At 50.9% G+C, this 57,382-nt stretch carries 56 protein-coding genes and 1 riboswitch (2 of these 57 only partly in view); of the genes, 44 read left to right on the top strand and 12 right to left on the bottom strand.

All coding sequences use genetic code 11. The annotated features are described in order from the left end of the window. The 3 genes from AC0YNZ_RS01665 to AC0YNZ_RS01655 all read left to right on the top strand — a co-directional run. On the top strand, positions 1–59 hold the end of the coding sequence (locus AC0YNZ_RS01665) for a hypothetical protein (RefSeq protein WP_475824981.1). Its footprint begins 379 nt before the window's first position; 59 of the gene's 438 nt are visible here — the last part of the coding sequence; its start codon lies off the left edge, out of view; the stop codon is at positions 57–59. A gap of 130 nt (positions 60–189) precedes the next feature. After that, positions 190–1,101 carry a selenium metabolism-associated LysR family transcriptional regulator gene (locus tag AC0YNZ_RS01660; RefSeq protein ID WP_475824980.1) on the top strand — a complete coding sequence of 304 codons (912 nt, stop codon included), beginning with the start codon at positions 190–192 and terminating at the stop codon, positions 1,099–1,101. Continuing rightward, positions 1,092–1,970, top strand: coding sequence for a PHP domain-containing protein (locus AC0YNZ_RS01655; RefSeq protein ID WP_475824979.1), 879 nt, complete (start codon positions 1,092–1,094; stop codon positions 1,968–1,970). The genes AC0YNZ_RS01660 and AC0YNZ_RS01655 overlap by 10 nt, the downstream gene beginning before the upstream one ends. 228 nt (positions 1,971–2,198) lie before the next feature. On the opposite strand, the gene AC0YNZ_RS01650 is transcribed toward AC0YNZ_RS01655, so the two are convergent. Next, positions 2,199–3,968, bottom strand: a complete 1,770-nt coding sequence (locus tag AC0YNZ_RS01650; RefSeq protein ID WP_475824978.1) for an Rqc2 family fibronectin-binding protein — start codon at positions 3,966–3,968, stop codon at positions 2,199–2,201. Positions 3,969–4,148: 180 nt separating this feature from the next. Between AC0YNZ_RS01650 and AC0YNZ_RS01645 the strand changes: the two genes are divergently transcribed. From AC0YNZ_RS01645 to spoVM, 21 genes are all read left to right on the top strand, one after another. After that, a complete protein-coding gene (locus AC0YNZ_RS01645; RefSeq protein ID WP_475824977.1) occupies positions 4,149–6,929 on the top strand; it encodes a calcium-translocating P-type ATPase, SERCA-type in 2,781 nt (926 codons plus the stop codon). 121 nt (positions 6,930–7,050) lie between these two features. Next, positions 7,051–7,881, top strand: a complete 831-nt coding sequence (gene dapF, locus AC0YNZ_RS01640; protein WP_475824976.1) for a diaminopimelate epimerase — start codon at positions 7,051–7,053, stop codon at positions 7,879–7,881. 30 nt (positions 7,882–7,911) lie between these two features. Beyond that, positions 7,912–9,780, top strand: a complete 1,869-nt coding sequence (locus tag AC0YNZ_RS01635; RefSeq protein ID WP_475824975.1) for a bifunctional homocysteine S-methyltransferase/methylenetetrahydrofolate reductase — start codon at positions 7,912–7,914, stop codon at positions 9,778–9,780. Between the two features lie 342 nt (positions 9,781–10,122). Next, positions 10,123–10,383, top strand: coding sequence for an extracellular matrix/biofilm regulator RemA (gene remA, locus AC0YNZ_RS01630; RefSeq protein WP_005548256.1), 261 nt, complete (start codon positions 10,123–10,125; stop codon positions 10,381–10,383). A 13-nt stretch (positions 10,384–10,396) separates the two neighbouring features. Then, complete coding sequence (gene gmk, locus AC0YNZ_RS01625; protein WP_110769099.1) at positions 10,397–11,014, top strand: guanylate kinase; 618 nt, start codon at positions 10,397–10,399, stop codon at positions 11,012–11,014. Between the two features lie 16 nt (positions 11,015–11,030). Further along, positions 11,031–11,240, top strand: coding sequence for a DNA-directed RNA polymerase subunit omega (rpoZ, locus tag AC0YNZ_RS01620; RefSeq protein ID WP_110769098.1), 210 nt, complete (start codon positions 11,031–11,033; stop codon positions 11,238–11,240). Between the two features lie 189 nt (positions 11,241–11,429). Continuing rightward, positions 11,430–11,612, top strand: a complete 183-nt coding sequence (locus AC0YNZ_RS01615; protein ID WP_475824974.1) for a hypothetical protein — start codon at positions 11,430–11,432, stop codon at positions 11,610–11,612. Positions 11,613–11,718: 106 nt separating this feature from the next. Continuing rightward, positions 11,719–12,255, top strand: coding sequence for an NUDIX hydrolase (locus AC0YNZ_RS01610; protein WP_475824973.1), 537 nt, complete (start codon positions 11,719–11,721; stop codon positions 12,253–12,255). A 124-nt stretch (positions 12,256–12,379) separates the two neighbouring features. After that, the gene (locus AC0YNZ_RS01605; protein ID WP_475824972.1) at positions 12,380–12,904 is read left to right on the top strand and encodes a YfiT family bacillithiol transferase; all 525 of its coding nucleotides are present in this window, start codon (positions 12,380–12,382) and stop codon (positions 12,902–12,904) included. A gap of 160 nt (positions 12,905–13,064) precedes the next feature. Beyond that, on the top strand, positions 13,065–14,279 hold the full coding sequence (gene coaBC, locus AC0YNZ_RS01600) for a bifunctional phosphopantothenoylcysteine decarboxylase/phosphopantothenate--cysteine ligase CoaBC (RefSeq protein ID WP_475824971.1): 1,215 nt from the start codon (positions 13,065–13,067) through the stop codon (positions 14,277–14,279). Next, entirely contained in the window at positions 14,276–16,768 is a 2,493-nt protein-coding gene (priA, locus tag AC0YNZ_RS01595; protein ID WP_475824970.1) for a primosomal protein N', read from the top strand. Before coaBC ends, priA begins: the two co-directional genes overlap by 4 nt. Positions 16,769–16,810: 42 nt before the next feature. Then, positions 16,811–17,296 (top strand): peptide deformylase, encoded by a 486-nt coding sequence (def, locus tag AC0YNZ_RS01590; RefSeq protein ID WP_220038968.1) that lies wholly within the window; start codon positions 16,811–16,813, stop codon positions 17,294–17,296. A 4-nt stretch (positions 17,297–17,300) separates the two neighbouring features. After that, positions 17,301–18,257 carry a methionyl-tRNA formyltransferase gene (fmt, locus tag AC0YNZ_RS01585; RefSeq protein ID WP_475824969.1) on the top strand — a complete coding sequence of 319 codons (957 nt, stop codon included), beginning with the start codon at positions 17,301–17,303 and terminating at the stop codon, positions 18,255–18,257. A gap of 41 nt (positions 18,258–18,298) precedes the next feature. Continuing rightward, on the top strand, positions 18,299–19,771 hold the full coding sequence (gene rsmB, locus AC0YNZ_RS01580; protein WP_475825480.1) for a 16S rRNA (cytosine(967)-C(5))-methyltransferase RsmB: 1,473 nt from the start codon (positions 18,299–18,301) through the stop codon (positions 19,769–19,771). A 100-nt stretch (positions 19,772–19,871) separates the two neighbouring features. Continuing rightward, positions 19,872–20,918, top strand: coding sequence for a dual-specificity RNA methyltransferase RlmN (gene rlmN, locus AC0YNZ_RS01575; protein ID WP_475824968.1), 1,047 nt, complete (start codon positions 19,872–19,874; stop codon positions 20,916–20,918). A gap of 7 nt (positions 20,919–20,925) precedes the next feature. Further along, complete coding sequence (locus AC0YNZ_RS01570; RefSeq protein WP_475824967.1) at positions 20,926–21,687, top strand: Stp1/IreP family PP2C-type Ser/Thr phosphatase; 762 nt, start codon at positions 20,926–20,928, stop codon at positions 21,685–21,687. A 5-nt stretch (positions 21,688–21,692) separates the two neighbouring features. Beyond that, the gene (gene pknB, locus AC0YNZ_RS01565) at positions 21,693–23,786 is read left to right on the top strand and encodes a Stk1 family PASTA domain-containing Ser/Thr kinase (RefSeq protein WP_475824966.1); all 2,094 of its coding nucleotides are present in this window, start codon (positions 21,693–21,695) and stop codon (positions 23,784–23,786) included. After that, positions 23,749–24,711 carry a ribosome small subunit-dependent GTPase A gene (gene rsgA, locus AC0YNZ_RS01560; RefSeq protein WP_475825479.1) on the top strand — a complete coding sequence of 321 codons (963 nt, stop codon included), beginning with the start codon at positions 23,749–23,751 and terminating at the stop codon, positions 24,709–24,711. Before pknB ends, rsgA begins: the two co-directional genes overlap by 38 nt. 5 nt (positions 24,712–24,716) lie before the next feature. Then, positions 24,717–25,361: a ribulose-phosphate 3-epimerase gene (gene rpe, locus AC0YNZ_RS01555; RefSeq protein WP_475824965.1), complete on the top strand. Its 645-nt coding sequence runs from the start codon at positions 24,717–24,719 to the stop codon at positions 25,359–25,361. Between the two features lie 11 nt (positions 25,362–25,372). Further along, on the top strand, positions 25,373–25,648 hold the full coding sequence (locus AC0YNZ_RS01550) for a hypothetical protein (protein ID WP_475824964.1): 276 nt from the start codon (positions 25,373–25,375) through the stop codon (positions 25,646–25,648). A 121-nt stretch (positions 25,649–25,769) separates the two neighbouring features. Then, positions 25,770–25,850, top strand: a complete 81-nt coding sequence (gene spoVM / locus AC0YNZ_RS01545; protein WP_010345573.1) for a stage V sporulation protein SpoVM — start codon at positions 25,770–25,772, stop codon at positions 25,848–25,850. Positions 25,851–25,949: 99 nt separating this feature from the next. Here the strand turns inward: spoVM and rpmB are convergent, their stop codons facing one another. Further along, a complete protein-coding gene (gene rpmB, locus AC0YNZ_RS01540; RefSeq protein WP_056636926.1) occupies positions 25,950–26,138 on the bottom strand; it encodes a 50S ribosomal protein L28 in 189 nt (62 codons plus the stop codon). Positions 26,139–26,432: 294 nt separating this feature from the next. On the opposite strand from rpmB, the gene AC0YNZ_RS01535 reads away from it, so the two are divergent. The 5 genes from AC0YNZ_RS01535 (at position 26,433) to AC0YNZ_RS01515 (ending at position 31,882) form a co-directional block, all read left to right on the top strand. Beyond that, positions 26,433–26,792 carry an Asp23/Gls24 family envelope stress response protein gene (locus AC0YNZ_RS01535; protein WP_110769086.1) on the top strand — a complete coding sequence of 120 codons (360 nt, stop codon included), beginning with the start codon at positions 26,433–26,435 and terminating at the stop codon, positions 26,790–26,792. 56 nt (positions 26,793–26,848) lie between these two features. After that, on the top strand, positions 26,849–28,576 hold the full coding sequence (locus AC0YNZ_RS01530) for a DAK2 domain-containing protein (protein WP_475825478.1): 1,728 nt from the start codon (positions 26,849–26,851) through the stop codon (positions 28,574–28,576). Between the two features lie 34 nt (positions 28,577–28,610). Next, the gene (locus AC0YNZ_RS01525) at positions 28,611–29,465 is read left to right on the top strand and encodes a DegV family protein (RefSeq protein WP_475824963.1); all 855 of its coding nucleotides are present in this window, start codon (positions 28,611–28,613) and stop codon (positions 29,463–29,465) included. Between the two features lie 7 nt (positions 29,466–29,472). Beyond that, positions 29,473–31,524 carry an ATP-dependent DNA helicase RecG gene (gene recG / locus AC0YNZ_RS01520; protein WP_475825477.1) on the top strand — a complete coding sequence of 684 codons (2,052 nt, stop codon included), beginning with the start codon at positions 29,473–29,475 and terminating at the stop codon, positions 31,522–31,524. A gap of 70 nt (positions 31,525–31,594) precedes the next feature. Next, the gene (locus AC0YNZ_RS01515) at positions 31,595–31,882 is read left to right on the top strand and encodes a stage VI sporulation protein F (protein ID WP_110769083.1); all 288 of its coding nucleotides are present in this window, start codon (positions 31,595–31,597) and stop codon (positions 31,880–31,882) included. 47 nt (positions 31,883–31,929) lie between these two features. On the opposite strand, the gene AC0YNZ_RS01510 is transcribed toward AC0YNZ_RS01515, so the two are convergent. Then, complete coding sequence (locus AC0YNZ_RS01510; RefSeq protein WP_475824962.1) at positions 31,930–32,625, bottom strand: SOS response-associated peptidase; 696 nt, start codon at positions 32,623–32,625, stop codon at positions 31,930–31,932. A 173-nt stretch (positions 32,626–32,798) separates the two neighbouring features. Between AC0YNZ_RS01510 and AC0YNZ_RS01505 the strand changes: the two genes are divergently transcribed. Beyond that, a complete protein-coding gene (locus AC0YNZ_RS01505; protein ID WP_475824961.1) occupies positions 32,799–34,091 on the top strand; it encodes a DUF2515 domain-containing protein in 1,293 nt (430 codons plus the stop codon). 73 nt (positions 34,092–34,164) lie between these two features. After that, on the top strand, positions 34,165–34,416 hold the full coding sequence (locus AC0YNZ_RS01500) for a hypothetical protein (RefSeq protein WP_475824960.1): 252 nt from the start codon (positions 34,165–34,167) through the stop codon (positions 34,414–34,416). Between the two features lie 53 nt (positions 34,417–34,469). Here AC0YNZ_RS01500 and AC0YNZ_RS01495 read toward each other — a convergent pair whose 3' ends face one another. From AC0YNZ_RS01495 to AC0YNZ_RS01485, 3 genes are read right to left on the bottom strand one after another with little or no spacing between them, the layout of a single operon-like run. After that, positions 34,470–34,796, bottom strand: a complete 327-nt coding sequence (locus tag AC0YNZ_RS01495) for a YolD-like family protein (RefSeq protein WP_475824959.1) — start codon at positions 34,794–34,796, stop codon at positions 34,470–34,472. After that, positions 34,793–36,058: a DNA polymerase IV gene (locus AC0YNZ_RS01490; RefSeq protein WP_475824958.1), complete on the bottom strand. Its 1,266-nt coding sequence runs from the start codon at positions 36,056–36,058 to the stop codon at positions 34,793–34,795. The genes AC0YNZ_RS01495 and AC0YNZ_RS01490 overlap by 4 nt, the downstream gene beginning before the upstream one ends. Next, on the bottom strand, positions 36,048–36,257 hold the full coding sequence (locus AC0YNZ_RS01485) for a hypothetical protein (RefSeq protein WP_475824957.1): 210 nt from the start codon (positions 36,255–36,257) through the stop codon (positions 36,048–36,050). Before AC0YNZ_RS01485 ends, AC0YNZ_RS01490 begins: the two co-directional genes overlap by 11 nt. A gap of 686 nt (positions 36,258–36,943) precedes the next feature. On the opposite strand from AC0YNZ_RS01485, the gene AC0YNZ_RS01480 reads away from it, so the two are divergent. From AC0YNZ_RS01480 to AC0YNZ_RS01435, 10 genes are all read left to right on the top strand, one after another. Next, the gene (locus AC0YNZ_RS01480; RefSeq protein ID WP_475824956.1) at positions 36,944–38,491 is read left to right on the top strand and encodes a spore germination protein; all 1,548 of its coding nucleotides are present in this window, start codon (positions 36,944–36,946) and stop codon (positions 38,489–38,491) included. A gap of 18 nt (positions 38,492–38,509) precedes the next feature. Next, positions 38,510–39,718, top strand: coding sequence for a Ger(x)C family spore germination protein (locus AC0YNZ_RS01475; RefSeq protein WP_475824955.1), 1,209 nt, complete (start codon positions 38,510–38,512; stop codon positions 39,716–39,718). Positions 39,719–39,734: 16 nt separating this feature from the next. Continuing rightward, positions 39,735–40,817, top strand: a complete 1,083-nt coding sequence (locus AC0YNZ_RS01470; RefSeq protein WP_475824954.1) for a GerAB/ArcD/ProY family transporter — start codon at positions 39,735–39,737, stop codon at positions 40,815–40,817. Positions 40,818–40,996: 179 nt separating this feature from the next. Then, the gene (locus AC0YNZ_RS01465) at positions 40,997–43,300 is read left to right on the top strand and encodes a methyltransferase domain-containing protein (protein ID WP_475824953.1); all 2,304 of its coding nucleotides are present in this window, start codon (positions 40,997–40,999) and stop codon (positions 43,298–43,300) included. Between the two features lie 71 nt (positions 43,301–43,371). Next, positions 43,372–43,484, top strand: a riboswitch (TPP riboswitch). 188 nt (positions 43,485–43,672) lie between these two features. Next, positions 43,673–44,719 (top strand): ABC transporter substrate-binding protein, encoded by a 1,047-nt coding sequence (locus AC0YNZ_RS01460; protein ID WP_475824952.1) that lies wholly within the window; start codon positions 43,673–43,675, stop codon positions 44,717–44,719. 80 nt (positions 44,720–44,799) lie between these two features. Further along, the gene (locus AC0YNZ_RS01455) at positions 44,800–45,102 is read left to right on the top strand and encodes a thiamine-binding protein (RefSeq protein ID WP_110769472.1); all 303 of its coding nucleotides are present in this window, start codon (positions 44,800–44,802) and stop codon (positions 45,100–45,102) included. Beyond that, entirely contained in the window at positions 45,092–45,865 is a 774-nt protein-coding gene (locus tag AC0YNZ_RS01450; RefSeq protein ID WP_475824951.1) for an ABC transporter permease, read from the top strand. Before AC0YNZ_RS01455 ends, AC0YNZ_RS01450 begins: the two co-directional genes overlap by 11 nt. Positions 45,866–45,868: 3 nt before the next feature. Continuing rightward, on the top strand, positions 45,869–46,666 hold the full coding sequence (locus tag AC0YNZ_RS01445; protein WP_475824950.1) for an ABC transporter ATP-binding protein: 798 nt from the start codon (positions 45,869–45,871) through the stop codon (positions 46,664–46,666). Continuing rightward, complete coding sequence (locus AC0YNZ_RS01440; RefSeq protein WP_475824949.1) at positions 46,667–47,533, top strand: TatD family hydrolase; 867 nt, start codon at positions 46,667–46,669, stop codon at positions 47,531–47,533. A 180-nt stretch (positions 47,534–47,713) separates the two neighbouring features. Then, positions 47,714–48,487: a glucosaminidase domain-containing protein gene (locus AC0YNZ_RS01435; RefSeq protein WP_475824948.1), complete on the top strand. Its 774-nt coding sequence runs from the start codon at positions 47,714–47,716 to the stop codon at positions 48,485–48,487. Between the two features lie 78 nt (positions 48,488–48,565). On the opposite strand, the gene AC0YNZ_RS01430 is transcribed toward AC0YNZ_RS01435, so the two are convergent. Further along, positions 48,566–48,724, bottom strand: coding sequence for a hypothetical protein (locus AC0YNZ_RS01430; RefSeq protein ID WP_181425935.1), 159 nt, complete (start codon positions 48,722–48,724; stop codon positions 48,566–48,568). 425 nt (positions 48,725–49,149) lie between these two features. On the opposite strand from AC0YNZ_RS01430, the gene AC0YNZ_RS01425 reads away from it, so the two are divergent. Next, positions 49,150–50,841 carry a ribonuclease J gene (locus tag AC0YNZ_RS01425; RefSeq protein WP_475824947.1) on the top strand — a complete coding sequence of 564 codons (1,692 nt, stop codon included), beginning with the start codon at positions 49,150–49,152 and terminating at the stop codon, positions 50,839–50,841. A 125-nt stretch (positions 50,842–50,966) separates the two neighbouring features. Here AC0YNZ_RS01425 and AC0YNZ_RS01420 read toward each other — a convergent pair whose 3' ends face one another. Both AC0YNZ_RS01420 and AC0YNZ_RS01415 read right to left on the bottom strand, forming a co-directional pair. After that, complete coding sequence (locus tag AC0YNZ_RS01420) at positions 50,967–51,800, bottom strand: MBL fold metallo-hydrolase (RefSeq protein WP_475824946.1); 834 nt, start codon at positions 51,798–51,800, stop codon at positions 50,967–50,969. A 57-nt stretch (positions 51,801–51,857) separates the two neighbouring features. Further along, on the bottom strand, positions 51,858–52,652 hold the full coding sequence (locus tag AC0YNZ_RS01415) for a DUF2935 domain-containing protein (protein ID WP_475824945.1): 795 nt from the start codon (positions 52,650–52,652) through the stop codon (positions 51,858–51,860). A gap of 150 nt (positions 52,653–52,802) precedes the next feature. Between AC0YNZ_RS01415 and AC0YNZ_RS01410 the strand changes: the two genes are divergently transcribed. After that, positions 52,803–54,335 carry an FAD-dependent oxidoreductase gene (locus tag AC0YNZ_RS01410; protein WP_475824944.1) on the top strand — a complete coding sequence of 511 codons (1,533 nt, stop codon included), beginning with the start codon at positions 52,803–52,805 and terminating at the stop codon, positions 54,333–54,335. 81 nt (positions 54,336–54,416) lie between these two features. Here AC0YNZ_RS01410 and AC0YNZ_RS01405 read toward each other — a convergent pair whose 3' ends face one another. The 3 genes from AC0YNZ_RS01405 to AC0YNZ_RS01395 form a co-directional block, all read right to left on the bottom strand. Further along, positions 54,417–54,737, bottom strand: coding sequence for a hypothetical protein (locus AC0YNZ_RS01405; protein ID WP_475824943.1), 321 nt, complete (start codon positions 54,735–54,737; stop codon positions 54,417–54,419). Positions 54,738–55,209: 472 nt separating this feature from the next. Beyond that, the gene (locus AC0YNZ_RS01400; protein ID WP_475824942.1) at positions 55,210–55,335 is read right to left on the bottom strand and encodes a YjcZ family sporulation protein; all 126 of its coding nucleotides are present in this window, start codon (positions 55,333–55,335) and stop codon (positions 55,210–55,212) included. Positions 55,336–55,528: 193 nt separating this feature from the next. Then, a complete protein-coding gene (locus tag AC0YNZ_RS01395) occupies positions 55,529–55,954 on the bottom strand; it encodes a LysM peptidoglycan-binding domain-containing protein (protein WP_475824941.1) in 426 nt (141 codons plus the stop codon). A gap of 176 nt (positions 55,955–56,130) precedes the next feature. Here AC0YNZ_RS01395 and AC0YNZ_RS01390 point away from each other — a divergent pair, with 176 nt between their 5' ends. Beyond that, on the top strand, positions 56,131–57,382 hold the 5' portion of the coding sequence (locus AC0YNZ_RS01390; protein WP_475824940.1) for a dihydroorotate dehydrogenase. Its footprint extends 716 nt past the window's final position; only the first 1,252 of its 1,968 coding nucleotides appear in the window; it begins with the start codon at positions 56,131–56,133; the stop codon falls past the right edge of the window.

Below are 57,382 nucleotides of genomic sequence, written 5' to 3'. Positions count from 1 at the left end.
CATGGCTTCGTCATTCCCGGCGCATGACTCTTGTAAAGAGCAGCAGAAAACGAAAATAAAGTATGATTACTATACAATAATGAGCCGAGCGTGCAATCTGAAAAAGATTGCACGCTTTTTTGATACGGTTGTAAGATTCTGTACAAGCTTTGTAGTATAATAAGCACCAGAAGAAAGGATGATTGGTTCATGGCGCTTAATTTTCATCAGCTGCACATATTTTGTACGGTTGCGGAACGTGGAAGTTTTTCAGCGGCGGCGCAATCATTGCATATGACTCAGCCGGCCGTAACGATGCAAGTACAGTCACTGGAGGACTATTTCGGCACGAAGCTGCTGCAGCGCTCTACAAAACGAATTGAGCTGACGGAAGCAGGAAGGGCGCTTATGCCTTACGCTCAGCGCAGCATCGATTTAATTCGCGATACGGATCAGGCGATGTCCGCTTTCACGAAGCAGCTGAAGGGAAGACTTCAGCTCGGCTCGAGCTTAACGATAGGCGAATATATTTTGCCGCGCTTGCTCGGCCCGTTCGGTCAGGAGTACCCGCATATCTCAATAAGCATGAAAGTAATGAACACCTCGCAAATCATGGAAGATATTTTAAATCATCAGCTTAATTTTGGTTTGATCGAAGCTCCGGTTAATCATCCGGATATGCATATGGAAGCGGTTATGAGCGACGAGCTTCGATTGATTGTTTCCAAATCGCATCCGTTAGCTGAGCGTTCTTCCGTCACTTTAGAGGAAGTCATGGAATTCCCCTTCGTGCTCCGTGAGCAAGGCTCGGGGACTAGACTTGTTATGGAAGAGCAGCTGAGGAGGAAAAATATCGATCCCGCTTCGATGAAAATCGTAATGGAGCTGGGCAGCACTGGTGCTGTGAAGTCGGCTGTTGAGGCTGGCTTAGGCATCTCCTTTGTCTCTTCCTCATCTGTAAAGCATGAGGTGGCGCTAGATTTAATTCGGATGATTAAAGTGTCTGATTCCAAGTTTCAGCGGCAGTTTTATTCCATTTATTTGAAATCGGCTATATTGCCGATATCAGCCGTAACCTTCCTAACCTTTCTGAGAGAGAGAGATTTACAGCAATGGCTCTAATGGATGGATTCGCTGATTTGCATACGCATACAACAGCCTCAGATGGCATGCAATCTCCGGCAGAGAACGTCCGATTGGCTAAAGCGGCGGGACTCTCGGCGATCGCCATCACGGATCATGATACGGTCGCGGGCGTAGCGGAAGCGATGCTGGAGGGGGAGCGCCTAGGCATGACGGTTGTACCGGGTGTTGAGGTGAGCACAGTTGCAAACGGGACGGATATTCATATTCTTGGTTATTACACGAATAATGATGATGTGGAGTGGCTAACGCGTCTTGCAAGCCTGCGCGGATTAAGAGATCAACGGAATGAGATGATCGTAAATAAGCTGCAGGAGCTCGGCATCGCTCTAACTATGGATGAGGTCATAGCTGCCGCACACCGGGAAAGTACGATGGAACCTGCGAAAGCAGCCGACGCTAGCATCGGTCGCCCGCATATTGCTGCGGCGCTAATACGCAAGGGTGTCGTCTCTAATATAAAGGAGGCGTTTGATCGTTATTTAAAGACGGGTGCAGCGGCTTACGTCAATCTTCCAAGGCTGAATCCGTTTGAGGCCGTTGATTGGATACGGGAGGCCGGCGGCACAAGCGTTATTGCTCATCCCGGCTTATACGGCAATGATTCATTAGTCGAGGAAATCATTCGTTACGGCGTTCAAGGGATCGAAGTGTTCCACTCTGACCATGGGCCTGAAGAAGAGCGGCGTTATGCTGAGCTCGCAGCGAGCTACCATTTGATTGCTACGGGCGGATCGGATTTTCATGGATCGCGAGCGGGAGTCATTTTTCATGGTGCGATAGGCAGTCGTACAGTAAATGCAGATGTGCTGCGTCAGCTCGAGCCTTCATGGAGAAGAAAGCAATAAAATACGTAAATCTAATGAGATTCATATAGCATCGATTCGTGCAGCATTGATTCCTGATTGCGTAACATGGCAAAAGCTGCATAAAAAATCAAAAACACGGTTTCTTATTCTAGGTGAATGAGAGACCGTGTTTTTTTGATGTTTAAGCTTGTATGAGCTGCAAACCATAACATAAGATTGTTGAGCGAATTTTTCGCTTTTGGTTTAAGTTTAAGTTTAACTTGGCCGTTACTTTAATTCGCATGCCAGCGATTTAATGCGCTGCTCGTCCGGTGTTATGAACAGCGTTTTTTGGTTGTCGTAAATGACGAAGCCCGGCTTCGCGCCGTTTGGCTTCCGTACATGCCGAATGAACGTGTAATCAACCGGAATCGAGCTGGAGTCGCGGGCTTGGCTATAATGCGCGGAAAGCATTGCGGCCTCCTCCAGTGTTGCATTGCCGAAATCGCCGCCTCTGATGACGACATGCGAGCCGGGAATATCCTTCGTATGAAGCCATGTATCGGAAGGCGAGGCGAGCCGGTTCGTTAAATATTCGTTTTGTGTATTGTTTTTGCCGACATACATCGTTACGCCTTCGGAGGAGGTGTAGCAAAGCAAGGTTGGCTTAAGTGCTTTTTTCTTTTTCGGTCCGCGTCGGCCGCGTTCCTTCATGTAGCCCTGCTCCACGAGCTCGTCGCGAATTTCGCCTATATCGCCAAGCGAAGCGTTGTCGACCTGCTGCAGCAGCGCTTCAAAATATTGAATTTCGGTACGGGCGATCTCCATTTGCTCGGCAACAATGGATAGGCTGTTCTTATGCTTCGTGTACCGCCGGAAATAACGCTGCGCGTTGTCAGAAGGCGAGAGCTGCGGGTCAAGCTCAATCGTAACGGCGGATTGCTCCTCGTCATAAAAGTTAACAAGCTCAATTGAAGTGTCGCCGCGTTTCATTTGATGCATATAAGCCGTAAGCAGTTCTCCCAATACTCTATACTTCTCTGCATCGTTCGCCTCGATGAGCGTTTCTTCAAGCTTTTTAATTTTTGTAATGTTTTTTGCTTTTTCATTTTGGACGAAACGGATGAGGTCAGCAGCGCGCTGCTTAACGGTATCCCGTTCGGCCTTGTTGCCGTAGAAGCCCTCAAGACAAGCGCTAACGTCAGGGAACACCACGGCTTCTCCGTCAATATGAGTGAGCTCCGTGATCGAGAAAAATGATTTTCCGGTATCCGGATTTGTTATGATCGTAGGCTTGTATTGGTCCTTCTTTATCAGCTGGATAAAGCCTGCGAAGCTGCTCCATAATTCGCTTATGGTTGGCTGTGATGCGCCTTCAGCATCCGGAAGCCTGTCTGCTTCAGTCTGTGCGCGATATACGAGCTCTTTGGCGATCAAGGGGCTGAAGCCGCTAAGCTTATCCACCAGCCTTTTATGCAGAGGTGCAGTCTCATCGGTGCCGCTTAGCGCCTCCGAAAATTGCTGCTCGTCCGCAATTGCTAAAGGATCGAGCTTGCCCTGCTCAGGCGGAGAGGTGTAGATACTGCCCGGCAATACGATACGATGACTGCTAATTGCTGGCGTGACATGATGAATGCCGTCATGAATAATGCCCGTTGAGGGGTCCATCAAAATAATGTTGCTGTGGCGTCCCATAATTTCGATAATAATCGTTTTGTTCGATAAATCGCCAAGCTCGTCGCGATGCTTCACTTCGATATGAATGATACGCTCGCGCCCGATTTGACGAATGGATTCAATGACGCCCCCCTCGCAATGCTTCCGGAGCAGCATGCAAAACATAGGCGCTTCCATAGGGTTGACGTATGTGCCTGTAGTCCAGTGCACACGAGGATATGTCGGATTGGCGGACAGGAGCAGCTTGCCCTGCATGCCCGCACCGCGAATGCTGAATACAAGCTCGTGATCGGTAGGCTGGTGAATTTTATGTATACGCGCGCCGACGCAGCGCTGTAGGTCATGCGTGATCGCATGGGTGACGATGCCGTCTAATGCCATGGTGTATGGTTCCTCGCTTCCTTGGTAAGTCTTTCTCTATCATGCCATAGTTGAGACAAAAACTTAAGTCCTTCATGGGATATTTTGTGGGCTGTCCGAATACATTTACCCTATAAAGGCTGTCCGAAGGGCCGGCGCCGTTGCTGCTTGGCTCGGTATATTACGGGAGGGAGTTATACCATGGAACAAATGAAATGGCATCAAATGGGGATAAATGAGTTGGTTGACGTGTTAGTCAGCTCCCCGGAACAAGGGCTGACGACGTCGGAAGCGGCGCAGCGGCTGGAAAAACACGGACGGAATGAATTGACGGAGGGCAAGCGTGTCTCGCCTATCTTATTGTTCCTCAATCAATTTAAAGATTTTATGGTGCTTGTCTTGATGGGAGCGACATTGATTTCCGGCTTGCTGGGTGAATATTTAGACGCGATTACGATTGTCGCTATTATTGTAATTAACGCGGTACTCGGCTTCGTTCAGGAATTTCGGGCGGAACGCTCGCTGCGGGCGCTCAAGGAATTGTCGGCCCCGACGGCTAAAGTTATTCGCGGTGGAGAACTGCTGACCGTCCCTGCTAAGGAGCTCGTTGCAGGTGATCTTATTTATCTGGAGAGCGGAGACCGGATTCCTGCTGACGTGCGTCTGCTCGAAGCGAACAGCTGCTACGTTGAGGAATCGGCTTTAACGGGAGAATCGGTGCCGGTCGGGAAGCATGCTGCGGCTATCTGCGATGATGATCTGCCTTTAGGCGATCAGCGAAACATTGGATTCATGGGCACGATGCTCACACGGGGAACGGCAAAAGCGGTTGTCATTCGTACGGGCATGGGGACGGAAATGGGTAAAATCGCGGGTCTTATCGAGCAGACAGAATCGATGGAGACGCCGCTGCAGCATCGGCTGGAGCAGCTTGGCAAAATTTTGATCATCGTAGCGGTAGGCTTGACGATTATGGTTGTCGCGGCAGGTATTCTGCACGGTCAGCCGGCATACGGCATGTTTCTGGCCGGTGTTAGCTTGGCGGTTGCCGCCATTCCGGAGGGACTGCCGGCTATCGTAACGATCGCGCTTGCGCTGGGCGTACAGCGGATGATCAAACGGAAGGCGATCGTACGCAAGCTGCCGTCTGTCGAGACGCTCGGCTGCGCATCGGTTATTTGCTCGGATAAAACGGGGACGCTGACTCAAAACAAAATGACGGTTACGCATGTATGGATAAGCGGAAGGCAGCTTGAGGTAAGCGGTGAAGGCTATGATCCGACGGGCGCTATTTATGAACATGGCAACGCACTTGATATCAAGCATGATTTATCCGTTAAACGCCTGCTCCAGGTGAGCGCCTTATGCAATAATGCCCAGCTGGTGAAGGTGGAACCGGCGGATACGGGCAAACGGAAAAGTAAGGAAGCGCAGGAGGAGTGGCTGCTTAAGGGAGATCCGACAGAGGGTGCGCTAGCGGTGTTGTCAGCCAAGCTCGGATCCTCCGCCAAATCGCTAGAGCAGCTTTACAAACGGGAGAAGGAGTTTCCCTTCGATTCGGAGCGGAAGCGGATGTCGGTCGTGGTGTCGCATCAAGGCGGACGTCTCATCTGTACGAAGGGGGCTCCTGATTTGCTGATGGATCATTGCTCCTATGTTCTCTGGGAGGGGAAGGTTGTCCCTTTCACGGCGACCCTTAAACGCAAATGCGCGGAAGCGGGCGAACTTATGGCACAGTCCGCGCTTCGGGTGCTCGGACTTGCCTATCGCGATTTGCGCGCCAGCGATACTTGCGAGACGGAACGCGATGCGGAATGCCAGCTTGTATTCGTAGGGCTGACCGGCATGATCGATCCGCCGCGCCGCGAAGTGAAGGAAGCGATCGCCACTTGCAGACGCGCGGGCATTAAGACGATTATGATAACCGGTGATCATCAACTGACGGCCGAAGCGATTGCCGGTCAGCTTGGCATTATGCCGCGCGGCGGCATCGCAATGAGCGGCAGACAGCTGGAGGCGATGAGCGACGAGCAGCTTGACCGGCTGGTGGATAACATTTACGTCTACGCACGCGTCTCGCCAGAGCATAAATTGCGGATCGTTAAGTCGCTTCAGCGCCAAGGGCATGTCGTTGCAATGACCGGCGATGGCGTTAATGACGCTCCGGCGATTAAAGCGGCTGATATCGGCATCGCGATGGGCATTACCGGAACGGATGTATCGAAGGAAGCCTCAGCGCTCGTGCTGAGTGACGACAACTTCTCGACGATAGTAGCCGCTATTGAGGAAGGGCGGGGCATTTACGAAAATATCCGCAAATTTATCCGTTATTTATTAGCATCCAACGTTGGAGAAATACTCGTTATGTTTCTCGCGATGATGGCAGGGCTGCCGCTGCCGCTGGTGCCGATCCAAATTCTATGGGTCAACCTGGTTACAGACGGCCTGCCGGCGATGGCGCTCGGCATCGATCAGGCGGAGAAGGATTTGATGCAGCAAAAGCCGCGTTCGGCCAAGGAAAGTATTTTCTCCCGCAGGCTCGGCTGGAAAATTATTAGCCGCGGCATCTTGATCGGGGTTTGTACGCTCGGCGCTTTCTGGCTTACACTGCATGACGCGCCCAGCAGCGCCGCTCAGTTGATGAAGGCACAGACGGTAGCTTTCGCAACTCTCGTCATGGCACAGCTTATTCACGTATTCGACTGCAGAAGCTCGCGCTCTATTTTTCACCGTAATCCGTTTCAAAACAAATATTTGGTGCTCGCCGTGCTATCATCGCTGCTGCTTATGATTGGGGTGCTTTATATCGAAGCGCTGCAGCCCATTTTCAAAACCGTTCCGCTTAATTTCCGCGAATGGTGTCTCGTATTTGTAGCCGCAGGAATTCCTACTTTCGTAATGGGAATTGGCAGCGTGCTGGGCACGAAGAAAACGAAGACCAAAACAAAATGGCCGATCGGACCGCAAACCGCGGCAAGATAACAAAAAAATGCAAATGATGATACAAATTATGAATAGCCTTTCTTCTTGCTTTGCGGTATGCTATTAGGAATAAATAATAGCTTTATTATACCTAGAGATGCGGCAAGGAGAGGGCAAACAGATGAATTTTACAAAAATGCACGGTTTAGGAAATGATTTTGTCGTTATTGCAGGCGAGCAGCAGCTTCCTGATCATGTGGCGGATTTGGCAATCCGGCTTTGCAATCGATTTTTTGGAATCGGCGCTGATGGACTTGTCTATATTTTGCCTTCGGAGATCGCGGATTTCCGTATGCGCATTATTAATTCCGATGGTTCAGAGGCAGAGCAATGCGGCAATGCCATCCGCTGCGTAGCTAAATATGTTTACGATAATGGCTTAACCGATAAAGAAGAAATTACGATCGAAACTTTAGGCGCCGGCGCACAGAAGGTGCAGCTCACTGTTTCGGATGGCGAAGTGTCATCTGTACGTGTTGATATGGGAGAGCCGATTTTGAATGGCCTTCAAGTGCCGACAACAATCGATGCCGAACAGGTTATTGAGCATCCGATAGAGGTGGATGGACGTGAATTCCGTTTCACCGCCGTATCGATGGGTAACCCGCACTGCGTCATCTACGTAGACGATGCTGTTCATTTTGATCTGAGCACATGGGGACCGAAACTTGAAACGCATCCGCTATTTCCCCGCAAAATCAATGTTGAGTTTGTGACGGTCAATTCCCGTACGCATACCGACATGCGTGTGTGGGAACGCGGCGCAGGCCCTACACTAGCTTGCGGCACCGGCGCATGCGCAACGGTTGTCGCTTCGGTGTTGACCGGCGCGACAGACCGGACCGCTACCGTATCGCTCAAAGGCGGCGATCTTCTCATTGAGTGGAATGAGTCCGATAATCATGTTTATATGACTGGTCCGGCTGCGGTATCGTTCCGCGGTACGCTGTAAGAGCAACGTAAGATGGGTGGAATGAATATAATGAAACCGGATTTGCGGGAAGCGCTCCAGCAGCGTATCTTGACCGGGGACGGCGCGATGGGAACCTATCTGTATCAGATGGGGTTCCCTGTCGGCGTTTCTTATGAGGAATTTAATACACTGCGTCCCGATGTGATCGAGAACATTCACCGCCGCTATTATGAAGCCGGGGCGCGTGTAATTGAGACGAATACGTTTTCGGCCAATTTTGAGAAGCTCTCAAAATACGGCTTAGAGGGCGAGATGGATGCCATTAACCGTGCCGGCGTACGCGCTGCCCGTGCGGCAATCGGCGATGATGCCTACGTCGTAGGAGCGGTCGGCTCCATTCGCGACGGTAAATTGAAAAATTTGCGGACGGCAAAAGTAATCGAAGCCTACCAGCGTCAAATGCATGCGCTGCTTGATGAAGGCGTGGACGGCATTTTGCTTGAAACGTTCTATGATCTCGATGAGATGCTCCTTGCGCTTCGGATTGCACGGGCTGCTTCCGACGTTCCGGTTATTTGTCAGTTTGCGGTTGAGGATGTCGGCCGCACGCAGGACGGGAACGGGATGAAGGGAGCCTTTGATCAGCTTCAAGAAGCCGGTGCTGACGTGGTCGGTTTTAATTGCCGCAGCGGCCCTACCGGCATCATGAGAGCGATCGATTCGATAGCAGGACCTGTCGGTTTACCGTTATCGGTATATCCGAACGCAGGTATTCCGGATTATATAGACGGCAAATATACGTATTCCGCGGGTCCTGACTATTTTGCAGAGACAGCCCAGCGCTTCGCCGACCGCGGCGCTCGCCTAATCGGCGGCTGCTGCGGAACGACGCCGGAGCATATTAAGGCTATAGCTGCGGCGCTTGATGGTTATATCCCTCAAATCGGACAACCGGCTGCGGCTGCGGTAGAGAAGATTGTCATAAAGCCGGCTGAGAAGCCGGCTGCAGACGACAAAACGCCGCAGAAGCTTGCTGTACAGGAGCCGTCAATCGTTGATCTGGTGCAGAAACGCCATACCGTCATTGTAGAGCTGGATCCGCCTCGAGATCTGGATATCCGCAAGTTTATGGACGGCGCTGCAGCGTTGAAGGAAGCGAGGGCTGATGCGGTTACGATGGCTGACAATTCGCTTGCGGTGACGCGCATGAGCAACATTGCGCTTGCGGCGCTTGTACAGGAGAAAGTAGGCATACGTCCGCTTGTTCATATCGCATGCCGCGACCGCAACTTGATCGGAACGCAGTCCCACATGATGGGATTGGATGCGCTCGATATCGATCACGTACTGGCTGTAACCGGTGATCCTGCACGGTTCGGCGACTTGCCGGATTCAAGCTCGGTATACGATCTTACTTCGTTCGAGATGATCCGGATGATTAAGCAGCTTAATGACGGAACCGCCTTCTCGGGCAAGCCGCTCAAGCAAAAGGCGAAGTTCGTCGTAGGAGCCGCGTTTAATCCGAACGTCAAGCATTTGGATAAGGCTGTACAGCGTCTTGAACGCAAAATAACGTCGGGCGCGGACTATATTATGACGCAGCCCGTTTATGATCCGGTCCTTATTGAAAGGGTCGCGGAAGCGACGAAGCATTTATCCGTGCCTGTATTTATCGGTATTATGCCGCTTGCCAGCGGACGTAACGCTGAATATTTGCATAACGAGGTGCCGGGCATTCAGCTATCCGATGAGGTGCGGCAGCGGATGTCGGGTCTCGAAGGGGAAGCAGGCCGGGCGGAAGGCGTGCAGATCGCGAAGGAGCTGCTGGATGCCGCTTTGCCGTATTTTAAAGGGATTTATTTAATTACGCCGTTTATGTTCTATGAAATGGGTGTTCAGCTCACGGAATATGTGTGGCGGAAGACAGAGCGAATGTAGTTAAATACGATAGAATGAATGCGAAAAACAGCCTTTTTGGCCTGTTTTCGCATTTTCGCTTGTTCGTTTGTGAAAAATCAATTAATATGAAGCATAGATACAGTTGCCACACTTATGCAGCATGGCAAGGACAGGTTGCCCGATAGCGGCTTCGGCATATGCCAAAAGCGTGCTCCGGGACGTATGTCCGGCACTTTTTTCGTCAACAATAGTGCAGTAGTTCTGTCGGTATTTGGCAAGAACGCAAACTTGTCGTATTCACATTTATTAAATATAATAGGGTATTTGAACATTTGCAGGCAGATGCACAGGGGAAGGCCGTAGGCGGAGGAGGAACCATTCTTGGCTATTAAACTAATTAATATCGGATTCGGGAACATTGTATCGGCAAACCGCATTATTTCAATCGTAAGCCCGGAATCGGCTCCGATTAAGAGAATTATTCAAGAGGCGCGCGACCGGCATATGCTCATTGATGCAACATACGGACGCCGCACGCGCGCTGTTATTATTACAGATAGCGATCATGTGATTTTATCGGCTGTTCAGCCGGAGACGGTTGCGCACCGGTTGTCCACCAAGGACGACGATAACGACGAATAGTACGGGGAGTAATATGGATAAGGGATTGTTAATTGTATTGTCCGGCCCTTCAGGGGTTGGCAAGGGGACGGTTTGTTCGGTTCTTCGTAATAAGGTTCCTGAGCTGGTGTACTCTGTGTCGGCAACGACCAGGCTGCCGCGTCAGGGTGAGGTCGACGGCGTCAATTATTTTTTCAAAAGCCGAGAGCAGTTCCAGGATATGATCGCGCGGGACGCGCTGCTGGAGCATGCCGAATACGTTGGTAATTACTACGGAACACCGCGTGAGTTCGTTGAACGCACTTTAGCGAGCGGCAAGGATGTTATTTTGGAGATCGAAGTGCAGGGTGCGCTTAAGGTGAAGCAAAAGTTTCCCGAAGGCATTTTCGTATTTCTATTGCCTCCGTCCTTAGATGAGTTGAAGCAGCGAATTACCGGTCGTGGTACGGAATCATTGGATACGATCAATAATCGTATGTCTGTTGCCGTTGATGAGATGAATTTACTCGGTCACTACGACTATGCGGTATTGAATGATGAGATAGATGCTGCTTGCGATCGTATTCGCAGCATTATGATTGCAGAGCATTGCCGCAGAGACAGATATTTGCCCTACGTTTCGGGAATGGTTGCTGCAATTGAGAAAGCATGAGTGAGGAGAATGTACGATGTTATATCCGTCCATTGACGAAATGGTGAAAAAAGTTGACAGTAAATACACGCTTGTCGTAGCAGCTTCCAGACGTGCCCGCATGCTTCGCAACGGAGAAAAGTCGGAGCTTAGAAATCCGCGCTCCCGCAAGTTTGTAGGTGTTGCTCTTGAAGAAATTTACGGCGATATTCTCCAAGTGGAAAACCTCGCAACAAAAGAGGATTAATCAGATTTCCGATCATAGCAAAGAAACAACGGAGTGCATACTGGCGACAGTATTGCGCTCCGTTTTCTTTTCCTGACCAAGAAGGGAAGGGATACAAAAGGCACTTGCCTTTTGGTAAACTATTTGAGGTAGACTGGAGCGGTTTTCTTACGAAGGTTTTTTTTTTGGCAACTTAGGAGGAGGGGAAATATGGATCCTGTTTTATTAGCAATTATTTTTTTGGTCATTTCCATGCTTTTGCTGTCAGTCGTTATTCGAGGCGCTATTGACTCATCCAAATTGACTAAACATATGGAGACGCTCAATAGTGAAATCCAAATGCTAAGACAAGAGATCAAGGATAATAAACATATAGTAGACAAGCGGGTCTAATGGACGAAAAAGGATTGTGGAGAGAGTAACCTATGGCGAAGCGGGAGTGATCCAGTTCATAGGTCATCAATAAATTAAAATATAAATAAAAAGGAAGTCTGCACGAATGAACAGAGGATTAGAAGCGTATCCTGCTCTATCAAAGGGCATTGTAATGGGATTTGTTGAAAACTGCTTTTCGCTTGATTATGGGGTGGATGAGGAGCTGGTTAGCAATATTAGCATCATTCCTACGGTTGGCGAACAATATGTGGTGATGAAACTCGATAACGGAAGATGGGAGCTTGCCGGCGGGACACTGGAACCGCAGGAGCGCCATATGGATGCCCTCGTGCGTGAGGTGAAGGAGGAGCTTGGCGCGGAGCTCGTTTCGTACACGCTGTTTGGATGCTTTAAATGCCGGTCTTTCGCATCCGAGCCTTATAGACCGCATATTCCTCATCCGAATTTCGTTAGACTGGTCGGATATGGGGAGGTTAGTCTCGTTGGAGCTCCTCTTAACCCGCCTGATGGCGAGCAGGTCATTGCCGTTGAAGCCGTGGATATTGACGAAGCTGTGAGACGGTTTGAGGAGATTGGCCGGTTCGACATTGCCGAGCTTTACAAGCTGGCTCACGAGCTGAGAAACGGGGCCTCGCAATAATTTATATAAATCAAGTATAATTGACCGCTCAAAATGTGAATGGTCTGGTTAGATTTTGAACTGGCATATGGTATGATAGAAGATGTGATTGAAGTTGCAGGACGAATGAACAGGAGGGAACGGAATGGACAAATTACGTTATCCGATTGGCAGGTACTCGTTCGATGGAATGACTGTTAAGCATCGTGAGCAGTGGATTGCAGATATAGAGAAGCTGCCGGCGCAGCTGAGGGCGGCGCTGGCGGATTTGGATGCGGAGCAGTTAGATACGTCTTACCGGAGCGGCGGCTGGACGCTGCGCCAGGTTGTGCATCATCTCGCAGATGCTTCAATGAATTGTTTCTCGCGCTTTAAGCTTGCGCTCACGGAGTCCAATCCGACGATTAAGCCTTTTAACGAAGAGAGCTGGGCGGAGACGGCGGACAGTCTGCAAGCTTCTCCAGACATCAGCTTAGCGATCGTAGAGGGCATTTATGCGCGATGGGTATTGCTGCTTCGTTCGATGCAGCCTTCTGATTTTGATAAAATGTTCTACCATCCGGAGAAGGGCAGTCAGATTGGCTTAGCATATTTTCTAGGATTTGTAGCATGGCATGGCAAGCATCATGTTGCCCAAATTACAGGCTTAAGGGAACGCAAGGATTGGTAGCTTAAGCAGAGGATTTGGCGGGTGGATGGAAGCAGTCTATGTGAAAATATAAGAAATGATAAGCTTGCTGTTCGTGATGCAACTTATTATTTTACCGCGAAACGGGCTTTCGCCGCCACAGGACGGCGACAGCCGTTTACGCTCGACAGGGAGAATCACCATGTTAAAAGGGAAATCGATTATACTCGGCATTACAGGCGGAATCGCAGCCTATAAAGGCGCAGCGCTATGCAGCAAGCTGGTGCAGGCTGGCGCGAATGTACATGTTATTATGACGGAATCGGCGACGAAATTTATTACGCCGTTGACTTTGCAAACGTTATCGCGAAACCCGGTCTATATCGATACGTTTGATGAGCGAGATCCTGCGGTCGTCTCGCATATTCATTTGGCTGATCATGCGGATTTGATCGTCATCGCTCCGGCTACCGCTAATGCCATTGCGAAGCTGGCCGGAGGCCATGCCGATGATATGCTCAGCACGACGCTGCTTGCGGCTACTTGTCCGGTGTTGGTCGCTCCGGCAATGAATGTACATATGTATGAGCATCCTGCTGTTGTGAATAATCTGGAGCTGCTTGCATCGCGCGGGGTGATGTTCGTGGAGCCTGGCACCGGCCAGCTAGCCTGCGGTTATGTCGCTAAGGGCCGGCTCGCAGAGCCCGAAGATATCGTTCTTGCGATCGACTCGTGGTTTGGCAGAGGTGGCAAGCTGAAGGGGAAACGGGTGCTCGTAACCGCAGGGGGTACGATGGAGCGGCTGGATCCGGTAAGATATTTGACGAATGATTCGTCCGGCAAGATGGGCTTTGCGATTGCGGAAGCGGCATTGTTAATGGGTGCTGATGTAACTTTGGTTGCCGGCCGCACCTCGATAGCGCCTCCTGCGGGCGTTAAAGTCATTCGGGTAGAATCCGCTGAGCAAATGCTGGAAGCAGTGACGGGCATCTATGACGACATGGACATTGTCGTGAAGTCGGCCGCCGTTGCAGACTACCGGGCTGTGCAAATTAGCGGCCAGAAGCTTAAAAAAAGCGGCGAGAAGCTTGTGCTGGAGCTCGAGCGTACGACGGATATTTTGGAGACGCTTGGGCAGCGTAAGCAAAATCAATTTCTTGTTGGCTTTGCTGCAGAAACAGAAAATATTGAGCATTACGCGATGGACAAGCTGCGCAGGAAGCATTGCGACCTTATCGTAGCTAACGATGTAAGCAAGGATGGGGCGGGCTTTAACGGAGATACGAACATCGTTCAAATATTTGGTTCGGAAGGGCTCGTGGAAGCTATGCCGCTTTTGTCCAAGCGCGAGGTTGCGGGTCGCTTGCTGGAATTGATTGCAGGAATGCTTGCCTCTTCCGGAGGGAACGGAAAATGATTGCTAAAGTAATTGTAGACGTGCCGAGCCGCCAGACGGATCGGCCGTTTGATTATAAGGTGCCTGCTGCCTTTGAAGAGTGGATCGAGGTGGGAAGCCGCGTCGGCGTTCCTTTTGGCGGCCGCGTGCTGCAGGGCTTCGTGACGCAGCTCGCTGAGACGACGGATATTGACGTCAAACGGCTCAAGCCCATTTCGGAGCTGCTGGATCACGTTCCGCCGCTGCTGCCGGATCTTATCGAGCTGGCAAAGTGGATGAGCGAGAAATATTGCTGCTCGTGGACGATGGCATTGCAAGCCATGATACCGGCAGCCTTGAAGGGGAAGGCCGAGCGGCTTGTTGGCATTCAGGATGAAGAAGCGGCAAGGGAGGATCTTCCTGCGGCAATGACCGAATGGATGGGAACGGGCGGACAGCTGGTTAAGCTGGAGGTGCTGCTGGAGCGATTTCCGGAGCATGCGAAGGCAGTGAAGTCTGCTCTTCGCGAAGGCGTGATGGTCGAGCAAACCTCGATACGCGACCGTCTTGCTGTACGCAAAGTGCTGACCGTGTTCGTTCCGGAAGACGCGGAGGGCGTTCGCGCGCAAATGAACGCCTTGCCGCCAAGAGCGGCGAAGCAGCGCGAGTTGCTGGCTTACATGCTTGAGCATGGCGGACCGCTGCAGCTTGGGCAGCTGCTCGCTCAGGCGGGCGGCTCAGCGGCGAGCGTTCGCTCGTTAGCGGAGAAAGGACTGCTTGAGCTGCGCGAGGTGGAGCAGCAGCGCGATCCTTATGCGGGCCGGGAGTTCGAGAGAACGACTCCATTAGCGCTGACTGAAGGGCAGAGGGAGGTATATGCCCGGATCTCAAAAGCCGTTGATGCAGGCGAGCCGGAGACGATGCTGCTGCACGGCGTAACGGGAAGCGGCAAAACGGAGGTTTACTTGCAATCGATTCAATTTTGCCTGGAACAGGAGAAACAAGCGATCGTGCTCGTTCCGGAAATTTCGCTCACGCCTCAAATGGTTGAACGCTTTAAAGGACGGTTCGGAGATGCGGTTGCGGTGCTGCACAGCAGGCTGTCGAATGGGGAGCGTTACGACGAGTGGCGCAAAATCCGCAGCCGCCAGGTACAGGTAGCCATTGGAGCACGTTCGGCTATTTTTGCACCGTTTGAGCGAATTGGACTTATTATAATTGATGAAGAGCATGAATCTTCTTATAAACAGGAGGAAAGTCCAAAGTATCATGCGCGCGATGTGGCGGTTAGAAGAGCGAAGCAGCATGGGGCGGCTGTCGTACTAGGTTCGGCAACACCGTCGCTAGAGTCCTTTGCGGCAGCAAGCCGTCCGCTCTCGGCACGTGACCAAGGCCGTGAGCCGGCGCTGCTGCCGATGCCGGATCGCGCCCTCGGCAGGCCGCTCCCGCCAGTAGCCGTCATCGATATGCGCGAGGAGCTGAAGGAAGGCAACCGCAGCATGTTCAGCCGTCTGCTGCACAGCTCGCTCGCGGAGCGGCTGGAGCGCGGCGAACAGTCGGTGCTGCTGCTTAACCGCCGGGGCTACTCGACCTTCGTCATGTGCCGCTCCTGCGGGTATACGGCCGCTTGCCCGCACTGCGATATCTCGCTTACTTATCATCAGAAATCGCGTGCGCTGCGCTGCCACTATTGCGGGCATGCCGAGCAAGCGCCAACTACGTGCCCTTCCTGCCAAAGCGAGCATATCCGTTATTTCGGCACCGGCACGCAGCGGGTCGAGGAGGAGCTCTCGAAGCTGTTTCCGGGCATTCGGGTGATCCGAATGGATGTCGATACGACCACGGAGAAAAACTCGCATGAAAAGCTGCTCAAGCAGTTCGGAGAACGGAAAGCGGATGTGCTGCTTGGCACACAAATGGTAGCGAAGGGACTCGATTTCCCATACGTCACATTAGTTGGGGTGATCGCGGCGGACACCTCGCTTAATTTGCCTGATTTTCGCGCTGCCGAACGAACGTTCCAATTGCTTACGCAGGTCGCGGGCCGCGCCGGCAGGCATCATTTGCCGGGAGAGGTTGTCATCCAGACCTATGCGCCGGAGCACTATGCGGTCGTAACGGCGCAGCAGCATGATTACGCGGCATTCGTCAGCGAGGAGCTGCGCCATCGAAGTGCGATGGGCTATCCGCCGTATTGCAGGCTGATACTCGTCACGATGTCGCATGAGCAGCTGCCCTTGCTTTCCTCCATCAGCGAGCAGTTCACTTCCGACCTGCGCGAGCTGGCCGAGAATGAAGGTGTATTGCTGCCGCTTAACAGCGGGTTTAGCAGAGCGCTAGAGGTGCTTGGACCAGTCGCATCGCCGATTTCGAGAATCAAGGATCGCTACCGTTTTCAATGTGTGATAAAATATCGTGGGAACATCGATGCTTCATCCTTCGTTCGCAAGGCGCTCATTCCGTATACAGACGGGCCGCCGCAGCGTCAGGTGCAGTTCAGTATTGACGTAGATCCACAAGTTATATTATAAATAGCTATTACTATTTTAATGATCGCAAAGGAAGGGAATACTATGAGTATCCGTATTATTGTGAAAGAGCCAGACCCGGTATTGCGGGAAGTGGCTAAGGAAGTAACGAAGTTTAACGCAAATTTGCAAAAGCTGCTTAAGGATATGGCTGATACGATGTATGACGCTGAGGGAGTAGGGCTTGCAGCGCCTCAAATCGGCATTTCGAAGCGGGTTATCGTCGTTGATGTAGGCGATGAGAACGGCTTGGTCGAAATGGTTAATCCGGTCATCGTGGAGCAGGAGGGCGAGCAGCTTGGTCCTGAGGGCTGCTTGAGCATTCCTAACCTGAACGGAGACGTTCTGCGAGCAGACCGAATCGTCGTTACGGGCCAAGACAGCAGCGGACAGACGTTTACGGTAGAAGCGAAGGGCTACTTCGCACGTGCGTTCCAGCATGAGGTCGACCATTTGAACGGCATCTTGTTTACCGATTTGGCGGAGAGCATCTACGACATTTCGGAAAGAGTTAGAAAAGGCGGCGAATAGCTTCATGCGTATCGTATTTATGGGAACGCCGGATTTCGCCGTTCCCTCTTTGAAGCTGCTCTTGGAGCAGCAATACAATGTTGTCGCTGTCGTAACACAGCCAGACCGGCCGAAGGGCCGTAAAAAAACGTTGACGCCGCCGCCTGTAAAGGAAGCGGCGTTGTCGTTCGGACTGCCTGTGCTGCAGCCTGAGAGAATGCGCAGCGCAGAAGCCGTTGCAGCGGTTGCAGAGCTGAAGCCGGATCTTATCGTAACGGCTGCTTACGGACAAATTTTGCCGAAAGCGCTGCTAGAGATTCCGCGTCTTGGCTGCATTAATGTGCATGGCTCCTTGCTGCCGAAATATCGCGGCGGCGCTCCTATTCAGCGCTCTATCATAAATGGAGAGAGCTCTACAGGCGTGACGATCATGTATATGGCGGAAGGATTGGACACGGGTGATATGATTAGCGTCGTTGAGCTGCCGATTTCTGACGAGGATACGTCGGGAACGATGTTCGAGAAGCTAAGCGTCGCCGGCGCGGAGCTGTTAGGCAAGACGGTGCCGGCGATCATCGCCGGTGAGGCGACAGCAGTGCCGCAGCAGAATGAACTTGCGACCTATGCGCCAAATTTGACCCGCGATGATGAGCGTATCGATTGGACGAAGTCTGCGCGAGCAATATTCAATCAGGTGCGGGGCCTGTCTCCAATGGCAGGAGCCTTCACCTTCCTGAACGGTGAAGTATTCAAGGTATGGCAGTGCGCGGTTCCTTCTGATGCTTCTCCGAAAACGGATGCGCCTGTGCCTGGCACGGTCATTGCAGCTGATCAAAACGGCATTCATGTGCAAACCGGCGCGGGCGTGCTGGTGCTGCAGGAAATTCAGCCTGCCGGCAAGCGGACGATGAATGCGGCGGAATGGCTTAAGGGTGCGCGTCTTGAAAAAGGCACGCTGCTTGGCGACGGGGGTACAGTATGACAGAAGGCACACGTAAGCCAAACGGCAATAACAGCAATGGCATGAAGAGCAAGCCTAAAGCCCGCAACGGGCATAAGCGCCCTGCTAACGGCGGCGGAAACCCTGCCCAGACTGGTCAGCAGCAGCAGCAGCCGAGAACACGCAAGACCAAATCTCCGCGCGAGCTGGCGATGGATACATTGGTAAAGGTTGCCGGGACCGGCGCTTACAGCAATTTGCAGCTTAACCGTACGCTGCAGGATGCAGGTCTGCAGCGCGCGGACGCAGGGCTTGTAACCGAGCTCGTGTATGGTACGATCCAGCGGCAAGCCACGCTTGATTATTGGCTGAGCCGGTTTGTTTCCAAAGGGTTACATAAGCTAGAGCCTTGGGTTCATCAGCTTCTCCGAATGAGCGCGTATCAGCTGCTGTACTTGGATCGCATCCCGGCGCATGCGGCGGTAAATGAAGCGGTAACGATCGCGAAGAAGCGCGGACATTCCGGCATATCCGGCATGGTGAACGGCGTGCTGCGCAGCATCGACCGCGGCCGCGGAGAGCTGCAGGCTTCCGAAATAATAAATGCTAACCCAATCGTGCAAATCGCGCTGCGCCATTCCTACCCGGAATGGCTCGTAGGCCGCTGGGTTGCGGCTTACGGCGCAGAGATGGCAGAGTCCATCTGTGCAGCAGGCAATGAACCCCCGCATTCCAGCGTTCGCGTGAATACGATTAGGGGCAGCCGCGAGGAGGCAATCGGTCTTCTGAAAGCAGCGGGCTACGATGCTGTACCTTCTGTTGTCGCGCCCGCCGGCATTGCGATAGACCGTGGAGGAAATCTTGCCGATACGGACGGGTTCCGCGAAGGCCTGTGGTCGGTGCAGGATGAGAGCTCTATGCTGGTCGCAGAGGTCGTAGCTCCGAAAGCGGGCATGCAGGTATTGGATTGCTGCGCGGCACCGGGAGGCAAGAGCACGCATTTGGCCGAGCTGATGGGCGGTAAAGGGAAAGTATGGGCCAATGATTTGCATGCGCACAAGCGCGATTTGATCGTGACGCAGACCGAACGCTTAAAGCTTCGCAACGTTGAAGCGATCACCGAGGATGCGCTCAAGCTGGCAGAACGCTTCAAACCGCAATCAATGGATGCCGTCTTGCTCGATGCGCCGTGCTCCGGATTCGGCGTTATTAGACGGAAGCCGGAAATCAAATGGACGAAGACGGCCGGTGATGTGTCGGATATTGCAGCGGTGCAGCAGCGGTTGTTGAATGCAGTGTGCGGCCTTGTTCGACCGGGCGGCGTGCTTGTATACAGCACATGCACCATTGAGAAGGACGAGAATGAGCAGCAGGTAGCAAGGTTTCTGCAGGAGCACCCTGAATTTGAGCTGGATCGCAATTGGCCGGAGGCCATTGTCTCACAGCTAAGGAAAGCGGGCGCTATCGGCGAGCATTTTGACGGTCAAGCGCAGCTGCTCCCGCAGCATTTTGACAGCGACGGCTTCTTCATTGCCCGGATGGTGAAACGGCCTTAATCTGCCATTATGGCTCAACATGGACGTTTGTGGTAAAATAAATCGATGGCGGCGAACTAAATGAATTAGCCGTCCTACTATAAGATACAGGTGTGATGAAATGAAAACATGCGTTTATGACTATACGCTCGAACAGCTTCAGCAATGGATGAAAGATAACGGCGAACCGGCTTTTCGCGGCGGACAGCTGTTTGATTGGCTGTATGTGAAGCGGGTAAAGAGCTTTGAAGATATGTCCAATCTCTCGAAGACGCTGCGCGAAAAGCTGGATGAGCATTTTCAGATTATAACGTTAAGTGAGATTACGAAGTTTGAATCAAAGGACGGAACCGTTAAGTTTCTGTTCGGCCTTCATGACGCGCATGCGATCGAGACGGTCATTATGCGCCATAACTACGGCAACAGTATTTGCGTGACGACTCAGGTTGGTTGCCGTATCGGCTGTACGTTTTGCGCTTCGACGCTCGGCGGCCTGAAGCGGAACCTGACTGCCGGCGAGATCGTCGCACAGGTCGTGACTGCACAGCAATTGCTCGACGCGACTGGCGAGCGCGTCTCCAGTATCGTTATTATGGGATCGGGCGAACCTTTCGAGAACTACGACGCAACGATGACATTCCTTCGCATCATGATTCATGAGAAGGGTCTGAATATCGGGCAGCGTCATATTACCGTATCGACGAGCGGCATAGTGCCAAGCATGTATAAGTTTGCGGAGGAAAACACGCAAATTAATTTGGCCTTGTCGATCCACGCGCCGAATGACGCGCTCCGCTCGAAGCTGATGCCGGTAAACCGCCGGTTCCCGTTCGATGATGTAATGGCAGCTTGCCACAACTATATCGCGAAGACCGGCCGGAGAATTACGTTTGAGTACGCATTGATCGGCGGAGTAAATGATCAGGTAGAGCATGCGCAAGAGCTCGCAGACGTGCTTTCCGGTATGCTGTGCCACGTCAATTTAATTCCTGTAAACCATGTTCCTGAACGGAATTATGTCCGGACACCGCGTGAAGACATTTTTGAATTCCAACGCGTATTGGAGCGGAATAAAGTGAGCGTAACGATTCGTAGGGAGCAAGGACATGATATTGCGGCTGCCTGCGGCCAATTAAGAGCGAAACATATGGAGTCTCAGGCGAGGTGATGACTGATTGTTAACGGCAAACCGCAGTGATATCGGACGGGTTCGGCAGGTTAATGAAGACCAATCTTGGGTTAGCCAATTAAATAACGGGATAACGCTCGCCATCGTTGCCGATGGCATGGGCGGGCATCAAGCCGGGGACGTAGCCAGCAAGAAGGCAGTGGACGCCTTCCGCAGCATGCTGGAGCAAAGCGCGGTGAAAGCAGATCTGTCCCTGCAGGAAGGGAAAATGCTTATCCGTCAAGCTATTACTCAAGCGAATGAGGCTGTGTTTGAATTGGCATCCCGTAACGAGCATTATCACAACATGGGCACTACGATTGTGGCTGCGTTAGTTAAACAAGATAATGCGATTATCGGACATGTCGGTGACAGCCGCGCTTATAAGATTACTGCCGGTGAAATTACGCAATTAACGACTGATCATACACTCGTAAATGAATTAGTCAAATCCGGACAACTTAGCGTGGAAGAGGCGGCTCATCATCCGCGCCGCAACGTGCTGACCCGTGCGGTAGGCACGGATTCTCATGTTGATATCGATGTTCAATCGGTGGAGTGGTCCCCTCAGGATGTGCTGCTGCTGTGCAGCGATGGATTATCGAACATGGTGAGTGAGCAGCAAATGCTGCAAACGGTCACGACTGAGCAGCTGGAGCTGGACTCTAAAGCTGATCATCTCATTCAGCTTGCGCTGCATGCTGGCGGAGACGACAATATTACGGTCGTTCTCCTGCAAGAAGCAGCTGGTACGAATCGAGAGGGGTGACAGGGATGATCGGACAGGACTTGGGCGGACGTTATGAAATATTGACACGTATTGGCGGCGGTGGAATGGCGCTTGTATATAAAGCGCATGATGTGCTGCTGAACAGAAAGGTCGCGGTGAAGGTGCTGCGGCAGCAATTTGTGCATGACGAGGAATTCATTCGCCGCTTCCGTCGTGAGGCACAGTCAGCAGCTGCGCTATCTCATCCGAATGTCGTCAGCATTTATGATGTAGGACAAGAAGAGGATACGCATTATATCGTAATGGAATATATCGAAGGCCACAATTTGAATGAAATTATAAAAGAGCGTGCGCCGTTGCAAACAGATGAATCGGTGCGTATTGCCATGCAAATTGCAGACGCGCTTGATCATGCGCATCAGAATCATATTATTCATCGCGATATCAAGCCTCATAATATATTAATAGGAAAAAACGGTCGTGTGAAGGTTACCGACTTCGGCATCGCGCGTGCGGTTACGTCATCGACCATCACTCAGACCGGCTCGGTTATCGGCTCGGTACACTATTTTTCCCCCGAGCATGCGAAGGGGATCAATACCGGAGAAAAGTCGGATTTATATTCGCTCGGCATTGTGCTCTATCAAATGCTTACCGGGCAGCTGCCGTTTCTCGGTGAAAGCCCGATTAGCGTAGCTTTAAAGCATTTGCAGGAAAATTTCGAAGAGCCCCGTACAGTTAATCCGCATATTCCGCAAAGCGTTGAGAATGTTATTCTTAAAGCGATGCGCAAAAATCCGGCTGAACGTTACAGCTCAGCTCATGAAATGCAGCTCGATCTGGATACCTGCTTGCGTCCTGAGCGGTTGAAGGAACCTAAAGTATCATTTACGAGTATTAACGATTTGGAAGAGACGCGCGTGATGCCCGCTATTCGCGGCGATATCCGGTCAGCAGCTCCGTTGGAGCGTGAGCAGCCGGTTAACCCGAGCGAGGATGAGCAGTGGGACGAGAAGGACTCGGCTCCGAAGCCGAAGGGGTGGAAAAAACCGCTTACCGTCGTCGGCGTGACGCTGGTTTTGCTGGGGTTAATCATATGGGGCTTTATTTGGCTCCTCGGCGTATTGGACGTTGCGGAAGTAGACGTGCCTTATGTCGTTGGCAAGACGGAAACGGAGGCGCGGCAGCTGATCGAAGCTTCTGGGCTTAAGATTGAAGAACCGGTCATTCACGAGCATAATAAGGAAATTCCGAAGGATCAGGTATTCAGTCAGACGAAGATGAATATGCGAGTCAAGGAAGGCTCCTTTATTCAAATATCTGTCAGTGACGGTCCGGAGCTGGAAGAGCTGGGCAACTATATCGGGAAATCACTGCAGACTGCGATTGACGAGCTGGGCGCATTAGGCATAACGGAGGATCAAATCGAAATCGTTGAAGTGTTCAGCGAGGAAGCTGTAGATACAATTATTCAGCAGTCTCCAAAGCCGGGCGAGCAGTATAATCCTGAATCGGTTGAATTTAGTTTTATGGTCAGTAAAGGCCGTGAAACGGTACCAATGCCGAATTTAATCGGCAAGCGGCTGGACGAAGCGAAGGATCTGATCAAGGCAAACGAGCTTACGCTCGATGAGTCGGATATTTTGTACGAACCTAGCTATTTGCATCAGAAGGATTTTGTCATCAGTCAGGACCCGTACAAACCGAAGGATCTTGTATCCAAAGGGGCAAAAATATCGATACGGGTAAGCTCAGGCCCGCCGGCCGATGCGAAGGAGCATCTATTCAACATTACTATTTCTCCTGCTGAAGCCGGAAAGACAAGTGAAATCCGAATTGTCTATTCCGATGCGCGCGGTGAAAATATTGAATGGGATAAAAGGCAAATTACGAGCACGCAAACCTTCCCTGTTACGGTGATTGTAGCGCCGGATACGGAAGCTAGAGTGACAGTTTATCGCGACAATCAGTTTATCGATACCAAAACGATTACGTATGATGAATTAATGAAGGGTACGAATTCATCCACCTTGACCATTCCGGGTGAAGAAGTGCAGGCGACAGAAGTGCCGGCACAAGCGGAGGTTACCGAAAGCAATGATGAGCCAATTAAAGAAGAGCAACAGCAGCAGCCATAATAGCAAAGCCGGCCATCTCAAAGGCACGATAGTAAAAGCGCTTAGCGGTTACTACTATGTGAGGGCGGAGAATGCGGCATCGGACTCGGTAACGATCCAATGCCGCGCTAGAGGCGTCTTTAAAAATAAGGGACTTACGCCGCTTGTTGGCGATGTGGTCATGTACAGCTTAACGGAGAACGGAGAGGGCACCGTCGAGGAGCTATTGCCTCGTTCTTCAGAGCTTATTCGCCCGCCGGTTGCTAACATCGATCTTGCGATTCTCGTCTTTTCCGTTACGGAGCCTGCACTTAATTTGCAGCTGCTGGATAAGTTTCTTGTGCATATCGAGCATGCAGGCATACCTGCGGTTCTGTGCTTAAGCAAGCAGGATTTAGAGAATGACGGTTTGGAAACGGAGGAGGCGCGCGCTGCGGCTGCCTCCGTTAATCGTATATACCGGGCACTCGGCTACGAAGTGTACGGGACAAGCTCGCGCCTTGGTGAAGGGATCACGCCGTTTCAAGAAAGGCTGAAAGGCCATTTGGCGGTTTTCGCCGGACAATCGGGCGTAGGCAAGTCGTCGCTGCTTAATGCGATCGTTCCCGGTCTAGAGCTTGAGACCAATGTAATCAGCAACAGACTTGGACGTGGCAAGCATACGACTAGACATGTCGAGCTGATTGAAATTGGCGGCGGTTTAGTAGCGGACACACCTGGATTTAGCCAGCTGGATTTTCACGAGCTGGGTATAGAGGATTTAGGTTATTGTTTTGTCGAGATGCGCGAGCTGTCCCCTAATTGCAAGTTTAGAGGCTGTACTCACGTGCATGAGCCAGGCTGCGCCGTCCTCGCTGCGGTTGAGAGCGGTGAGATCGAGAAAAGCAGGTATGATCACTACTTACTGTTTCTAGAAGAGATGAAAGAGAAAAAACGGAGGTACTAACAACTATGACAATTATTGCCCCTTCCATATTATCAGCTAATTTCGCAAAACTTGGAGAGGAAATTGCGGCCGTGGAAGCGGCAGGAGCGGATTGGATTCACGTTGACGTGATGGACGGACATTTTGTTCCCAATCTGACTTTTGGTCCGCCGGTTATATCTGCTGTACGCTCAGCGACTACGCTGCCATTCGATGTTCATTTGATGATTGAACGTCCGGAGTTGTCGATTGCAGACTATATATCGGCAGGAGCTGACCGGATTACGGTACACGCTGAAGCGTGCGTGCATTTGCATAGAACGGTACATTATATTAAAGAAAAGGGGCTTCCGGTAGGCGTAGCGATTAATCCGGCAACGCCTGTTACCGTGCTGGAGCCTATTTTGCATGACCTCGACCTCGTGCTTATTATGACGGTTAATCCAGGCTTCGGGGGACAAAAGTTCATTCCGTATTCGCTCGTGAAATTGCGCCAGCTCCGCACGATGCTGGAAGAGCAGGGCCTTGATGAGGTGCATGTTCAGGTTGACGGCGGCGTAAATCAATCAACAGCAGCAGTTATCCGCGAGGCCGGTGCTAATGTGCTAGTTGCGGGGAATGCCGTGTTTGGTGAAAAAGACCGTGCTGCCGCAATCTCAGTATTGCGTTAGTGGCCGGAATGATGAATGAGCGGTTAAAAACAGCGTTTTGGCTACTCGGCTATACGTTTCTTGCAGGTCTTATGCTGGCGGTTTTCTCGATGATAACGGAATTTTACCGGTATCTCTTTTCGTTGTTGGCTTTATACATAGGGATACGCTTTTTCCGGAGATTTGAGACGCTTGGACTGCGGATTACCTTCTTCGTCTTGTCGATTGTATTTTATTTGCTTATCACCGTAATTGTCGCCGCAGTTATCTATATGAGGGATAATTTAGACACAATAACGGGCGCGTAAGGCGCTTCCCTCCGCGGTTCACGATGGAATAGGACGAACTGACAACGCATAGGATGGTTACATGAGCGTAGGAATTTTGTCACGGATTAATTCGATGAGCGTGTCTGAGGAGGGATGAGGCATGAAATTTTATACAATAAAACTGCCTAAGTTTTTGGGCGGGTTCGTAAAGGCGATTTTGAATACCTTCCAAAAAAATTAGGTCAGATGCTGCAGGGCACCCTTCGGCCGTGATCGTAGAAATGTAAAAGAAAAGCACCTGAGCGCTCAGGTGCTTTTGTCTATGGCCAAAGAGCCATCATTATACGCGGGTAACTTTACCGGATTTCAGTGCGCGAGTGCTGACATAAACACGTTTCGGTTTACCGTCAACCAGGATGCGAACCTTCTGCACGTTTACGCCCCAAGAACGACGAGTTTTGTTGTTTGCGTGGGAAACGTTGTTACCTGTACCAGGTGCTTTACCTGTAAGAAAACATTTGCGGGACATGACTACACCTCCTTTAAGTCTTGCGTGAGCAAAACTGATTCCATAAGCAATGGCTTCGTTATGCGTGAGGAAAACTTCATTCGAAAGCGAAATAACATTTAAACACACTTGAATATCGTATCATAAACATCGGTTCTGTTCAACCTAAATATATGGCCAGGTACGTTCATGATTGCAGAGAAAGCTTGAAACGGCACAGATAGATTGGATTTGTCGAACAGACTTCAATAAAGAAGCCGTTTATAGTACAATGGTATATAGTCCATAATGTATACAGTAAGGGAGTGTATTTCCATGCCACTGCAGCTTAGCACCGAATTAGGTTCCATACAGGTCTCAGACCATTGCATAGCCATTATTGCCGGCTCTGCGGCCATGGATTGTTATGGACTTGTCGGAATGGCCTCACGTAAACAACTGAAGGACGGAATTGCCGAGCTGCTCGGACGGGATAATTTGACTCGCGGCGTTGAGGTGAGACGTGAAAATGAAAAGCTGCATATTGATCTCTACATCATCGTGAGCTATGGTACGAAAATTTCCGAAGTCGCGCATAACATTCAATCCAAGGTGAGATATGTGCTGAATGACGTAATCGGTCTACAAGTGGAAGAAGTCCATATAATTGTGCAAGATGTTAGGGTACTTAAGTAATAGGGAGGGAAATTTCGTTGAGTAAGCGCTTTATAAACGGATCTGATTTTGCTGCAATGGCACTGCTCGGCGCGGACTATTTAGGACGTAACGCAGAGCACGTTAATGCATTAAACGTGTTCCCGGTGCCGGATGGCGACACGGGAACAAACATGAACTTAACGATGTCCTCAGGCGTTCGCGAGCTCCGCAGCAAGCCGTCAAGCAGCATTGGAAAAGCGACAGAAGCATTGTCGAAAGGGCTGCTGATGGGCGCTCGGGGTAACTCCGGCGTTATTTTGTCACAGCTGTTCGGAGGCTTCTCCAAATCGCTTGCCGGACTTGACGAAGCAGGAACGGCGCAGTTGGCCGCTGCTTTGCAATACGGTGTTGACCTCGCTTATAAAGCTGTTGTAAAGCCTGTAGAAGGAACGATACTTACCGTTGCCAAGGAGGCTGCCAAGCACGCCGTTCAATATGCACGCAGAACAAATGACGTTGCTGAATTGATGCGCGAGGTGCATCAGAAGGCATATGAAGTTTTGCAGCGTACGCCTGATTTATTGCCTGTTCTGAAGCAGGTTGGCGTAGTTGATTCCGGCGGACAAGGTCTGGTGTTTATTTACGAGGGTTTCGCACACAGCCTTTCGGAGCTAGACAGCCATATGGATTCCAATGCGATGCCGTCAGAAGCAGCTCCGCCTGAAGAAGTGGCTGTTCCGACAATCGCTCCTGCGATTCGCGCGCAAGAGCGGATATCGGCGCAATCACGCTTATCGACGGAAGCGATTGAGTTTTTATACGATATGGAATTTTTTATCAATCGCAAACTAAGCGGGCAAGCAGGAGCGTTTTTTAATGAATCCGCTTACAAACGGGCACTTGGGAAAGACGGCGATTCTATACTGGTTATAACAGAGGACGATATTATTAAGGTGCATGTACACACGCGTAAACCGGGTGACGTGCTTAATCTATCGCTTCCTTACGGCGAATTAACCGATATTCATATCCTTAACATGCGCGAGCAGCATCGTGATTTGCTTGAGCATGAGCAGAACGATTCCAGCGTCGTAGACTTTTCTGCGGCTGAGCTGCTCGCAGGGCAGAACGTTCAAGGCATTCCTCCAGGGCAAGTATTCGAATGGGCGCCGTATGGCATCATCGCAGTTGCATTAGGCGAGGGAATCGCAAATATCTTTTTGGAAAATGATGTGGATACGGTATTGTCCGGCGGCCAGACGATGAACCCTAGCACGGAGGATTTCGTGAAAGCGATCGAAGCGTTGTCTGCGGAGCATATTTTTATTCTCCCGAATAACGGAAACATTATTTTGGCGGCTGAACAAGCTGCCGAGCTTAGCGGGCGAAGCGTTACTGTCATCCCGAGCCGCACTATTCCGCAGGGCTTAGCGGCTGTTCTTGCTTTCAAGGAAGAAGAAACGGTTGAGCGCAATAGCGCATGGATGAAAAATGCGGCCGAGCAGGTGCTCTCCGGACAAGTAACAAGAGCTGTACGTGATACTACGATTGAAGGCGTAGACATTCGACAGGGCCAGTATATCGGCATCAAGGAAAAAACAATCGTCGTTTCAGATGCGAGCTTGGAGGCAGCCTGCCAATCGCTTATCGCCAGCATGCTGGATTCAGGCGGAGATCTGTTAACGATTCTTACCGGCGAGGATGCTGAAGCAGCCGGGACTGCATCGCTTTGTGAATGGATCGGGGAACATTATCCGGAGCTGGAGCTGGAAGTGCAAAAGGGTGGACAACCGCTGTATCCTTATGTTTTTGCTTTAGAGTAAAATGCAATTGTTTTAATGCTGGGAGGGGAATACGGTGGGGAAGGTTCGAATAGTAACGGATAGTACGGCCGACATTCCGGATGAGGTCAGAGAGCGGTTGGGGATAAACATCGTTCCTCTTAAGGTGCACTTTGGCGAGGAGACGTTTCTGGATGCGGTAACGATTAATTCCGAGCAGTTCTACGAGAAGCTTGCACAGTCTTCTGCACCTCCAACGACGTCGCAGCCGTCTCCAATAGAGTTCTCAGATGTATATCAGCGGTTGCTCGCTGAAGATGCGGATTCGCCAATTATTTCGCTGCATGTGTCAGCTGCGCTCAGCGGAACGTATCAGTCGGCCAAAATTGCTTATTCTATGCTTGAGAATGAAGCTGATATTACGATAATGGATTCGAGATCAGCTTCTTACGGCTTCGGAATGCGTGTCGTGATGGCGGCTGAAATGGCGCTGGCAGGCGAATCTAAGGAGCGGATTATCGAGGAAATCGAGCGGCTGGAGCGAAATACGAATTTATATTTTCTTGTGGACACTCTTGAATATCTGCAAAAGGGCGGACGGATCGGGAAGGCTTCGGCGCTGATCGGTTCAATTCTAAACATTAAGCCGATCCTGTCATTGGATCAGGACGGTGTTGTGGCGGCGGTGGACAAGGTGCGCGGCTCGAAGAAAGCGATGACACGTATCGTCGAGCTGTTAAAGGAATCGTACGGCGACGAGCCTGTCGGAATAACTATGGCTTATTCTTTCCGCAAGGATACGGCAGAGGAGTTATACGAGCTTCTTAAAAGCCGGTTCAATGTGCGGGCGGTTGGCTGGACAACGATAGGCGCGGTTATCGGGACGCATACCGGACCCGGCACATCGGCTGTGTTCATGTACAGGATGTGATATGATGATGACGCTGGATCAAATTTCTGTTCGGCAAATCAAAGGCGTGAGTGCTCCTAAGGAACAGGAGCTTCACGCCTTTGGCGTGAGAACAGTTGCAGATATACTCGATTATTTTCCCTTTCGTTACGAGGATTACCGAATTCGCGAGCTCACCGACGTAAAGGAAGGCGAGAAGGTGACGGTGCTGGGACATGTTAGAGGCATCCCTGTCCTGCAGCGTTACGGCAAGAGCAAATCGAGACTTACGTGTAAGGTTGAAGTCGGACAATGGCTGGTCACGGCGGTATGGTTCAATCGTCATTTTCTGCAGGATCAGCTTGTAACCGGCCGGGAAATTATGCTCACGGGCAAATGGGAGCAGCAGCGCCTGCAAATTACGGTATCGGATTCGGAATTTCCAGGCAGCGGCGGGCCGGCTAAGTCGGGAACGCTGCAGCCGGTCTATTCGGTTGGCGGAAGCATAACGCAGCCGTGGATGCGGAAGACGGTACGCCAAGCGTTGACGCAGTATGGAACGATGATCGAAGAAATACTGCCTCATGAGCTGGTCCGCCAGCATGATCTGATGGCGAGGCGCGATGCTGTGCAGCGCATCCATTTGCCGGATGATACGAAAGAAGGACAGGCAGCCCGCAAAAGGCTGGTGTATGAGGAGCTATTTCTATTCCAGTTAAAGCTCCAAGCTTATCGGGCGCTTAATCGCAAACGTAATGACGGCATTGCGCATCGGATCGAAAGCGAGACGATTCGCCAGTTTGCTGCGATTCTCCCATTCGAGCTGACCGATGCGCAAAAGAAGGTCGTTAACGAAATTTGCGTGGATATGAGAAGGCCGTCTTGTATGAATCGTCTGCTGCAGGGTGACGTTGGCTCCGGTAAAACGGTTGTTGCTGCGATTGCGTTATACGTTGCAGTCAAGTCAGGCCATCAAGGTGCACTGATGGTGCCCACCGAAATACTGGCTGACCAGCATATGCGCTCGCTCTCGAGAATGTTTGCAGATTTAGGCATTGAAGTTGCTTTGCTGACGGGGAGCGTCACGGAGCGCAAACGGCGAGACGTGCTCGCCGGACTTCAGATGGGACTGATCGATATCGTCGTCGGGACGCATGCGCTTATTCAGGATGATGTTTTTTTTCGGAGCCTCGGGCTCGTTGTCGTCGATGAGCAGCATCGTTTCGGCGTAAATCAGCGGAGCGTGCTGCGCCGCAAAGGGATGAATCCCGATGTGCTTACGATGACTGCGACACCTATCCCAAGAACGATGGCGATTACGGCGTTCGGAGATATGGATGTTTCGACGATTCGCGAGCGACCGCATGGACGTAAGCCGATTAAGACGTATTGGGTGAAGCATAGTATGATGGAGCGCGTGCTTGGCTTTATCCGGAAAGAGGTGGGCAAAGGGCGGCAGGCGTACATTATTTGTCCTTTAATCGAAGAGTCGGAGAAGCTCGATGTGCAAAATGCGATTGACCTATACGTGCAAACGCAGCAATCGTTTCCGGATCTGCGTGTCGGCTTGCTGCACGGACGGCTTTCAGCTGCGGAGAAGGAAGGCGTCATGGGCGCTTTCAGCACAAACGAAACGCATGTGCTGGTCGCAACGACGGTCGTCGAGGTTGGCGTCGACGTGCCTAATGCGACGCTAATGATCATTATGGACGCCGAGCGGTTCGGCTTGTCACAGCTGCACCAATTGCGGGGCCGGGTTGGCCGGGGCGAGCATCAATCGCATTGTATATTGGTGGCCGACCCGAAATCGGAAACCGGACGAGAGCGGATGAAGGTAATGACGGATACGGACGACGGCTTCGAGGTATCGCGGCGCGATCTTGAGATTCGCGGCCCGGGCGATTTTTTTGGCACGAAGCAGAGCGGTCTGCCGGAGTTCCGTTTGGCGGACATGGTTGCCGATTATGAGGTGCTGGAGCTTGCCCGGGACGATGCCGCTGAATTAACGGGGCGTGACGATTTTTGGTCGAATGAGTCCTATGCCAGAGTTCGCAGCGTGCTGCAGAAGGATCAATTTTTTCAAGGGGAACAGCTGGACTAGGCAATAATTACCTCCAGGCGGCATATAGTTTAACGATGTGATTGGATTGCCGGATGGAGGTGTCAGGACAGTGAGTTACCAAAACTATGGAATTCGGCCGCAGCTGGTCGAGCGCGTTAAATACAAGATGAAAAATCCTGTCGTGAAGGATCGAATCAGGCAGCTGCTGGGCAACGTGACGAAGTACGATTTGCAGGACCGGCCGAAGGTGAGGAAGCTTGTGAAAGCGGCGGCCGTTATACTGCAGGAACAGCTTACGGATACGCAGGAGGACCAGATCGTCGCCTTCGTGATGGGGCAAAAAATCGATCCCAACAACACGTTTCATTTGTTGAAGCTGTGGGGGATGTTTCGCTGACCGCTTGGGGTCAGCGATTTTTTTTTGCTTTACGGGCAGCCCGGCTGCTACCACAGCTCCAACTGCTCATCCGACAGGTAGGGCTCGATTAGCGCGGGCTCGTCGTTGCGGACGTTTCCGACAGCAGCGGGGACGGGATATGCTTCGAGTTCATTCGATGCGTATGGCCGCAGGAGCGGAGTGATCGCATGAACGTCCGTCACGGCGCGGTTCAACCAGAGCTGCTCATCCTCGGGGCGCAAAATGACCGGCATGCGGTCGTGAACCTTGGCAACGAGCTCGTTCGGCGTCGTGGTCAAAATGGTGCAGCTATTTATTTTTGTTCCTTCGGGCGAGAGCCATGTCTCATAAAGACCGGCCATACTGAATAAGGCCCGGCTCTTCAGAACGAACCGCATGGGCTGTTTGCCTTGTGCCGTCGTTTTCCACTCATAAAAGCCATCGGCTGGGATAAGGCAGCGCTTGCGTCTCAGCGGCGCCTGGAAAGCCGGCTTGCTGGCTGCCGTCTCTGAGCGTGCGTTTAGCATCTGGAAGCCAATCTTCGGATTGTCAGCCCACGGAGGTATAAGTCCCCATTTCAACTCTCCTAGCCGGTTGCTATGCCCGTCGTTTATGACCGTTAGCACCAGTTGGCTGGGAGCTACGTTATATTTCGGGCGGTGAAACGGCACCATCGTTTCATCGATCATATATCTGACCATCAGCTCCTCGAGCGTGACGGTGAGCGTATATCTTCCGCACATGGCTCTCCTCCCCTTTCTTTACATTTCCCCCTATTATACATTGCAGCTGGCTGAAGCGCATATGTTGCTTACATGGTATGACGAACCGCACGGTGGATGATACTGGATCCTATGGGCTTATAGTGATGCATCACTCCTGCATAGGCAATGACGTTGAATAAGGAGCGCTGACGATGGGCAAAGAGAATGAATCACGGACATATCGCCGTTCATTCGGCTACTGGCTGCGGGAGCTGCTCGCACTGCCAGGTGCGGCGTTCGACTATGCCGTTGGAAAATGGGTGGCGATGAGCGCAGCGCACACGATGATCGCCGAGGCGATACCGCTTCAGCTGTCGGCTCCCGCCGTAGCGAAGCTGATGTATGCGTGGTCAAAGCCCGGCGCAGTGGTTGAGGCCGGGGCAACATGCGGATGGACCGGAGAGGAGCTTGCGCTCGTTGAACGAATCCGCACAGAGACGGCTGCTTGCAACCGTAATAATGTGACGCGGACAGAGGCCTACCGCAGCGTATATTTCCGCACATCCGAGCTGCACTGGGCGCTGCTTGCCCATATGGTATCGCGCAATGGCGGCTGGAACATGACCGATTTGCAGGGGGAGTGGCTTCCTAGGCTGCTCAGCACGGAGCAGCGGGAGGCGGTATTCCGGTTTTTGGAGCAGGCGAACGCGTTGATCTTTCAGGATGCTTATCCGCAGCTGCTATTGTACGAATGGAGCCGGCGGGAGGGCAGGAGTTTGTTCCATCTGCTGCCGGCTTTTGGCGTATCGGCGTTCATGACGCCGGTCTGGAAGCAGTTTTGGCGAGATCGCGATGCGGTGCCGCTGACGATTGCGCTCATCGTTAACGAGCAGCATTATATCGAGCAGCGCGTCGTGCAGCATCCGTATTTTCGCGAAAAGGTGCTCCATACGTTATTTTTTGGGCTGCAGTCTCTTCTTCAGCTGAACGGCGTCATTTTTCCGTACGGGAATGGAAAAGAAAAAGGCGATGGAGCTGCCGCGCTGAAGCTCTCCGGGCTTATAATGGAGCGATTCGAAAATTTACAGGAGCGAATCGAATTCGGCAAGCGGCTTTATGCGATGCTGTTTGGCATTCCGCGCGTATATGAAGGCGCAAAATGTTTTGCCGGCGCGGTTAAGCATACCGGTTCACGTGCGGACTATGCAGCTCATATGTTCACGCGAGTGCGCAAGCAGGCTCCGCAGCGCGTCTATGTGGAGCGACTGCTGGGCGGAGGGCTGAAGCCGGGGGCCGAGCCGCTCTACAGTCCGGAGCTTCACGCGGCGTGGGGGAATCAGCCGCTTGAAGCTCCAGAGGCTGGCGATTGGTTTAAGTCGGCAGCCGACGTAGCGCCTTTTTTTCAAAAACTGCCGCTGCCGCATACCTTTGAAATTACGAATGAATATGGGCTCATGCTGAGCAAGATCGAGCTGGCGGTGCTTGCGATGCAGCGCGGGAAATAAATCTGATTGGATCACAATTGCATAAATTGTATACGGTTTCAGCTGCAGAACGGATAATATATACAGCTTATATTTGAACAAATGGTCCATAAGCAGCGGCTGGCTTAATACCGGACAAATTTATACGACAATAGACCGGCTCGTTCGCGATTTGCTGGTCGAGCCGGCGGATGGCGATGTACAAATGACACGTTTGAAAAACGGGTTGGACCAGGGACGCGATGCGGCAATGGTGCTGCTGCTTGAAGGCAGCCTGCTCCACCTGGAAGCGGATCTGAAATGGCTGGAGCTTGCCCTGTCTCTGCTTGCAGCAAATCCAAGTTAAGTGAAGCGCCCATTGCCCTGCCCGGTAATGCATATGTCCAGCAGAGCGACAGGCTACTGGTCTGTTACCGCTCCTTCAATATCGTGGATGGCAAACCACTCGCCATCGACCATAAAACGGCCTTTCAGCTGGTCGACCCGGTCCACGATACCGATGACGGTAAGTTCCTCGAACGGGTGGAACAGACGGAGTGTAACGGGCTGCCGCTGCTGGAGTGAATCGGTCACGGTGCGGGCTACATTCTCCCACTCCTGTTCATCGAGCTCGACGCGCTGCCGCTGCCGCAATGCCTTCTCCTGTTCATTAATCGCGACCTTGTGCTCGGGCAGCATCATGCGGCTCGATTCCCAAAGCCCGTTTCCTTCAAGCTTCTTTCTCATTTGTAATGTCCTCCAATCTTCTCAGAGCGGTGAAGCGCCTGCCCCGCGGGAGTAATGGAAGCCGCTCTTAAAATAGTAGCGTCCCCGTACTTTTGTTTGAGCGCATCAGTCGCCCGCTCAAGCGCCATCGTCTTCTCGCGGTGCGGGTCAAACAAGGAAAGCTGGTACTCATCATCCTGCGAAAATGACGACAGGCTTACGCCGACCTTTCTCACCGGATAGCCGTCCCAGTGCCGCAGCACCAGCTGGGTGGCGGTGCGGTAAACCTGATTAGTGACGTTGGTCGGATCGTCCATTTTCATTTGGCGGCTAAAGCCGGTTGGCCGGTCATAATCGGCCCCCATTAAGCCGACCGAAACAACCTGCCCCATATAACCTTTGCCCCGGCAGCGCTGGCAAACGAGCTCTGTCAGCTCAAGCAGCACGACCTTAATCTCCTCGAGCTTTCCATAATCGCGCGGCAGCGTCATCATATTTCCCACCGTCTTCGGAGCGACCTGATGTGTACCCGGCGTAACGGGACTATCATCGATTCCATTCGCAATGCGCCAGTACAGCTCGGCGTTAATATCGGAGTTTTTGCCGAATTTGCGGCGCATCATCAGCTTTAGCTTCTCAAGCGGCGTTTCGGCTAATTGACCGATCGTCTCCAGCCCCATCGCATTAAAATGCCGCGTCATTCTGCTGCCGACCATGAACATTTTGGAGATGGGCAAGGTCCAAAGCGTTTCTTGAAGTTTATCCTTCGATAAAATATAAATGCCCGAATCGTTTTTCTTCGCGTAATTGTCGCAGGCAGTCTTCGCCAAAATTTTATTTTCCGCAATGCCGAAGCGGGTATACACCCCAAGCTCTGCTTGAATGCGGATTTGGATATGATGCGCCAGCTCCTCCGGCGATCCGTACAAATGCAGCGAGCCGCTCACATCGAGAAACTGCTCATCGATCGAATAGGGCTCGACGAGGTCGGTATAGGACTGATAAATACGCGTAATAATCATGGAAATATCGATATACAGCTGCATTCGCGGTCTAATGATCACTAGATCCGGACACTTCGCAAGCGAGTCGCCGAGCCTCTCGGTCGTCGTTACCCCGAAGGACTTGGCGATCGGACAAGCGGCGAGAATGATGCCGGATCTGCGTTCGGGATCGCCCGCAACGACAACCGGCAAATCGCGATATTCGGGATGCTCCGCCTTCTCCACTGAAGCATAAAACGATTGGCAATCCGCAAGCATAATTACTTTGTCAAGAGACATTTCGGCTCACCAGCTCCGCCGCTAATACATTTGCCGCCAGAAAGAAACGCTGTGCGCCCGAGTCTATACAGAAGGCTCTGACGTAACCTTCTCTCACGGATATGACCCGAATCCTCCGTTTCGTGATCTTGCCTTTTTGACTCATATAAATGACATCAACGACACAACCGATTGCGCTGAACCATTTTTCCAATGTCATGATGCTATCCCTCCACAATAAGAACGTTTGTTCTTATTATATACAGAACATGAGTTCTTATACCACAGGATTTTTATGGTTATTTCTTACAAGGGTTGGTCGAGGTCTCGTGGCGGAACCGCTCATTTTTGTCCTGCGCGGAGCAGGAGGAAGGGGATATTCGATTATAGCTGCGCTTGCCGCCGGGCTTGCGGCATATTGCTCCTAGGCTTTTTTTATCAAAAACGAACATCAATACGCCTTTAACAATAGCGCAATATTAAGGTATCAGATTAGCACCATTTTTTCTTGGCGGTTTAGATTCAATTTGCGAGCTTAAATCGCTCTCAATTTCTTTTGAAGGGGAGTTAGCTTCAGTATGCGAAATTAAAACAGCGTTATCTCGAGAGGCTGCCAGAATACGTCGTCTAGTTTGAGAAAATCAAACTGAACGGCCATTTTCAAAGACGAGCCCTTGATTAGTTAAGGAAAATGAACCTAAGCGCAATTTTTACATTAGTTAGTGAAAATGAAACAAAGCAAAATTTATACATCAGTTTAAGTGGGTGATCCGGCATGCGGGCTGCCCACTTTGGCTTGCAAACAGCTCTTCGCCGGCGCGATTATACAAATACGAGAGAGCAGCGTACATATTTACATCCATAATGCGCCAAAATAGAAGCAACATGGAAACGAAAGGTGCCGCTATGAACAAACAAAACGTACGAAGGCTAACGCCGTTCAGTCCATCGCTGCATGCGAACCTCGAATCGATTCGCAATCGTTTCGGCGGAAGCTCGGATATCGTTATCCGGATATTTCGCAGCGACGCGGCTCCGGATCGCGAGATCGCGATTATTTATGTGGATGGAATCGTGGACTCGGAGACGATCAATGAAAGCGTCATGGAACCGTTAATGTCGATGAAGCTGCCGCAGCATGCGTACGTCAAAGGCGGCAAGCTGCTGGAGGCGCTTCGCAGCTGCGTCGTTTCAATCGGATCGGTGCAGGATGTAAGTACTTTGGAGCAAGCTCTCCAATATATGACGGATGGGCTTTGCGTTATTTTTGCAGACGGGAGCGCTGCGGCATTGACTGCAGATGTGGGCGGAGGCGAGCAGCGCAGCGTCACGATACCCCAGACCCAGACGGTCATCCGGGGACCGCAGCACGGATTTGTAGAAAGCGTCCGAACCAACATCAGCTTGATCCGGCGCATTATCCGCTCCTCCGACCTTCATGTGCAAGTGCATAAGATCGGTCAGCAAACACATACCAACGTCGCCGTCATGTTTTTGCACGGGGTAGCGGACGAGGGGATCGTGAAGGAGGTTTACCGCCGGTTGGCGGCAATCGAAATAGATGGCGTGCTCGAGAGCGGATATGTAGAGGAATTTATTCAAGACGAGACCTTTACGCTGTTTCCGACGCTATTGAATTCAGAGAGGCCGGATACGGTGGCAGCGGCGCTGCTAGAGGGCAGAGTAGCGGTCATGGTCGACGGGTCTCCGATGGCTTTAATGGCCCCGACAACTTTTTTTACCTTTTTTCAATCGCCCGAGGATTATTATCAAAGGTTCGATATTGCGACATTCGTACGCATCATTCGTTACGCCGCATATGTGGTTTCGATTTTGCTGCCTGCCTTATATATCGCAGTTACTACCTATCATCAAGAGATGCTTCCGACTACACTGCTTATTAGTCTGGCGGCGCAGCGGGAAGGTATCCCGTTCCCGGGCCTGGTCGAAGCGCTTCTGATGGAGTTAACATTCGAGGTGCTGCGCGAGGCGGGACTACGGATGCCGCGGGCGATCGGGCCCGCTATTTCAATCGTCGGCGCTCTCGTATTAGGGCAGTCCGCCGTACAAGCGGGCATTGTATCGGCGGGTATGGTTATCGTCGTATCCTTCACAGCCATATCTAACTTTGTTATGCCGGAATTTAATATGGCGGCCACCTCCCGCATTATCCGCTTCCTCTTCATGATTATGGCGGGTATTTTCGGTTTTTTCGGCATTTTTATTTCGGTGCTGTTTATGCTGATCCATCTAACGTCGCTGCGCTCCTTCGGAGTGCCGTACATGTCTCCGATGGCGCCGGGTCCGACAAAGCAGGGGATATGGAGAGACACGTTCATAAGGCTGCCGTGGTGGGCGATTGTGCTTCGGCCGCTTGATTTGAATCTGCGTAATCCAAAACGGCGGCCTAACGGAAAAAAACCGCCGGCACAGCGCCATACCCGTAAGCCGTAACGAAAGGGAGGAACGGCAATGTATAAATGGAGGCTAATGCTTCCGCTTCTTGTTTGCTTGCTTGTTAGCGGCTGCTGGAACCGTGTAGAGCTGAATGATATTGCCGTTATTTCCGCAACCGGCGTTGATTGGAAAGACGGAAACTGGGTGTTATCGTATCAGGTGGTCATTCCGCAAGCGATTTCCAGTCAGAGCGCTACCAGCAGCACGGCGGCCGTCAACGTTTTTTCCACCAAGGGCCAGAGCTTTCGCAGCGCGGTCAGCAAGGCGAGCCAGGAGACTGCGCGGCGTCTCTACTTCTCGCATACACAAATTGTCATCATCGGCCAGGAGGCTGCCCGCAAAGGGCTGGGTCCGCTGCTTGATACGTATTTGCGCAATCATGATTCCCGCGAGACGGTCAGCGTCTATCTGTCAAGGGGCAGCGCGCGCCGAATGCTGGAGCAGCTGATCCCGCTAGAGAAAATTCCGGCCGCAGCCATTCAGCGCATGATCACAAATGAAGAAGTAAACAGCTCCATCTTTCGTCAAATGACGATCCATCAAGTGCTGCTGGATTTGCTGGGCACGACACATGCTACCGGCATTCCGGGCCTCGTCATGGCAGGATCGAATGAGAGTATGGACAAGGCTGAGAAGCTGACCCGCACGAATACGCCCTCCAAGGTCAGACTGTACGATTTGGGACTGATTGCAGGCGATAAGCTGGTAGGCTGGATTAACAATGAAGAGAGCCAAGGCATCATGTGGATTGCAGACCATGTGAAGAAAACGACGATCTCCTTTGCATGCTCGGAGGACGGGAAAGGGCAGAAGAGTTCATCTATTCGAATTACGATTGCGAAAACCAAGCTGCGTCCGGAGCCTTCAAGCGGCAAATGGATTATGCATGTGAATGCGGTCGCGGAGGGGACGCTGATGGAGTACAATTGCGCGGGCGAACTTTCCAAGCCGAAGCAGGTGGAGAAGGTCGAGGAGCTCATTGAAGGCGAGATTGCCTCGATCATGGAGAAAGGCTGGAAGGCCGTGCGCAGGCATAAGACCGATGTGATCGGCTTCGGCACCGTGATCCACAAAAAATATCCGAAGCAGTGGTCGAAAGAAAAAGGAAACTGGACGGAGCAGTTTCCAAGCACGGAAGTGAAGATAGTGGTGAAGGTGAAGTTGAATTCAACAGGCATGAGCGGAAGCGGATTTAAGAAGGAACAGGAGAAGGACGGCTCATAAACGGAAAGGAGACACTATGCAGCAGATCGGGAAAAACCAGCTTTCAATAATGATCATCGTTTTTTTGATTGGCAGTACGCCTTTATTCGAGCTTGGCATAAAGGCTGAGCAGGACGCATGGATGGCAATGACGTTCGCTGCGTTTGCCGGCCTGCTGCTGACTTTTATGTTTGTCCACATACAAAAGCGTTCTCCTGATTCGGAGCTGGCCGAGCTTTACGTCATGCATTTCGGACGCCCCATCGGCAGCTTTATTGGACTTTTACATGTGTTGTGGTTTGCGTACGAATCGATGCGCAACGTACGGGATGTAGGCGAGCTTACGATGATGGCGCTGCTTAACATTACTCCAAAGTGGATTGTTATGCTGCTTATCATTAGCGCAGCCGCATACACCGTCAGCAGAGGACTTGAAGTATTTGTCCGCGTCGTGCAGCTGTTGTTTCCGATTGTAGCGTTCAGCTACGTTGTCATTATTTTATTTCTGTTTATTGCCAAACTGCCGAAGCTTACCGAGCTGCTGCCTCTTATGGAGGGAGGGGTGCTCCCTATCGTGAAGGCTGCATTCCCGGACCAATTGTCCTTTCCTTTTGGTCAGATGATTATTTTTCTCGTCTTTTGGAAGCATGTCAGCGAGAAGGAAATTATCGGACGCGTCTCCTACTGGGCTTATATCGGGGTATCCGCATTTCTAATCTTTATGAATGTGCTCACGATGTGCGTGCTAGGGCCAGAGCTGTCTGCAATTACAGCGCTGCCGCTGCTTGAGGTCGTTCAGCTGATTAGGCTGGCTAACTTTCTGGAGCGGCTTGATGTTATAGTGACGCTGCTGCTGTTTATCGGTCTCTATGTGAAAATGACCGCGTTGTACATGGCCTCGGTATTCACGTTAAACGCGGTTACCGGCATAGCCTACCGTTATTGCGTACTGCCGATCGGCCTCATCATCTATGCAGCGTCATTTTTGGAACCGAATAATACGTATCACATTTGGATCGGACTCGATATAACGCTGAAGATCGTTCCGTTTTTCCAGATCGTGCTGCCGCTGCTTATGCTTATGGTCGGCATACGAAAGAAGTATAAAACTGCAGGATAGACTGATAGTTGTGACGCGCTCCTCACCGAAACGGCTGCATCGACATATTTTATGGATACAGCATGAAATATAAGATTTGAAAAAGTTCACTGTTATAACCTGTCTATATTTCCTTGCGAAACGGGCTTTGCCGCCAAAGGACTGCGTGAGCCGTTTACGCTTGCTTGAGGGGGATACGCGTGAGCGATGCCAATGGGTGCATGACAAGCATTATTCTCGTTACCTACAATCAGCTTGATTACACGAAGCAATGCGTGGAGAGCATTCGGCGGCATACGCAGCGGAGCTGCTATGAGCTGATTATTGTAGATAATGGTTCGACAGACGGCACGGAAGAGTGGGCCAAAAACGAAAGCGGCATCATAGTGATCGCCAACGGCTGCAATGCCGGGTTTCCTAAAGGCTGCAATCAAGGGATGGCTGCGGCTTCGGGCGATCTTCTTATGATGCTTAATAACGATACAATTGTAACGCCGGGCTGGCTGGACGGATTGAAGCGCGGCTTGCTCAGCGATGACCGGATCGGGGCAGTCGGCCCCGTCACCAACTCGGCTTCATATTGGACGAATATTCCGGTCGCGTATAAGACGATAGAGGAAATGGAGCTGTTCGCTTCCGCACTTCATGCGATCCCCGACAAAACGAAGTGGGAGGAGCGCGTGAAGCTGGTCGGCTATTGCTTGCTTATGCGGCGGGAGGCGTGGGAGAAGGCAGGACCGCTTGACGAGCGATTCGGCATCGGCAACTTTGAGGATGACGACTACGGTTTAAGGCTGCGGCTGGCAGGCTACAGGCTATTGTTGTGCGGAGATACGTTTATTCATCATCATGGCAGCGTCTCCTTTAACTCCGAGCCGGAGCTGTTTCAACAAACCTTCAGGAACAATGCACAAGTTTTTATGGAAAAATGGGGCTTTCATCCGGGAGATGCGACGCAAATACGAATGGATTTCACTACGGTCATTCAGCGGGAATCCCATGAATACAGACGCGAAGATTGCTCGTTTTTGGAAATCGGCTGCGGCTGCGGAGCGACAATTTTGCATATGAAGAAGCAATTCCCGGATGCCAAATGGTACGGTGTCGAGCGTAACGAGCTGGCGGCGAGAGTTGCGGAAGCGTCGGGAATTACCGTATTCCGCTCGGAAGAGCAGGAGAATTGGTCTCTGCCTGCCGAAGGATTGGACGGGATAATGATCGGAGATGCCCACGCCTACGGGACGCCGCAAGCGATGAAGCGGCTAGTCAGCCTGTTGAAGCCTGGCGGCTGGATAATCGGCTGCTTTGCGAACCGGTTTTATTTCGAGAATGTCCGGAAGTATTTGGACCCGATGAATGTGAGGGCGCAGCGTCAAGCGGCTATCCAGTATACGCTGCAGCAGGTTAATCAACTGTACGTGCAGTCCGGTTTTTCTTATGTGAAGGTTACGCTCGCCGAGCATAAACCGCAGGAGCAGCTTGATTATATCCGCCTGCTTGGGCAGATAACGGATGAAGCGATTACGGATGAGCTTACAGCCGCTTATTTACTCGTGTATGGACGCGTCCCGTCTGCGGTCCAGCGGGAGGAAGCAGACAAAAACGGCGAGCCGGCTGAACTTGGGGTCAATGGTGAGGAAGGGGAAGATACGTCGGCTCAGGCCGTTGTTCAGGAGACTGCGCAAGCAGCGCTAGCGAATGTAGCAAAGCAGATATCGCCTCCAGAAGGAGAAGCGGAGCAGCTCACGGAGCAAAACGATGTGCGGTTTACAGGCGAGCGGCTGGTTGTGAATCAAGCGGTCAAGCAAGGCTATAGCAGCGTCTATCATGAGCATATGAGCCGTTATGAATTTGCCGGACCGCTGGTGAAGGGATTGCGCGTGCTGGATGCCGCTTGCGGAGCGGGTTACGGAAGCGCCATGCTGAAGCGGGCGGGAGCGGCTGAGGTGGTAGGTGTCGACGTTGACGGGCCGTCGCTTGAGCGGGCCGGGCGGGACTACGGCAGCAGCGGCGTCTCGTTTGCGGAGGGAGATGTGCTGCGGCTGCCCTTTGAGGATGAATCGTTTGATGCTGTCGTTTCCTTCGAGACGATCGAGCATGTCGTCTCGGGAGCGGATTGGATAAGGGAGTCGGCTCGCGTGCTGAAAGATGGAGGCTTGTTTATCGTATCGACGCCGAATCGCGCCGTTACGAATATGCATATTTATTTCGAGGAGCAGCCCTTTAACCAGCATCACCGCTTTGAATACCGTACGGCTGAGCTGATAGGAGAGCTTGTCATGCACTACGCGGTCGAGGCCGTGTATGGTCAGAATGCGTTCGATGATTCGAGGTTTCCTGCGATGCGCTGGCTGCGCCAAATGAACGCAATCGCGCCAGATCGCAGTGAGGAGCATAAGCGGAATTGGACGCCGCACATGCTGATCCCGCTCCACGAGCTTAAGAGCGCCGAGCCGATGTATGTCGTGGCGGTGTGCCGGAAGACGAAGCGAAATAAGGCTTGATGATAATCATTTTTGAAAAAAGCTAGCGTCATGTTCGGGTTTTGCTATACAATTGAAGATGTTGACGAACCGAATATGTTCCGGGGAGCTGCTAAAGCCGGCTGAGAGGGGATTATCTGTACAATTCCGACCCGCTAAACCTGATCTGGATAATGCCAGCGTAGGGACAGAAGCTTTGTTTGCTTGCCAGGCTAGGGTCGGAGCGGTTCGGCCTTTGCCAGTACTAACAGCTGCACAGCCGATTATAGGGCGTCCTCCGGATCAGGGGGACGTTTTTTTATTGCAGCATTGCAAGATGCGGCGATGAACCGGATACTAACGAGGAATTGTCACCATTATAAACAGAAGCAGCGAGAGGGGAACAAACACATCATGAATCAGAAGAAAGCAAGGCAAATGTCGTGGAGAATCACAGCTGCTATGCTCGTGTTCGTAATGGCGCTGGCAGGCTGCGGCGCAAATAACAACGGGCCAGAGGCGGGCGGGCAGCCGCAAAAACAGGAGGGAGCGGCGGACAAGCCGCTTGAGAAGGTGCAGGTTGTTCTGGACTGGACGCCGAATACGAACCATACCGGGCTTTATGCAGCTAGAGATAAAGGCTTTTTCAAGGAGCAGGGACTTGATGTTGAAATTATTCAACCGGGTCAAAGCGGTGCCGATCAAATGGTAGCCTCGGGCAACGTACAGTTCGGCGTAAGCTACCAGGAGTCGGTAACGATGGCTCGGATCGCCGGCGTTCCGCTCGTGTCGATCGCGGCAGTCATTCAGCACAACACCTCGGGCTTCGCATCGCCGCTCGCGAAGGGGATCGATTCGCCTGAGAAATTCGAAGGCAAGACCTACGGCGGCTGGGGCGCTCCTGTCGAGGAGGCGGTCATTCAATCGCTTATGCAGGAGAAGGGCGCGGACATCGGCAAAGTGAACATTATCAGCATCGGCGACAGCGACTTTTTTACGGCGGTTAAGCGCGATATTGATTTTGCATGGATTTATTATGCGTGGACCGGCGTGGAAGCAGAGCTTCGCGGCGAAAAAATCAATATGCTTTATTTGACCGATTACAGCGACAAGCTGGACTACTATACGCCGGTGCTTGTGACGAATGAGACGATGATCAAGGATAAACCGGATGTGGTCAAAGCGTTCACGGCTGCCGCTTCCAAAGGCTACCAATACGCGATTGACAATCCCGGGGATGCAGCAGAGCTTTTGATTAAAGCGGAGCCCGATTTAAATGCGGATCTCGTGCGCGCAAGCCAGAAATGGCTAAGTCCGAAATATCAGGATGACGCGCCTCGCTGGGGCGAACAGAAGCTCAGCGTATGGGAAAATTACGCGAGCTGGATGTACGAGCACAAGCTGCTGGAGAAGGAACTTGAGGCGGACAAAGCATTCACGAATGAATTTTTGCCGGAATAAGGATTGGGAAACTTTCGGCGAAGACCGAGGAGGCGGCATTGGCCGCTTCCGTTAACAACGATGAGAAAGCAGGAAATCAGATGGCAAGCGCCTTAGTGAGCATTCAAATACTGCCGACAACACCGGGTGGCGAAAGCGTCATTCCATACGTGGACCGGGCAATCGAGATTATTAAAGCAGCGGGCGTGCCGTACCGCGTAGCGCCGCTTGAGACGACGATGGAGGGCGAGCTTAGCCATCTGCTCAGCGTGGTGCAGTCGATGAGCGAAGCGATGACGGAAATGGGCTGTCCCTCCGTTATTTCGCAAATAAAAATTTATTACAATCCGGCGAACGGAGCATCGATGGACAGGCTGCTGGAGAAATATCCAGATGGACAATAGGAGCAGCATTTGGTCAAAAATATGGCCTCCAGCCATCGTGCTGACAGTGCTGCTTGCGTGCTGGCAGACGGCGTCTGCTCTTGGTTTATTTCAACAATGGCTGATTCCATCGCCTGTTTCGATCGTGCAGGAGGCAATCCGGATTTGGCCGCGGCTAATGACACATACGGAAGCGACGGTGCAGCTAACGCTGCTTGGCTTTGCAGGAGGATCGGCAGTGGGCTTCGTGCTCGCCGCTTTGCTGCATTTAATTCCCGGCGTACGGGCGGCGGTATACCCGCTGCTCGTTCTATCGCAAAACGTGCCCGTTATTGCGATTGCGCCGATTTTGACGATGCTGCTTGGCTGGGGTCTGCTGCCGAAGGTTCTGCTTGTGATCATGGTGTGTTTTTTCCCGATAACGGTAGCTATGCTGAGCGGCTTAATGAATACCGATGCGCAGCTTCGCGATTATTTGCAAATGATCGGTATCCGCAAGTGGCAGCTGTTTTGGCGGCTGGAGCTTCCGCATGCCGTCGTTCATTTATTTTCAGGATTAAAAATTGCGGCCTCCTACAGCGTGCTGAGCGCGGTTGTAGCCGAATGGCTCGGCACGAACAAGGGACTAGGCTCGTTCATGCTGATATCATCCAAAGGCTTTATGCCGGAACGCGTGTTTGCGGCGGTCATAATTATCGTTGCGCTCAGTTTGACGTTATTTGGATTTGTGGTCTTAGCGGAGCGACTCGTCATACGTTGGCGCCCTGAGAACGAGGTGAAGTAGCAGATGAGCAATAAGGCTGAGAATAATACGGAAACGCTGCAGGTGCAAGGCATCCGGAAGCAGTTTGGCAAAGGTGCCTTTAGCAAAGAGGTGCTCGCGGGCTTATCGTTTACCGTAGCGGATGGAGAATTCGTATCGATTGTAGGACCCTCCGGCAGCGGGAAGACGACATTGTTTCAAATCATTGGCGGCTTGGAGCAGCCATCGGCAGGCGAGATCTGGATTAACGGCAGGCAGACGACCGGAGAGCGCGGACATATTTCTTACATGCCGCAGCAAGCGTCGCTGCTGCCATGGCGAACCGTTGCGGGCAATATTGAGCTGTCGCTTACGATCTCCGGCGTTGACCGAAAGTCGGCGAAGGGGAAGACAAGAGAGTGGCTGAAGCGGATCGGCTTGCATGAATATGCGGATTCCTATCCGCATGTGCTGTCCGGCGGTATGCTGCAGCGGGTTTCTTTCCTTCGGGCATTGCTTGCGCCGCAGCGTCTAATGCTGCTGGACGAGCCTTTTGGCGCATTGGACGCCTTGACGCGGCTGCAGATGCAGCAATGGCTAATGTCGATCTGGGAACAAAATCGCAGATCGGTGCTGCTCGTTACGCATAGCATCGAGGAGGCGCTGTTTCTGTCCGACCGGATTATCGTGCTGTCCGCTTCGCCTGCGGCAGTACTTGAGCAATTTCAAGTGCCTTTTGAGCGTCCTCGCCATGAGGCGCTATGGACGGATCCGCGATTTAACGAATTGAAGCAGAACATTTACGAGCTGCTAAAAATCAGTGCGAAGGAAGGAAGCGGATAGATGCCGAACGAAATTGAGGATGGCAGCCTTGAGGGACCGCTTAGCTCAAAGTCTGTCTTGCCGGCAGGCTTATGCATAGATGCACATCTTCACGTTGATTTATATGCCGCTGAGGAGCGGGAGCCGCTGCTGGAAAATGCCTTCGCAGAAGGCGTCGCTGCGGTGGTTGCCGTCTCGATGCATCTGCAATCGTCGATAATGAACCGCGAAATTGCCCTTCGTTACCCTGGACGGGTGCATCCGGCTTACGGCTTTCATCCGGAGCAGCCTATTCCTGCTGAAGCGGAGCTCGATGAGCTGTTCGCCTGGATTCGCTTGCGCCATGCAGCGGGCGAGCGGTTTGCGATTGGAGAGGTCGGGCTTCCGTATTATACGCGGACGGAGGCAGAGGAAGCGCGGGCGGGCGTGTCATTTGATGAGAAGCCTTATTTGGAGCTGCTTGAGCGATTCGCCGCACTGGCCGCCGATCTGGATCGTCCGATTGTGCTGCATGCGGTGTATGAGGATGCAGATAAGGCATGCGACATTCTGGAGAAGCATGGCGTTCGCAGAGCGCATTTCCATTGGTTCAAGGGCAGCGAAAAAACGGTAAGCCGGATGGCTGCCTGCGGCTACATGGTATCGGTTACGCCGGATGTTGCTTACGAGGAGGAAATTCAGCAGCTTGTGGAGCAGTATCCGTTAGAGCAGCTGATGGTGGAGACGGACGGGCCGTGGCCGTTCGAAGGGCCGTATGCCTCTCTGCCGACGCGGCCTGCGATGGCTGCCGATGCGGCGGGGCATATTGCGGTCGTTAAGCAGCAGCCCGCCCGGCGAGTTGCGGAAATACTGCTTGCCAATACGCGCCGCTTTTACGGAATCATATAGGGCTTTATAAAGGAGGACAAAGGCCGCCCCCGGAGGATGAACTATTCTTACAGGGCGGTCTTTTTGTATGGTTGCGCGAATCATACGCAATTGTCAGTTGCCGCCAGCGCTGCCGCTGCATACAAAGATAAGGACAGGGTTGGATTACGGCCACATAGCGCGGCAGAAAGGAGTTAATCGATGGCACAGCTGACTAGGAATCAATTTATTGCGGCGTTGGCACCAACGGTTTTACGGGTTAAGCGGGAAGGGTCTGTGATGTTTCCTTCCGTGCGGTTAGCGCAAAATGTGCTCGAAACCGGAGGCGTGATTCATGAGTGGTACAACTTAGGGGGCATCAAGGTTGGCAGCGGTCAAACGAATGCTTTCTGGCATGGAGAAGCAGTCGTTAAGGGCACATGGGAAGTGATCGATGGGCGAAGCATGAATACGCGAGCTGCTTTCCGCGCTTACAAGAGCGTATATCACTTTTATAAGGATTTGGATTTGCTGCTGGAAACCCCGCGGTATGAGCGAGTGCGTAAAGCGATGACGCCTGAGCGGCAAGCGGACATGCTGTTCGCTTGCGGCTATGCGACTGATCCGGCTTATCCGAGCAAATTAAAAGCGATTATCGAGCAGTACGGATTAAAAAAATATGATGCGTTAGGCAGCAAGCAATTTCCGAAGCCGGAGAAGCTGAAGGATGCAGAGCTTATTGTTGTTTTGTACACGGGACAGGCCACTTCGGACGGCTACTTGCTTGGAGGCGTGACCTGGGTGCCGGCCAGGCTGCTTGGCGAAGCTCTGGGAGCGGAAATCGGTTGGACGGGAACGAAGGTAACCGTTAACGGAAAAGAGCTCGAATCGCTATTGTCCGAAGCAACGGGCTATGTTCTAATTCGGGATTTGGCAGCAGAGCTTGGGCTTACCGCCAGCTGGGATCCGGCAGCGAGAGTCATATTGCTGGCATAGTCTGACACACGCAAACAAACCGGCTTCCGGCTCTTGCAACCGGACGCCGGTTTGTTTGCCGCGCTTAAATTATACAGCTCATTTGCCTTTTCTGGATGCGGCCCAGAAGGCGAGTATGATAAGGGGGATAAGGATGTACCACGGGATCGTAATCGTGCCTCCAACGATAAAAGCCAGCGCCATTACGATAATGACGCCGAGAATAATGTACAGACAGCCTCTGCCGAATGTTTCCATCGTCAATCGCCTCCTAAATCCCTCTCTGCAAGCAGCTACTTCCTGAAAGTATATTCGAATATAACGTTTTTATGGGTTATAGGGTTGCAAAAAATAAATGGACAGAGGCTGTGAGAACGGCAAAAAAATGGCCCACATCGCTGTGGGCCGGTGTCCTAGATATATATCAACAGTGGGGTTGATGTCTCTTATTTTAATAAGCGAACCTTAACTCCATATTAAAAATGTTTGACGGTTTGTTGAAGTGCCGCGAGTACGACCTATCGTTATCCGTTATAACTTGCCTCGAAAGTATAACGGATTGTGACAGGAACTTCCATGGATGCCTACTATTGCAGAGTTAATAATACAAGTGTGATGAGCTATGCGACAGCGCCTAACTATCGTCAGTCTTATAAATTCGCGAAGCAGGAGGCCACCGTAAAATGCAGGCTGCAAAAAAGGAAAATTTGAAAAATACGCTTTCGATTTTTGCATTAGGGGGTGTGCATGAAATTGGGAAAAACATGTACGTGATTCAATATGACGAAGATATTGTCGTTATTGACTGCGGATCCAAATTTCCCGACGAAAGCTTGCCGGGGATCGATCTGATTATACCTGACATCACCTATCTCAAGGAAAATAAAGATAAGGTTAGGGCCGTTATTTTTACCCATGGTCATGAAGATCATATTGGGGGTATACCCTATATATTGAAGCAAATGAATATTCCGATTTACGGATCGCAGTTAACGCTCGGATTAATTAAAAAGAAATTAAAAGAAAACAATCTTCTGAGAAATACGGAGCTCCATGAGATCAACTCGGACTCCGTTATTGAATTAGGCGCGTTAAAGCTGGATTTTTTTAAAACGAATCACAGTATTCCCGATTGCCTCGGCGTCGTCTTCCATACACCTGAAGGCACAGTCGTACATACGGGCGATTTCAAGTTCGATTTAACGCCTGTTAATAAGGAGTATCCGGATATTCATAAAATGGCCAGCATAGGCGCTAACGGAGTGCTCGCTTTACTGTCTGAAAGCACAAATTCAGAACGGCCGGGCTTCACTCCCTCGGAAAGGCTTGTCGGCGAGCATATAGCGGATGCATTCAAAAAAGCGAAGCATAAAGTATTTGTTTCAACTTTCGCTTCGAATGTCCACCGTCTCCAGCATGTCATCGATGCAGCGCAGCAAACGAACCGGAAACTGCTGTTGCTTGGACGCAGCATGGTGAATGTCGTATCCGTAGCTGCGGAGCTTGGCCATTTGAATATCCCGGAAGGGATGCTGGTCGAGGTGAAAGAAGCAAGTGAGATGGCCCGCGAACGAATAGCCGTGCTCTGTACGGGCAGTCAGGGGGAGCCAATGGCTGCGCTTTCCCGGCTTGCCAGCTCGAGCTACCGTCAGGTGGAAATACAATCCGGCGATACCGTAATCTTTGCTGCTTCGCCTATACCCGGAAACGAGCGGAACGTAGCCCAAATCGTGGATAATTTATATCTTTTAGGCGCAAACGTCATTTATGGCTCAGGTACAGTGACAGGCATGCATGTATCCGGACATGCCAGTCAGGAAGAGCTTAAATTAATGTTAACGCTAATGAAGCCGAAGTATTTTATCCCTATACACGGCGAGTACCGGATGCTGTTTCAACATCGGTTATTAGCAGAAGCAGTCGGAGTGGAGAGAGACAATATATTTATTGTCAACAATGGAGATGTCGTTGATTTTAAAGATCAGGCCGCCGTCCAAAGACGGAAAGTACCAGCAGGAAATACACTCGTAGACGGGTGGGGGATAGGCGACGTCGGAAATGCCGTGTTACGGGACCGGAAACACCTTGCCGAGGATGGCATTCTCGTTGTAGTCGTTACATTAAGCAAAGAAGAAGGCAATTTATTGTCCGGGCCGGATATGATCAGCCGAGGATTCATATATGTTCGGGAATCAGAAGTTTTAATGGAGAAAATAAACGATTTGGTCATTCAGGCAATCGAAGAATTACAAAATAGCGGTCATTTTATAAAATGGACGATTCTTAAGCACAAAATAAAAGAGTCAGTTGGAAAGTATATTTACACACAAACCAAAAGAAGGCCAATGATTCTTCCCATTGTAATAGAAGTTTAAGCTGGTTAGCTTAGCCGGTTTACGAAACCGTGACCGTTAGCGTACCTGAAAGTGGATACAGCCCGTTAAGCAACATAAAACCCCTGCTGTCCAAGCAGGGGTTTTATGGTTATTTAACGTCGTTTCTAATGGACAAACCGTCCGTGCTTCGGCACAGCGATTTCTTTAAATTTTTTCGTTAGAAGCGTTAGGTTATCTTTCAGGGATTCACCGAACATCGGCTCCCCATGTCCCGTAATCGCTAAATAAGGATTAAGGGCAGCAAGCTTCTTAACGGATTTTTCGGCTGCATCCCAATCTGTCGTAAAATATTTTGGCGGACCGCTTATTTCCTGCTCCTGAGTCATGACTTTGTAAAGTGATTCCTGCTTGACCGTAACAAACGCATCACCGGCTATCAGAGTGCCATCCTCCTCACGGAAAAGTGAGATATGGCCTGGCGTATGGCCTGGCGTATGAATGTATTTCCAATCAGGCAATCCAGGTATAGTTCCATTCGCAGGCAGCGGCTTTACAAGGTCGTCCAGATCAATTCCATCATGGGGAAAGAAGGGGGACATTTCCGATACGAGTCCGCCGTTTACGGTAGGATCTGCAGGCGGATAATCAGACTCACCGGTTAAATAAGGAAGCTCCAGCTTATGCGCGTATACGGGAACATTCCACCGATCAATCAATTCAATAATGGCGCCGACATGGTCAAAGTGACCGTGTGTTATAATAATCGCTTTAGGCGCAGAATTGAAACGTTCATCTGCTTCTTTAATGATTTTTTTCGCGGATCTGGGCATACCGGCATCGACGAGAACCCAGTCTTCTGGCTTTTTATTCGGGTCTCCGATCAGACAAACATTTACGATTTGGATAGGGAGGCAATAGATATCTGGCCGGTAAGCAAGACCCTCTCCGCTAGCAAAAGTCGTTATTGGTATAAAAGATTGCTCAAATGAGCTTTCCAACGCTAAGCGCCTCCTTTGTCATCACTCTCCTCTATAAACTGTCCTAATGTTTTCTGCTTATTCCAGCCTCGGCGCAGTTGGATCGCATTGCGGGGGAGGGATCTCTCCACTCTCCGAAATCTTCAACAAGTAGTAGCATTCCTCCCTGAACATATGATCTGGAACCAGCGGATTTATTCGGCTTAGCAGCTCAGCGCTTAAATCCAGCTCTTCAATCTCCTTTAAAAAAACCATAAAAATGCTCATCTCTACGTTCACATCCGCATGGAACTTAGCCATAGCCGGATATTGTGTTCGTAATGTCCGCAAATATCCGGTCAGCTCGATCGCTTTTAAATAAAATCCGTTAAAATGCTGTTCGAATTCCTTGCTCTTGTTAATTAACCGCTTTTCAACCACATCTAAATCCATCGCGATAATAGCCGCATGACCGGCGGCGTCAGAGAGCCATAACAAATCATGGTGCAGCGGCAAATAATGGGGAACAGGCTTGCCGTCAAGGAGCGCGACCAGTATTTTGGCGTATTCATCCAGCTCATTTACCATATGGTTTATGAAAGTCGGAGTGAGACCGATCGATACTTGGCCGAGCAGCAGCTTCTCTAACAAACTTAACTTAAAAGCGCGCAAACTCATCGTTAATTCATAAGCTTGTTTATTTAATTCAGCCAAAAAAGAAGCAGCGCTTGGTAATCGCGATTGATTAAGAAGTTGATCGAAGAGCTCAATGAAGCGGGCTGCTGTTTCAATATGATCACGCTCTTTTGGCGGCAATGCATTAAAGATAAACCGTGCGTGATCACCTAAAATTTGCAGCCAAAACCGGTGTTCAAACAGCGCTTTTTCTACCATCTTACGACTCCCTTCACGACAATTTAACTGTCATACCAAACTTATGAGCGTATTTGCAATATATGTTAGAAACGGGTCCTTTTTTGCTAAGAATGAAAAGTTATTAAATGACACAAATTAAGGTGCATCATTTACTAGGAGGAGATAGCTATGACGGAACCGCATGCCATTCCCAAGTTTCCGGAGTCCTATTGGAGCGAATCATCGGGCCGGCTCTCATCGTTTCCCGTTCTCGAACAAAATATTGAATCTGATGTTGCCGTCGTTGGAGGCGGGATTTCCGGTATTACAACTGCTTATTTGCTTGCCAGGGAGGGGTTTAAGGTTGCGCTTCTCGAAGCAGGCCGGCTCCTTAATGGAACAACGGGACATACGACAGCAAAAATAACGGCACAACATGATCTGATCTATGATGAACTTATTCACCGTGAAGGAGAGGAGAAAGCATCGTTATATTACAAGGCCAGCATCGATGCCCTTCAATTCATCAAGCAAACGATTGAGCATGAAAAAATCGATTGTGGATTTTCTAAACAGGATGCTTATGTTTATACGAATTCAGATGAATACATAATTAAGCTTGAGAAGGAGATGTCGGCCTACTCGCTTCTGGGTATACCAGGAGCATATGCGGAACAAATTCCACTGCATATCCCCGCTAAAGCGGCAGTTATTATGTTTAATCAGGCACAATTTCATCCGCTGCAATATTTGTCTGTCCTTGTGCGTAAGTTCATAGAAGCGGGAGGAGCGATTTATGAGCACACAACGGCAGTCGATGTGGAGACCGGCTCTATTCCGGAGGTCATTACAAGCAAAGGGCATCGCGTCAAATGTAAGCATGTTGTATCCTGCACGCATTTTCCGTTTTATGACGGTCACGGTTTTTATTTTGCAAGAATGCATGCCGACCGATCCTATGTACTCGGAATCCGTGCCGGGGATGAATTTCCAGGGGGGATGTATTTAAGCGCAGAAGATCCGAAACGCTCCATTCGATATGCAGAAACGGCGGAGCATGACAAGCTGCTGCTTATTGGGGGCCAGAGCCATAAGACTGGACAAGGAATTTGCACGATTAATCATTACGAAGAGCTGCAGAGATTTGCCGGGAAGCATTTTCGAATAAAAGAGATTGCTTATCGCTGGTCTGCTCAGGATCTTGTCACGGGGGACAAAATACCGTATATCGGCCGAATAACCGCTTCCTCCCCGAATGTTTACATAGCAACCGGTTATCGCAAATGGGGAATGACGAATGGCACAGCAGCAGCTATGCTCATTCGAGATTTAATTTTGGAGAAGGATAACGCATATGAAGGGCTGTATGCTCCTTCACGCCCCCTCTCATTTGAAACAATTAAAAATCTTACTGCAGACAATGCAGACGTGGCGAAGCATCTCATAGCCGGCAAACTTGAAATGGTTCATAAGCGCCCTGAGGATTTGGCGCTGGATGAAGGTTGTGTCGTCAAACTTCATGGAAAAAGAGCAGGTGCTTATAAGGATGAAGAGGGGAAGCTGTTTCTCGTAGACACGACGTGCACCCACATGGGATGTGAAGTGGAATGGAATAATGGAGAACGCACATGGGATTGTCCCTGCCATGGCTCCAGATTTGCGATTAGCGGGGAAGTAATCGAAGGGCCAGCAGAAAAGCCGTTAAAAATATTGCAGCTCTAATGATGAATGGCAGAGTGAAAATAAATCACCCCCTTGCTTTATGGATATGAGCAAGAGGGTGATTTGTTTTTACTGACCTATTTATTGTTGAGTGTAGCTGGAGTATTGACCCGCAAAGTTTTGATTATTCATGTAACTTGGTGTGAAAGAAGCAGCGTTCGACAGCTGATTGCACAGGCTATTGATCTGCTGCAGCTGCTGCATCGCCGTTTGGTGGCCTTGCAGCGCTGATTGAATGATTTGTGCCGCTTGATGCTCGCGCTGCGCAATTTGCTCCAGCTGCCTGGCGTTCATTTCTTCCTGTTGAAGTAAATGCTGATACTGTAAGGTTGCTTGCTCTGTTTGCCGCATCAATTGATTGGCAAGCTGGGTAATTTGCTGTGTTTGCGTAATTTGATTCAAAATAACGCCTCCTAAATGGATTGGAATTACTCGACTATTATGGATTGGAACGTCCGTTTTTATTCTGGTTTTCGATTTGAAAATATTAATTTTATGTAAGGAGCTGCAATATAATTTTTATAAAATATACAAACACAAAAGACCCATGAAATGGGCCTTTTGAACAAATATTAAAGGGAATATTAGTAACCTTTGCCATAACCGCCGCCGAAGATACCACAGCTACAAGCGATAATTACTAATAAAATGAAAAGGACAAGTATCGTTCCAGTGTTAGTGAAAGCACCGCCTACATGACCAGACATTTATCATTGCACCTCCTTAAGTGTTGAGTACACTATAAATTATGCGTCGTTTTAACGAATTGATTGGGTGTTTGCCTCGGAGACATTTTATAAATGTCTTTAGCCTGTAAAAATGGTTTAGAAGGTATTATGGCAATAGAGTGCTTAGAGCATAAGTTTGAGACTTCTTAGCAGCATTTATTAAAGCCGCCACCGAAACCACTTACACAGCTGCAAGCGATAATCACCAATAAAATGAAAAGGACCAGAATGGTACCAGTATTCGTAAAAGCACCACCAACGAATCCGGACATTGTTCATAACACCTCCTTGCGTCTTGAGTACTCTGTAGATTATGTATCATTGTCGCATTATGATTGGGTGTTTGTGACGGAGATGCTTTTTACATGTCATCCGCCCGATAAATTTGCAGTATTATTGATGCTCAAAAAAGCCTATCGAGGAAAAACGCTTTCCTCGATAGGCTATTAAGGGATGTAAAAAGGATTACATGTTATAAGGTGCTCCCGGATACGGCATATTTTGTCCGTGCGGCATGGTGGACTGCGCTTCTACTTCTCTTTCGATGTATGATTTGTTACAGTGCATATGGGAAATACGCGGGATATAGACCGATGAGCCCGGTTGGATTTCTTTAGGATTACCAATGTGCGGGTTTGCTTCCTCAAGGATGACGCAAGGTATGTTATACATATGGGAAACCTTTTCTAATGTATCTCCGGCTACTGTCTGGTGGACAGCAAAGTACATATCATTTCTTGCATCTTCACCGTCCTCCCGGAAAAAAGGAAAGAAGAACGGAGAAAAGAAGAAAAAGGGAAACAGAAACCGGCGTGGAAAGAATGGATGAGGGAAAGGCCGGAAGGGAGGACGGAAGCCGGGGCCGCCAAAAGGCGTAAATGCTCGATTCATTTTAAAACCTCCAAAGTGAATATAGTCAAATGACTATATAACATATGAACTTGAAAACAAATGGTTCCAATCATCCCCCCGGATTAGGCTTGTTCTTTGGTTCCAAGGGCATTATTGACGCTATCTTTTAACAAGTTTATTGTAGATAGATTAAATCCTTAAAGAGGAGAATGATCATGCCGGATTGGTCGTATCAGACCTTGTTTCGCCCTTTATTATTCAAAATTCCTGCGAGATTGAGCAGAACTGTAACGCTGACAGCTATCGGCAAGCTGAGCAGATTGCCAGCTGGCTCATTCGTCATTCGAACGTTCGGGCATATGGAGCCGTCGCCGGTACTGGAACGGGATATGGCGGGCATAACCGTCCGCAGCACTGTAGGGCTGTCCGGCGGGGTAGACCCGGAAGGCATCGCACAAAAAGCTTTGGCGCAATTTGGCTTCGGATTTATTGAGCATGGGCCTGTTACGGTTCAGCCTATTCGAAGCAATCAGTCGATAGAGAATAGTACCGCTGCTGAAACTATACGCTATCCAACCTATTACGAGAACGATGGCATAGATGTAGTTGCCGCACGCATAGCAAAGCCTGGACATCATTTGCCGCAGCTTGCCCGCGTCACTCCGATGCCGCATGCTTTGCCTGATCAGGCGATTGTAGAGCTTGGCAGTATGATGAAGAAGCTCCATGTCTCGGGAGCAGCAGGGTTCTATGTGGATGTGCTGCAAGCTGCAAGAAGCGCTGCGGATTCGCAAGCTATTCTAAACCGGTTGCCAGAACTTGCGACTGCCGATAATTATGCAGATAAACCCATGTATTTGTATGTCCCGCCGGATTACCCGAATGAAAGGCTTAATGCTGTATTAATCGATCAGAAGACGCCGATATGGAGCGGGGTTGTCATAGGTGAGGCTGTTCGTAATGGCGGAAGCTTTGGCGATGAAAGCGGTGAATCTATACTCGTGGGAAGGGAAGGAAAAGCTCTTTCCTTGGATAAAATAAAGCTGCTCCGCAGCGTATGCGATCCCTCTCTGGTGATTAAAGCGGGAGGCGGAGTACACGAGCCGCAGGATGCGCTTGATCTAATGAAGGCGGGCGCGGATGGCATCATGCTGCATAGCGGCTTAGTGTATGCCGGTCCAGGCCTGCCGAAACGAATAAATGAAGCTATTGTTTATGAACAGCTTAACCATTTTCCCGTACCCGAAACACCTTCCTTCTGGAAGCACTGGGGGTGGATGTGCCTGCTGGGCATCGGGATGATGCTTGGTGGTATTTTTTCTTGGATGATCGCTGCTACTTCAGTGCTTCTGCCATATGATTTGGCATTTATAGGCATGCCGTTAGAGGAGCTGCACCAAATCAACCATAATCTTCTGCATTTCATGTCACATGACCGGATTACGCTGGCGGGAACGATGATTTCGA

This window comes from Paenibacillus sp. J2L1-98, from assembly GCF_056269405.1.
The sequence above is the reverse complement of the archived record's forward strand: the minus strand, read 5'-3'. Positions and strand labels throughout refer to the sequence as shown.

Excerpts from the sequence above, each read along its gene's own strand:
- AC0YNZ_RS01655 (WP_475824979.1), top strand. The coding sequence starts at position 1,092 with ATGGCTCTAATGGATGGATTCGCTGATTTGCATACGCATACAACAGCC.
- AC0YNZ_RS01450 (WP_475824951.1), top strand. The coding sequence starts at position 45,092 with ATGGACAATAGGAGCAGCATTTGGTCAAAAATATGGCCTCCAGCCATC.
- AC0YNZ_RS01495 (WP_475824959.1), bottom strand. The coding sequence starts at position 34,796 with ATGAGAAAGAAGCTTGAAGGAAACGGGCTTTGGGAATCGAGCCGCATG.
- AC0YNZ_RS01440 (WP_475824949.1), top strand. The coding sequence starts at position 46,667 with ATGCCGAACGAAATTGAGGATGGCAGCCTTGAGGGACCGCTTAGCTCA.
- rpmB (WP_056636926.1), bottom strand. The coding sequence starts at position 26,138 with ATGTCCCGCAAATGTTTTCTTACAGGTAAAGCACCTGGTACAGGTAAC.
- AC0YNZ_RS01455 (WP_110769472.1), top strand. The coding sequence starts at position 44,800 with ATGGCAAGCGCCTTAGTGAGCATTCAAATACTGCCGACAACACCGGGT.
- AC0YNZ_RS01435 (WP_475824948.1), top strand. The coding sequence starts at position 47,714 with ATGGCACAGCTGACTAGGAATCAATTTATTGCGGCGTTGGCACCAACG.
- AC0YNZ_RS01530 (WP_475825478.1), top strand. The coding sequence starts at position 26,849 with ATGGCACTGCTCGGCGCGGACTATTTAGGACGTAACGCAGAGCACGTT.
- AC0YNZ_RS01485 (WP_475824957.1), bottom strand. The coding sequence starts at position 36,257 with ATGACATTGGAAAAATGGTTCAGCGCAATCGGTTGTGTCGTTGATGTC.
- AC0YNZ_RS01550 (WP_475824964.1), top strand. The coding sequence starts at position 25,373 with ATGAATGAGCGGTTAAAAACAGCGTTTTGGCTACTCGGCTATACGTTT.
- AC0YNZ_RS01645 (WP_475824977.1), top strand. The coding sequence starts at position 4,149 with ATGGAACAAATGAAATGGCATCAAATGGGGATAAATGAGTTGGTTGAC.
- AC0YNZ_RS01430 (WP_181425935.1), bottom strand. The coding sequence starts at position 48,724 with ATGGAAACATTCGGCAGAGGCTGTCTGTACATTATTCTCGGCGTCATT.
- AC0YNZ_RS01505 (WP_475824961.1), top strand. The coding sequence starts at position 32,799 with ATGGGCAAAGAGAATGAATCACGGACATATCGCCGTTCATTCGGCTAC.
- AC0YNZ_RS01400 (WP_475824942.1), bottom strand. The coding sequence starts at position 55,335 with ATGTCCGGATTCGTTGGTGGTGCTTTTACGAATACTGGTACCATTCTG.
- rlmN (WP_475824968.1), top strand. The coding sequence starts at position 19,872 with ATGAAAACATGCGTTTATGACTATACGCTCGAACAGCTTCAGCAATGG.
- AC0YNZ_RS01510 (WP_475824962.1), bottom strand. The coding sequence starts at position 32,625 with ATGTGCGGAAGATATACGCTCACCGTCACGCTCGAGGAGCTGATGGTC.
- dapF (WP_475824976.1), top strand. The coding sequence starts at position 7,051 with ATGAATTTTACAAAAATGCACGGTTTAGGAAATGATTTTGTCGTTATT.
- rsmB (WP_475825480.1), top strand. The coding sequence starts at position 18,299 with ATGAAGAGCAAGCCTAAAGCCCGCAACGGGCATAAGCGCCCTGCTAAC.
- AC0YNZ_RS01660 (WP_475824980.1), top strand. The coding sequence starts at position 190 with ATGGCGCTTAATTTTCATCAGCTGCACATATTTTGTACGGTTGCGGAA.
- recG (WP_475825477.1), top strand. The coding sequence starts at position 29,473 with ATGACGCTGGATCAAATTTCTGTTCGGCAAATCAAAGGCGTGAGTGCT.
- AC0YNZ_RS01610 (WP_475824973.1), top strand. The coding sequence starts at position 11,719 with ATGAACAGAGGATTAGAAGCGTATCCTGCTCTATCAAAGGGCATTGTA.
- pknB (WP_475824966.1), top strand. The coding sequence starts at position 21,693 with ATGATCGGACAGGACTTGGGCGGACGTTATGAAATATTGACACGTATT.
- def (WP_220038968.1), top strand. The coding sequence starts at position 16,811 with ATGAGTATCCGTATTATTGTGAAAGAGCCAGACCCGGTATTGCGGGAA.
- rpe (WP_475824965.1), top strand. The coding sequence starts at position 24,717 with ATGACAATTATTGCCCCTTCCATATTATCAGCTAATTTCGCAAAACTT.
- AC0YNZ_RS01490 (WP_475824958.1), bottom strand. The coding sequence starts at position 36,058 with ATGTCTCTTGACAAAGTAATTATGCTTGCGGATTGCCAATCGTTTTAT.
- AC0YNZ_RS01650 (WP_475824978.1), bottom strand. The coding sequence starts at position 3,968 with ATGGCATTAGACGGCATCGTCACCCATGCGATCACGCATGACCTACAG.
- priA (WP_475824970.1), top strand. The coding sequence starts at position 14,276 with ATGATTGCTAAAGTAATTGTAGACGTGCCGAGCCGCCAGACGGATCGG.
- AC0YNZ_RS01535 (WP_110769086.1), top strand. The coding sequence starts at position 26,433 with ATGCCACTGCAGCTTAGCACCGAATTAGGTTCCATACAGGTCTCAGAC.
- rsgA (WP_475825479.1), top strand. The coding sequence starts at position 23,749 with ATGAGCCAATTAAAGAAGAGCAACAGCAGCAGCCATAATAGCAAAGCC.
- AC0YNZ_RS01635 (WP_475824975.1), top strand. The coding sequence starts at position 7,912 with ATGAAACCGGATTTGCGGGAAGCGCTCCAGCAGCGTATCTTGACCGGG.
- AC0YNZ_RS01425 (WP_475824947.1), top strand. The coding sequence starts at position 49,150 with ATGCAGGCTGCAAAAAAGGAAAATTTGAAAAATACGCTTTCGATTTTT.
- AC0YNZ_RS01475 (WP_475824955.1), top strand. The coding sequence starts at position 38,510 with ATGTATAAATGGAGGCTAATGCTTCCGCTTCTTGTTTGCTTGCTTGTT.
- fmt (WP_475824969.1), top strand. The coding sequence starts at position 17,301 with ATGCGTATCGTATTTATGGGAACGCCGGATTTCGCCGTTCCCTCTTTG.
- AC0YNZ_RS01460 (WP_475824952.1), top strand. The coding sequence starts at position 43,673 with ATGAATCAGAAGAAAGCAAGGCAAATGTCGTGGAGAATCACAGCTGCT.
- spoVM (WP_010345573.1), top strand. The coding sequence starts at position 25,770 with ATGAAATTTTATACAATAAAACTGCCTAAGTTTTTGGGCGGGTTCGTA.
- AC0YNZ_RS01605 (WP_475824972.1), top strand. The coding sequence starts at position 12,380 with ATGGACAAATTACGTTATCCGATTGGCAGGTACTCGTTCGATGGAATG.
- coaBC (WP_475824971.1), top strand. The coding sequence starts at position 13,065 with ATGTTAAAAGGGAAATCGATTATACTCGGCATTACAGGCGGAATCGCA.
- AC0YNZ_RS01470 (WP_475824954.1), top strand. The coding sequence starts at position 39,735 with ATGCAGCAGATCGGGAAAAACCAGCTTTCAATAATGATCATCGTTTTT.
- AC0YNZ_RS01395 (WP_475824941.1), bottom strand. The coding sequence starts at position 55,954 with ATGAATCGAGCATTTACGCCTTTTGGCGGCCCCGGCTTCCGTCCTCCC.
- AC0YNZ_RS01480 (WP_475824956.1), top strand. The coding sequence starts at position 36,944 with ATGAACAAACAAAACGTACGAAGGCTAACGCCGTTCAGTCCATCGCTG.
- AC0YNZ_RS01410 (WP_475824944.1), top strand. The coding sequence starts at position 52,803 with ATGACGGAACCGCATGCCATTCCCAAGTTTCCGGAGTCCTATTGGAGC.
- AC0YNZ_RS01445 (WP_475824950.1), top strand. The coding sequence starts at position 45,869 with ATGAGCAATAAGGCTGAGAATAATACGGAAACGCTGCAGGTGCAAGGC.
- rpoZ (WP_110769098.1), top strand. The coding sequence starts at position 11,031 with ATGTTATATCCGTCCATTGACGAAATGGTGAAAAAAGTTGACAGTAAA.
- gmk (WP_110769099.1), top strand. The coding sequence starts at position 10,397 with ATGGATAAGGGATTGTTAATTGTATTGTCCGGCCCTTCAGGGGTTGGC.
- AC0YNZ_RS01615 (WP_475824974.1), top strand. The coding sequence starts at position 11,430 with ATGGATCCTGTTTTATTAGCAATTATTTTTTTGGTCATTTCCATGCTT.
- AC0YNZ_RS01415 (WP_475824945.1), bottom strand. The coding sequence starts at position 52,652 with ATGGTAGAAAAAGCGCTGTTTGAACACCGGTTTTGGCTGCAAATTTTA.